The sequence below is a fragment of the Paenibacillus sp. FSL R5-192 genome (genome assembly GCF_000517845.1).
GTDB classification, from domain to species: domain Bacteria; phylum Bacillota; class Bacilli; order Paenibacillales; family Paenibacillaceae; genus Paenibacillus; species Paenibacillus amylolyticus.
The window spans coordinates 230,685-288,355 of the sequence record NZ_ASPR01000015.1; the positions used below are offsets into that span (position 1 = coordinate 230,685).

General features: G+C 44.9%; 47 protein-coding genes and 1 riboswitch (2 of these 48 cut by a window edge). Of the genes, 31 read left to right on the top strand and 16 right to left on the bottom strand.

Annotation, left to right across the window (positions count from 1 at the left end):
* The 4 genes from C161_RS15880 to C161_RS15895 all read left to right on the top strand — a co-directional run.
* Positions 1 to 554, top strand: partial view of an NAD(P)-dependent oxidoreductase gene (locus tag C161_RS15880; RefSeq protein WP_036671398.1) — the 3' portion only. 316 nt of this gene lie to the left of the window's left edge; only the last 554 of its 870 coding nucleotides appear in the window; its start codon lies beyond the left edge, outside the window; its stop codon occupies positions 552 to 554.
* 29 nt (positions 555 to 583) lie between these two features.
* Complete coding sequence (locus C161_RS15885; protein WP_036671403.1) at positions 584 to 1,636, top strand: LLM class flavin-dependent oxidoreductase; 1,053 nt, start codon at positions 584 to 586, stop codon at positions 1,634 to 1,636.
* Between the two features lie 56 nt (positions 1,637 to 1,692).
* Entirely contained in the window at positions 1,693 to 2,646 is a 954-nt protein-coding gene (locus C161_RS15890; RefSeq protein WP_036671405.1) for an alpha/beta hydrolase, read from the top strand.
* Between the two features lie 133 nt (positions 2,647 to 2,779).
* Positions 2,780 to 3,046: an ROK family protein gene (locus C161_RS15895; protein ID WP_036671406.1), complete on the top strand. Its 267-nt coding sequence runs from the start codon at positions 2,780 to 2,782 to the stop codon at positions 3,044 to 3,046.
* A 194-nt stretch (positions 3,047 to 3,240) separates the two neighbouring features.
* Here C161_RS15895 and C161_RS15900 read toward each other — a convergent pair whose 3' ends face one another.
* Positions 3,241 to 4,050, bottom strand: a complete 810-nt coding sequence (locus C161_RS15900; RefSeq protein ID WP_036671408.1) for a helix-turn-helix transcriptional regulator — start codon at positions 4,048 to 4,050, stop codon at positions 3,241 to 3,243.
* A 135-nt stretch (positions 4,051 to 4,185) separates the two neighbouring features.
* On the opposite strand from C161_RS15900, the gene C161_RS15905 reads away from it, so the two are divergent.
* The gene (locus C161_RS15905; RefSeq protein ID WP_036671409.1) at positions 4,186 to 5,607 is read left to right on the top strand and encodes a family 43 glycosylhydrolase; all 1,422 of its coding nucleotides are present in this window, start codon (positions 4,186 to 4,188) and stop codon (positions 5,605 to 5,607) included.
* A 122-nt stretch (positions 5,608 to 5,729) separates the two neighbouring features.
* Here the strand turns inward: C161_RS15905 and C161_RS15910 are convergent, their stop codons facing one another.
* A complete protein-coding gene (locus C161_RS15910; protein WP_036671411.1) occupies positions 5,730 to 6,644 on the bottom strand; it encodes an AraC family transcriptional regulator in 915 nt (304 codons plus the stop codon).
* A 216-nt stretch (positions 6,645 to 6,860) separates the two neighbouring features.
* Between C161_RS15910 and C161_RS15915 the strand changes: the two genes are divergently transcribed.
* The 7 genes from C161_RS15915 to C161_RS15945 all read left to right on the top strand — a co-directional run bounded on the left by C161_RS15915 (position 6,861) and on the right by C161_RS15945 (position 16,423).
* Complete coding sequence (locus tag C161_RS15915; RefSeq protein ID WP_036671413.1) at positions 6,861 to 7,736, top strand: fumarylacetoacetate hydrolase family protein; 876 nt, start codon at positions 6,861 to 6,863, stop codon at positions 7,734 to 7,736.
* Between the two features lie 21 nt (positions 7,737 to 7,757).
* Positions 7,758 to 9,224 (top strand): alpha-ketoglutaric semialdehyde dehydrogenase GucD, encoded by a 1,467-nt coding sequence (gene gucD / locus C161_RS15920; RefSeq protein ID WP_036671416.1) that lies wholly within the window; start codon positions 7,758 to 7,760, stop codon positions 9,222 to 9,224.
* A gap of 16 nt (positions 9,225 to 9,240) precedes the next feature.
* On the top strand, positions 9,241 to 11,217 hold the full coding sequence (locus tag C161_RS15925; RefSeq protein WP_036671418.1) for a YjhG/YagF family D-xylonate dehydratase: 1,977 nt from the start codon (positions 9,241 to 9,243) through the stop codon (positions 11,215 to 11,217).
* Between the two features lie 62 nt (positions 11,218 to 11,279).
* Positions 11,280 to 12,896: a glycoside hydrolase family 43 protein gene (locus C161_RS15930; RefSeq protein WP_084650238.1), complete on the top strand. Its 1,617-nt coding sequence runs from the start codon at positions 11,280 to 11,282 to the stop codon at positions 12,894 to 12,896.
* A 272-nt stretch (positions 12,897 to 13,168) separates the two neighbouring features.
* Positions 13,169 to 14,392 (top strand): sensor histidine kinase, encoded by a 1,224-nt coding sequence (locus tag C161_RS15935; RefSeq protein ID WP_036671421.1) that lies wholly within the window; start codon positions 13,169 to 13,171, stop codon positions 14,390 to 14,392.
* On the top strand, positions 14,389 to 15,036 hold the full coding sequence (locus C161_RS15940; RefSeq protein ID WP_036615473.1) for a response regulator: 648 nt from the start codon (positions 14,389 to 14,391) through the stop codon (positions 15,034 to 15,036). Before C161_RS15935 ends, C161_RS15940 begins: the two co-directional genes overlap by 4 nt.
* A gap of 112 nt (positions 15,037 to 15,148) precedes the next feature.
* A complete protein-coding gene (locus C161_RS15945) occupies positions 15,149 to 16,423 on the top strand; it encodes an alpha/beta hydrolase (protein ID WP_235193830.1) in 1,275 nt (424 codons plus the stop codon).
* Positions 16,424 to 16,643: 220 nt separating this feature from the next.
* Here C161_RS15945 and C161_RS15950 read toward each other — a convergent pair whose 3' ends face one another.
* Positions 16,644 to 17,003 (bottom strand): DUF3221 domain-containing protein, encoded by a 360-nt coding sequence (locus C161_RS15950; RefSeq protein ID WP_036671424.1) that lies wholly within the window; start codon positions 17,001 to 17,003, stop codon positions 16,644 to 16,646.
* A gap of 173 nt (positions 17,004 to 17,176) precedes the next feature.
* On the opposite strand from C161_RS15950, the gene C161_RS15955 reads away from it, so the two are divergent.
* From C161_RS15955 to C161_RS15965, 3 genes are all read left to right on the top strand, one after another.
* Positions 17,177 to 17,479 (top strand): immunity 53 family protein, encoded by a 303-nt coding sequence (locus tag C161_RS15955; protein WP_235193831.1) that lies wholly within the window; start codon positions 17,177 to 17,179, stop codon positions 17,477 to 17,479.
* A gap of 41 nt (positions 17,480 to 17,520) precedes the next feature.
* Positions 17,521 to 18,252: a hypothetical protein gene (locus C161_RS15960; protein ID WP_036671428.1), complete on the top strand. Its 732-nt coding sequence runs from the start codon at positions 17,521 to 17,523 to the stop codon at positions 18,250 to 18,252.
* A 66-nt stretch (positions 18,253 to 18,318) separates the two neighbouring features.
* Complete coding sequence (locus tag C161_RS15965) at positions 18,319 to 18,786, top strand: Imm26 family immunity protein (protein WP_084650243.1); 468 nt, start codon at positions 18,319 to 18,321, stop codon at positions 18,784 to 18,786.
* A 286-nt stretch (positions 18,787 to 19,072) separates the two neighbouring features.
* Here the strand turns inward: C161_RS15965 and C161_RS15970 are convergent, their stop codons facing one another.
* A complete protein-coding gene (locus C161_RS15970; RefSeq protein ID WP_036671432.1) occupies positions 19,073 to 19,687 on the bottom strand; it encodes a TetR/AcrR family transcriptional regulator in 615 nt (204 codons plus the stop codon).
* A 176-nt stretch (positions 19,688 to 19,863) separates the two neighbouring features.
* On the opposite strand from C161_RS15970, the gene C161_RS15975 reads away from it, so the two are divergent.
* Positions 19,864 to 20,601: an SDR family NAD(P)-dependent oxidoreductase gene (locus C161_RS15975; protein ID WP_036671439.1), complete on the top strand. Its 738-nt coding sequence runs from the start codon at positions 19,864 to 19,866 to the stop codon at positions 20,599 to 20,601.
* Between the two features lie 128 nt (positions 20,602 to 20,729).
* On the opposite strand, the gene C161_RS15980 is transcribed toward C161_RS15975, so the two are convergent.
* A complete protein-coding gene (locus tag C161_RS15980; protein ID WP_036671442.1) occupies positions 20,730 to 21,602 on the bottom strand; it encodes a helix-turn-helix transcriptional regulator in 873 nt (290 codons plus the stop codon).
* Positions 21,603 to 21,810: 208 nt separating this feature from the next.
* On the opposite strand from C161_RS15980, the gene C161_RS15985 reads away from it, so the two are divergent.
* From C161_RS15985 to C161_RS16020, 8 genes are all read left to right on the top strand, one after another.
* Complete coding sequence (locus C161_RS15985; protein WP_036671445.1) at positions 21,811 to 28,194, top strand: rhamnogalacturonan lyase family protein; 6,384 nt, start codon at positions 21,811 to 21,813, stop codon at positions 28,192 to 28,194.
* 275 nt (positions 28,195 to 28,469) lie between these two features.
* Positions 28,470 to 30,182: a sensor histidine kinase gene (locus C161_RS15990; protein ID WP_036671448.1), complete on the top strand. Its 1,713-nt coding sequence runs from the start codon at positions 28,470 to 28,472 to the stop codon at positions 30,180 to 30,182.
* Positions 30,179 to 31,585 carry a response regulator transcription factor gene (locus tag C161_RS15995; protein WP_036671453.1) on the top strand — a complete coding sequence of 469 codons (1,407 nt, stop codon included), beginning with the start codon at positions 30,179 to 30,181 and terminating at the stop codon, positions 31,583 to 31,585. Before C161_RS15990 ends, C161_RS15995 begins: the two co-directional genes overlap by 4 nt.
* Positions 31,586 to 31,837: 252 nt before the next feature.
* Entirely contained in the window at positions 31,838 to 33,574 is a 1,737-nt protein-coding gene (locus C161_RS16000) for a sugar ABC transporter substrate-binding protein (RefSeq protein ID WP_036671454.1), read from the top strand.
* 61 nt (positions 33,575 to 33,635) lie between these two features.
* Positions 33,636 to 34,550, top strand: a complete 915-nt coding sequence (locus C161_RS16005) for an ABC transporter permease (protein WP_036615441.1) — start codon at positions 33,636 to 33,638, stop codon at positions 34,548 to 34,550.
* A 13-nt stretch (positions 34,551 to 34,563) separates the two neighbouring features.
* Positions 34,564 to 35,457, top strand: coding sequence for a carbohydrate ABC transporter permease (locus C161_RS16010; protein WP_051447395.1), 894 nt, complete (start codon positions 34,564 to 34,566; stop codon positions 35,455 to 35,457).
* A gap of 22 nt (positions 35,458 to 35,479) precedes the next feature.
* Positions 35,480 to 37,108: a glycoside hydrolase family 13 protein gene (locus tag C161_RS16015; RefSeq protein WP_036671455.1), complete on the top strand. Its 1,629-nt coding sequence runs from the start codon at positions 35,480 to 35,482 to the stop codon at positions 37,106 to 37,108.
* A gap of 52 nt (positions 37,109 to 37,160) precedes the next feature.
* Complete coding sequence (locus C161_RS16020) at positions 37,161 to 38,828, top strand: glycoside hydrolase family 13 protein (protein WP_036671459.1); 1,668 nt, start codon at positions 37,161 to 37,163, stop codon at positions 38,826 to 38,828.
* A gap of 97 nt (positions 38,829 to 38,925) precedes the next feature.
* Here C161_RS16020 and C161_RS16025 read toward each other — a convergent pair whose 3' ends face one another.
* The 4 genes from C161_RS16025 to C161_RS16040 form a co-directional block, all read right to left on the bottom strand.
* Positions 38,926 to 39,207: a GNAT family N-acetyltransferase gene (locus tag C161_RS16025; protein WP_036615433.1), complete on the bottom strand. Its 282-nt coding sequence runs from the start codon at positions 39,205 to 39,207 to the stop codon at positions 38,926 to 38,928.
* Positions 39,200 to 39,451, bottom strand: coding sequence for a (4Fe-4S)-binding protein (locus C161_RS16030; protein WP_036616061.1), 252 nt, complete (start codon positions 39,449 to 39,451; stop codon positions 39,200 to 39,202). The genes C161_RS16025 and C161_RS16030 overlap by 8 nt, the downstream gene beginning before the upstream one ends.
* Before the next feature lie 270 nt (positions 39,452 to 39,721).
* Positions 39,722 to 41,476 carry a methyl-accepting chemotaxis protein gene (locus C161_RS16035; RefSeq protein WP_036671460.1) on the bottom strand — a complete coding sequence of 585 codons (1,755 nt, stop codon included), beginning with the start codon at positions 41,474 to 41,476 and terminating at the stop codon, positions 39,722 to 39,724.
* Between the two features lie 242 nt (positions 41,477 to 41,718).
* Entirely contained in the window at positions 41,719 to 42,558 is an 840-nt protein-coding gene (locus C161_RS16040) for an alpha/beta fold hydrolase (RefSeq protein WP_036671461.1), read from the bottom strand.
* 151 nt (positions 42,559 to 42,709) lie between these two features.
* On the opposite strand from C161_RS16040, the gene C161_RS16045 reads away from it, so the two are divergent.
* Positions 42,710 to 43,573: a LysR family transcriptional regulator gene (locus C161_RS16045; protein ID WP_084650246.1), complete on the top strand. Its 864-nt coding sequence runs from the start codon at positions 42,710 to 42,712 to the stop codon at positions 43,571 to 43,573.
* An 18-nt stretch (positions 43,574 to 43,591) separates the two neighbouring features.
* On the opposite strand, the gene C161_RS16050 is transcribed toward C161_RS16045, so the two are convergent.
* Entirely contained in the window at positions 43,592 to 43,996 is a 405-nt protein-coding gene (locus C161_RS16050; RefSeq protein ID WP_036671462.1) for a VOC family protein, read from the bottom strand.
* 304 nt (positions 43,997 to 44,300) lie between these two features.
* Here C161_RS16050 and C161_RS16055 point away from each other — a divergent pair, with 304 nt between their 5' ends.
* On the top strand, positions 44,301 to 46,040 hold the full coding sequence (locus C161_RS16055) for an ABC-F family ATP-binding cassette domain-containing protein (protein ID WP_036671464.1): 1,740 nt from the start codon (positions 44,301 to 44,303) through the stop codon (positions 46,038 to 46,040).
* Positions 46,041 to 46,110: 70 nt separating this feature from the next.
* Here the strand turns inward: C161_RS16055 and C161_RS32375 are convergent, their stop codons facing one another.
* Positions 46,111 to 46,503 carry a hypothetical protein gene (locus C161_RS32375; RefSeq protein ID WP_036671465.1) on the bottom strand — a complete coding sequence of 131 codons (393 nt, stop codon included), beginning with the start codon at positions 46,501 to 46,503 and terminating at the stop codon, positions 46,111 to 46,113.
* Positions 46,504 to 46,839: 336 nt separating this feature from the next.
* On the opposite strand from C161_RS32375, the gene C161_RS16065 reads away from it, so the two are divergent.
* From C161_RS16065 to tenA, 5 genes are all read left to right on the top strand, one after another.
* The gene (locus C161_RS16065) at positions 46,840 to 48,798 is read left to right on the top strand and encodes a beta-glucoside-specific PTS transporter subunit IIABC (RefSeq protein ID WP_036671468.1); all 1,959 of its coding nucleotides are present in this window, start codon (positions 46,840 to 46,842) and stop codon (positions 48,796 to 48,798) included.
* A 60-nt stretch (positions 48,799 to 48,858) separates the two neighbouring features.
* Positions 48,859 to 50,301, top strand: a complete 1,443-nt coding sequence (locus C161_RS16070) for a glycoside hydrolase family 1 protein (RefSeq protein WP_036671469.1) — start codon at positions 48,859 to 48,861, stop codon at positions 50,299 to 50,301.
* A gap of 17 nt (positions 50,302 to 50,318) precedes the next feature.
* Complete coding sequence (gene licT, locus C161_RS16075) at positions 50,319 to 51,170, top strand: BglG family transcription antiterminator LicT (protein ID WP_036671547.1); 852 nt, start codon at positions 50,319 to 50,321, stop codon at positions 51,168 to 51,170.
* A 301-nt stretch (positions 51,171 to 51,471) separates the two neighbouring features.
* Positions 51,472 to 54,144 (top strand): endo-1,4-beta-xylanase, encoded by a 2,673-nt coding sequence (locus C161_RS16080; RefSeq protein ID WP_036671470.1) that lies wholly within the window; start codon positions 51,472 to 51,474, stop codon positions 54,142 to 54,144.
* 206 nt (positions 54,145 to 54,350) lie between these two features.
* Positions 54,351 to 54,448: riboswitch (TPP riboswitch) on the top strand.
* A 113-nt stretch (positions 54,449 to 54,561) separates the two neighbouring features.
* On the top strand, positions 54,562 to 55,224 hold the full coding sequence (gene tenA / locus C161_RS16085; protein WP_051449767.1) for a thiaminase II: 663 nt from the start codon (positions 54,562 to 54,564) through the stop codon (positions 55,222 to 55,224).
* 210 nt (positions 55,225 to 55,434) lie between these two features.
* Here the strand turns inward: tenA and C161_RS16090 are convergent, their stop codons facing one another.
* The 5 genes in view from C161_RS16090 to C161_RS16110 are tightly spaced (at most 31 nt apart) and all read right to left on the bottom strand, a layout consistent with a single transcriptional unit that may run on beyond the window.
* On the bottom strand, positions 55,435 to 55,731 hold the full coding sequence (locus tag C161_RS16090; protein ID WP_036615415.1) for a spore coat protein: 297 nt from the start codon (positions 55,729 to 55,731) through the stop codon (positions 55,435 to 55,437).
* An 11-nt stretch (positions 55,732 to 55,742) separates the two neighbouring features.
* The gene (locus C161_RS16095) at positions 55,743 to 55,943 is read right to left on the bottom strand and encodes a hypothetical protein (RefSeq protein ID WP_036615413.1); all 201 of its coding nucleotides are present in this window, start codon (positions 55,941 to 55,943) and stop codon (positions 55,743 to 55,745) included.
* A 31-nt stretch (positions 55,944 to 55,974) separates the two neighbouring features.
* Entirely contained in the window at positions 55,975 to 57,111 is a 1,137-nt protein-coding gene (locus tag C161_RS16100) for a zinc-dependent alcohol dehydrogenase (RefSeq protein ID WP_036615410.1), read from the bottom strand.
* Positions 57,108 to 57,494 carry a spore coat protein gene (locus C161_RS16105; RefSeq protein WP_036615408.1) on the bottom strand — a complete coding sequence of 129 codons (387 nt, stop codon included), beginning with the start codon at positions 57,492 to 57,494 and terminating at the stop codon, positions 57,108 to 57,110. The genes C161_RS16100 and C161_RS16105 overlap by 4 nt, the downstream gene beginning before the upstream one ends.
* A gap of 11 nt (positions 57,495 to 57,505) precedes the next feature.
* A protein-coding gene (locus tag C161_RS16110; RefSeq protein ID WP_036615405.1) for a hypothetical protein crosses the window boundary here: on the bottom strand, positions 57,506 to 57,671 show its 3' portion. It continues 77 nt past the right edge of the window; only the last 166 of its 243 coding nucleotides appear in the window; the start codon falls outside the window, past its right edge; the stop codon is at positions 57,506 to 57,508.

The following is a 57,671-nucleotide window of genomic DNA, read 5'->3' on the forward strand; positions in this document are numbered from 1 at the left end:
CTTTGCATGCGGAGAGACACCAGCACTTTGTGTCTGCCACCGTAATGGGGCGCCCGGATGCCGCTAAAGCAGCTACATTGCGCATTATTTTAGCTGGTCCGGAACATGCAAGACAACGAGTACTTCCCATGTTAACAGTACTAGGTCAAGAGATATTTGAGATTGGGGATCATGGCGAAGAAGGTAACATTGTCAAAATAGGCGTTAACTTTCTAATTGCTTCAATGCTGGAAGCATTGTCGGAAGCGCAGCTCATGGTTGAAAAGCACGGCATTAAGCCGTCCCGATATATGGATGTTGTGAATGCTCTTTTTCAATCTCCGGTATATCAGAACTATGGAGCGATCATGACCGAACAGCGATTTGAACCAGCCGGTTTTAAAATGACGCTCGGGTTAAAGGATGTTGCATTAGCTATCGAGGCAGCCAAGTCAGTTCAAGCTCCACTCCCTTTAGGTCAGCTTATTCATCAACACCTCTCTGAAGGAATTACCCATGGTTATGGTGAGTTGGATTGGACGGCTTTAATCCGTTGTCTTGAGCATTCCTCTTAAGGAAAGAAAAATATAAGGAGAGATTAATTATGGAAATAGGTGTTACTTCATTCGTAGAAACAAAGCCTGATACTAAGACCGGAGTTGTGATGAGTCACGCACAGCGATTGCGAGAAGTCGTGGAAGAAATCGTCCTTGCAGATCAGGTAGGACTTGATGTGTTTGGCATAGGTGAGCATCATCGTGATGATTATGCAGCATCTTCACCAGCAATGGTGTTGTCCGCTGCCGCGCCCCTCACAAAACGGATTCGATTGACAAGTGCTGTGACGGTCCTATCTTCAGCAGATCCTGTCCGTGTGTTTCAGGATTTTGCCACGCTTGACGGTCTCTCCAATGGACGTGCCGAGATTATAGCGGGTCGAGGTTCCTTCATTGAGTCCTTTCCACTGTTTGGTTATAACCTGCATGACTACGAGGATTTATTTAATGAAAACATTGAATTGCTTCTTAAATTACGGGAATCCGAGAAAGTAACATGGAATGGAGGCCATCGACCAGCGATACATAATCTGGGGGTATACCCGCGTCCTGTTCAGAATTCTATACCTGTATGGATCGGTAGCGGAGGTACTCAGGAGTCTGCCATACGTGCTGGAATTCTAGGTCTGCCACTTGTTCTTGCAATTATCGGTGGAAATCCAACGAAATTTGCGCCACTTGTAGAACTGTATAAAAAGGCGGCAACTCATGCTGGTCATGATGTATCACAGCTTCGGGTAGGTTCACATTCTATCGGATTTGTTGCAGAAGATACGGAAAAAGCCGCAGAACTCTTTTTCCCGTCCACTCAGTACGGCATGAATAAACTCGGCAAAGAGCGGGGGTGGGCATATTACGATCGTTCCAGCTATGACGCTGCCCGCAGCTCTGATGGTGCGTTGTATGTAGGGGATCCGGAAACAGTTGCTCAAAAAATTATTCATCTGCGCAAGCATGTAGGAATTACACGTTTCATGATGTATGTTCCCTTAAGCACGATGCCACATGAGTTGGTAATGCAGGCTATAGAACTGCTCGGTAAAGAGGTTGCACCGCGAGTACGAGAGGAAATTTCCAAGTGGGAAGCTGAAATGAGATAAGGATTAACTAAAAAACATAAATGAACGAATTCATTATTATATTTGGAGGAATTATCATGAGTATTGAGACACGTATATTACCAGAATTAAGAGAGGTATATTCACAATTTCCAGGGTTTGAATTGGAGAAAAATTTAGAGTGGAGCAGAAACTTAGTATCGGCTGCATCGGTGAAAAAATCAGAGCATGTAAACACAACTAGCCGGAAAATTCCGAGGGATGGAGGTGAGATGCTGGTCAAAATTTATGAGCCAGCCGAACGAACGAATGATTTACTACCAGCCATGTTATGGATTCATGGGGGTGGGTACGTGTTAGGACATCCAGATATGGACGACAAATTGTGCGAACGTTTTGTTCAGACAGCAGAATGTATTGTCGTATCAGTCGATTATAGGCTCGCTCCTGAGCACCCTTATCCTGCGGGGATTGAAGATTGTTATGCTGGATTGGTATGGATGACGGAGGAAGCAACAATGCTTGGCATTGATGTGAATCGGGTTGCGATTGCCGGTGCTAGCGGTGGCGGAGGACTGACAGCAGCACTCGCGCTAATGGCACGTGATAAAGGAGGTCCGTCTATTATCTTCCAAATGCCATTGTATCCGATGTTAGATAATCGTAACATCACGCCATCTAGTCATGAGATTACAGAAGAGGGTTCAATCTGGAACCGAACGGACAACGTGGCTGCTTGGAATATGTACCTTGGTGATGAGAACGATGTCATTGAAAGTTCTTCTTATGCAGCACCTTCTAGAGCAGAGAGCTTGGCCGGATTGCCGCCAGCCTATACTTGTGTAGGTCAGCTCGATCTATTCCGGGACGAGACGATGGAGTATGTGGCACGACTAGCACAAGCAGGTGTGGATGTTGAATTTCACCTCTATCCAGGTTGCTTCCACCTTTTTGAAATTCTTGCTCCAGAAACAGAAGTGAGTCAACGCACTGTTCAGGGTTATATGGATGCAATGGCTCGTGCACTTCATCCCAATAGAACCCTTAATTAAGGATTGATGAATCAGAACCTTTTAGGTTAAATAAAATTTATAATAGGAAACTTTATGTCAGAAGAAGTCACTAAATTAGTGACTTCTTTTGTTTGGAGATATAAGTATAGATAAATAATCCAAAAAGTTCGAAATGGGGTTAAGCTCCAGGATTCCAATCAGGAAGACTCTTGGATTTGGTCTTTCCAATGTAATCAATCTATTCAATCCAGAAGTGATTATTGTTGGTGGAGGAATGTCGGCAGCCGGTGACCGCTTGCTGAATACAGTACGTGACACGGTTAAAAATCATGCATTGCATCTCTCATCCGTTGTATGTCCTATCGTACAAGCAAAGTTAGGTGGGCAAGCAGGAATGATCGGCGCGGCTGCATATGCAAAAAATAAGATGCCATTATAAGGTATCACAATATGATAATTGATCAATCATGCTTGAGAATATGTCATTGCATCATACAGTCTAAAACCTTAACTTAAAATGACAGCAGAGAACGCTAACAACCTCGATGACGTTTATACCGATTAAATGGCTAAAGTATGTAAACGCCTATTGGACAGAGTGGGAATTTTTCCATTGATCTAAGTACATCCCCCTTAAAAGTGAGATTTATATCCCAACTCTGTTAAGTCAGCCGGGACACCTTCACGTCGTTTATGAAACTGTTTGGGCGAGGAACCGGTCATTTGTTTGAACTGCCTGCAAAAATGCTCGACATTACGGTAACCGCATCGATCGGCAATCTCTGCAACCGTATACAAATGATGTCTGAGATATTCTTTGGCCAAACGTATTCTGCTATGAATAACATCCTCCATACACGAGAGGCCAAACGATTTCTTGTACATCAACTGCAGGTACCCCGGGCTGACGTTTATGATCTTCGCCATTTCCGATATGGTCCAAGGATGGCTGGGATCGTTATGAATTGCCGTTCGAAGCTTCAACAGAGGATAGTGCTGAGGACTAATATCCTCTTGGACACAAGACTCAAGCAATTTATTGAACAAGGTTCGCAGCAGGCAATTGATGGATGATTCCCGGTAATCGTTCTGAAAAGAATGCTCTGCAACAAGCAATTGGAACAACTTATGACAGTATTCCGGATCATCCAGTGGGAAAGGTGTGCCTGGCGGAAGGGAGGTATCGGTTACAAACGGTTCATCACTTTCAAAACGAATCCAATCATTTATATAGCGCTCTGAACAAGCCCGATAATATATTTTTTGATACGGTTTGAAAAGTACAGCACAATGAGCCGGGTATTCCTTAAGTTGTCCATCAACCCAAAACTGGGCAGGGGTCTGTGTAATGACTAATAACCAGGCATCATGTCCTTCAGGGATATCAAAAACAAAATGATTCTGATGTACCGCGTCACATTCAACGTAAAAAATAGATGTCATGGTTCTTCCCCTTTATCTTTAAGTTGTAAAAAAGAATAACCCATACTCTACTTAAGCTATTTTCTATTATACGAGAGTTATCTTTATTTCATAGAACGAATGTACTATTACAATTATATGAGGAGTATAGCTGGAATGAACAAGCAGGGGTTCAACCCATATCTTCCATCCTGGGAGTACGTACCTGATAGTGAGCCTTATGTATTCAATGATAGAGTGTATGTGTATGGTTCACATGACCGTTTTAACGGACATGCCTTCTGTCTGAACGATTATGTATGCTGGTCTGCACCCGTGAATGACCTTGGGAATTGGAGAAATGAAGGGGTGATCTACCGAAAAACAGATGACCCGCTGAATCCGAATGGCCATATGTGTTTGTATGCGCCAGATGTTACGCTGGGTCCCGATGGGCGGTATTATCTGTATTATGTGCTGGATAAGGTACCCGTTGTTTCGGTGGCTGTATGTGATGCACCTGCCGGTAAATATGAATTCTATGGTTATGTACAATATGACGACGGCACTCGTCTGGGCGAAAGAGAAGGGGACGAGCCCCAGTTCGATCCCGGCGTGATGACTGAAGGACAGCACACTTATCTGTATACCGGCTTCTGTGCGGCCGGAGACCAATCAAGACATGGCGCGATGGCCACGATGCTAGGTCCGGATATGCTGACGATTGTGGAAGAACCCGTATTCGTAGCACCGAGCGAGCCTTACAGTGAGGGCAGCGGTTATGAGGGCCATGAATTTTTTGAGGCGCCTTCCATCCGGAAGAGAGGTGATACCTACTATCTGGTGTATTCCTCCATCGTTATGCATGAATTATGTTATGCCACCAGTCGATTTCCAAATAAAGGATTTACATATCAGGGCGTCATCATAAGCAACTGTGATCTCCATATCAACTCCTACAAACCTGCTGACAAACCCATGTATTATGGAGGCAATAACCATGGCAGCATTGTGGAGATCAACGGAGACTGGTATGTCTTCTATCACCGTCATACCAATGGGGACGCATTCAACCGGCAGGGCTGTATTGAGAAGATATCTTTTGAAGAGGACGGCAGCATTCCTCAGGTGGAAATGACCTCCTCTGGTCCAAGTGGGAGACCGCTTGAAGGAAAAGGCGAGTACCCCGCATATCTTGCATGTAATCTTTTGACCAAAGATGATCAGAAGTACACTGGAGGTTTCGGGGCAGGAGCCTGGCTGGACAGCCGCTTTCCAAAGATCACCCAGGATGGTAGAGACGGTGATGAAGAGGTCGGATATATCGCCAATATGGTTGAATCCGCAACGGCAGGTTTTAAATACTTTGATTGCCGAGGAATTCGCCAGGTCTCAATCAAGGTACGGGGATATTGTCACGGGGTATTTGAGGTCAAAACCGCATGGAACGGTCCTGTCCTGGGTACAATCCCGGTACATTTCACCAATCATTGGAAACCCTATTCAGTCGAGATGACCATTCCAGATGGTATACAAGCTTTGTATTTTACGTACAGAGGTTCTGGAAGTGCAAGCCTTGCATCATTTATTTTAGCGTAATCCTCAAACACATGATCTGAGCAATCCAGACAAAACAAAGCAGCTGCTGGTCATCCAGTAGCTGTTTTGTTGACCGATCAGCCTATGCGGCTCAGACAATTGGGGTTTTTATGATTAAACTTTTAGTCATCCACAACGTTGGCTTCTCCTGCCTGCTGCGAATGGCTACGATATTCGCTTGGCGCGATGCCTGTCCACCGCTTGAATTGGCGGCTAAAATGCGCATTGGTCTTATACCCCAGCATCATCGCAATATGATCTATGTTCAGGTCGGTTTGCTTTAACAGCCGCTGCGCTTCGTTCAGAAGGGTTTCGGATAGAAACTTACGCGGAGCGATGCCGTATACCTGCCGAAATATACGATTAACCTGTGACGGGCTAATGCTCAGCGATTTGGCAATATCCTGAATCCAGGTTCGCTCACTCTCCTGAATTTCCCCGTGAAGATGGATATACCTTACCGAATCCTCAATGTGCTCAGCAATCTGATGGGCAATGGTTTCTTTTCTCGACAACGTAACGGATGCTTGCTGAGATAACTGACCGACCAGGGAACCGAGCAGTTCAAACACGGCGGCATGTACCTTCATTTGTTTGGAGGAAGATAGTGAGCTAGACATATGCTCTGTGGACAGGCCATACAAAGTAGACAGGGAAGGGGAAAGCCCCAGAGCCAAATTCGAATTTGCCGGATAATAGATGTCTTTGCAACGGTTAAGTTCTCTGCAAAAGGATGTATCGTGTATGCTGAAATGCACGGAAAAATAAGTGAACCCCTCCGGTCCGGCTCCGGTGCAAGAGTGGGTCATACCAGGCCGGATGAACAGAAGGTCGCCAACCGACTGCCGATAAGACTGCCCGTTGACAACCATGTTCATCTGCCCGTCCATCATCCAGTGCACTTCATACATTGAATGTTCATGAGACGGATAAGTCCAGCTTGAATCTACTTTTCTTGCATGCAGCCCCAATAATTGAAAAGACATGCGAACATCGGGTAGACGACCTAAATACACAGCATCCGAAAGCTTGGTCACAGCAAACCAACCCCCTTGTACTATTCTATATACCAACATCCTGTCATCGGATTGTCCTCGTAAATTATCTTTAGTTTAATGGATCTAACCTCATCTTAACAGAAAAAAATGCGTGAAAAGGGTAAATCGTCGGAGTGATTAGAACATCGTCATGTACCATAGCGGGTGCTATGGTAGTATTATCAACCCGATGGGGAAAAATGGAGGCAAGCTTGAATGAGAATTATTCGATTTCTGGACGGACAACAGAAGTGGCTGGCAGCCGTTACGGATGATGAACAAGCGTATCGTTTGCCACAAGCAGATTTTATGACTTTGATCTATCAAGCAAGAAAGCAGGGGGTTTCTCCAGTTCAACTTGTTGAAAGCGCTTTTAAACCGTTAAACAAGTTAACTGACGATTGGACTTCCTTACATCTAATCACTCCATTGGAAGCTCCGGAAGTATGGGCGGCGGGTGTGACTTATCAGCGCAGCCGGGAAGCGCGAAATTATGAAGCGACGGAAGGCAAGCTGGATGCAAAGACCTTTTACGATAAAGTTTATGATGCCGAAAGGCCGGAGATCTTTTTTAAATCTACAGCAGCCCGCACCATCGGGCCCAATGAGGCTGTCACACTTCGCAGCGATTCCAATTGGCAGATCCCGGAGCCTGAGCTGGGGTTGGTGCTTGCCGCGGATGGCAGCATTGTGGGATACATCGTTGGTAATGACATGAGCTGCCGCGATATTGAAGGGGAGAATCCGCTGTATCTACCGCAAGCAAAAATGTGGCGCAATTCCTGCTCGATAGGGCCAGCCATTCGTCTAGCGGAAACGGTGCAAAATCCATATGCGTTCAACATCGTCTGCGAGATATATCGCGAAGGTGAAGTAGTTGTCAAAAGCGAAGCAAGCACAAGTGAGTTAAACCGAAAACTCGATGAACTGGTCTCTTTTCTGGCCAGAGATAACGATCTGTTTGACGGTACGGTGTTATTGACAGGAACTAGCATTGTGCCACCTAATGATTTTACACTTGCACCCGGGGACCGCATTGAAATATCCATTAGCGATATCGGGACACTTATTAATCCAGTCATTTCAAACTAATGTACAAGGAGGATGAATGCGATGACCACATTTCAGGTAGAGCAGACATACAGCAATTACATTAACGGAGAATGGGTGAAGGCGACGTCCGGTGAAACCGAACCGAGCATCAACCCGGCGAATCGGAAGGAGGTAGTTGGCTACGTACCCACCTCAGGCGTAGAGGACCTGAACCGGGCTGTTGCAGCCGCGAAGGAAGCAGCAAAAGATTGGCGGAGGTTATCGGGCGCGGAACGCGGAAACTATCTATTTCAGGCAGCCAATGTGTTGGAACGCCGGGCCGATGAGGTTGCAGAGGCGATGACCAGGGAAATGGGCAAAACACTCCCAGAAGCCAAAGGAGAGACACTGCGCGGTGTCGCGATCTTAAGGTATTACGCTGGAGAAGGCATGCGAAAAACCGGTGATGTCATTCCATCAACGGACAGCGAAGCGCTGATGTTTACGACCCGCGTACCCCTTGGCGTTGTTGGGGTTATTGCTCCTTGGAATTTCCCAGTAGCCATTCCGATTTGGAAAACGGCTCCGGCCTTGATCTACGGTAATACGGTTGTGTTGAAGCCTGCTCAGGAAACTGCGGTCACTGCGGCTAAAGTAATGGAATGTTTTGAAGAGGCGGGCATTCCGGCAGGTGTTCTTAATCTGGTATGCGGCAGAGGCTCAGTGATCGGATCTGCACTTGCTGAGCATCCGGATGTGGGCGGAATAACGTTCACAGGCTCTAATGAAGTGGGCAAACGGGTCGGCGGCGCAGCACTGGCACGTGGGGCCAAGTATCAACTTGAAATGGGTGGGAAAAACCCGATTATTATCGCGGCTGACGCCGACCTGGATTTGGCTGTGGAAGCCACGATCAGCGGTGGGTTGAAATCGACCGGGCAAAAATGTACGGCCACCAGCAAGGTCATTATTGAACGAAAAGTATACGATGCCTTCAAAGAAAAGCTGCTTTCGCAAATCCAGGAAATTCGGCTGGGTGACGGCATGTCTTCTGGAAGCTGGATGGGTCCATGTGCAAGCGAAGGACAGCTCAATACCGTGCTGAGTTATATTCAAAAAGGCCAAGATGAAGGTGCCGTTCTGCTCACTGGTGGAAAAAGAGGGGACGGTCCGGGACTAGAAGAGGGATTCTATGTGCAGCCGACCGTATTTGAAGGGGTCGAATCCCATATGTCCATCGCCCGGGAAGAAATCTTTGGCCCGGTTCTGGCCTTGATTGCGGTAGATTCCCTGGAGGAAGCCATCGAAGCGGCTAATGATAGCGATTATGGCTTGAGTGCTTCCATCTATACACAGAACGTCGGAGCCATGTTGTCTTTCATCCGGGACATGGATGCAGGACTGGTCAGAATTAATGCAGAAACAGCCGGCGTAGAGCTGCAGGCTCCGTTTGGCGGAATGAAGATGTCAAGTTCACACTCCAGAGAACAGGGGCAAGCGGCTATCGAGTTTTTCACGGCCATCAAAACGGTCTTTGTGAAGTCATAAACTGTGGGAGGCTATCATGTACGAACAAATTACGTCGATTATGGGAGAGACCGCGTCCAACTGCTTCGATATCATAGCACATGCTCCAGGGGCTACCGGACGTCTGCCTTTAACGGATGATTTGCTGCGGAATGCTCCAAGCGGCGACTTGTTCGGCATGTCCCAGAATGTTGGAATGGGCTGGAAGCCCGGGGAATTGAACGGAAAACAATTTCTGATCTTGAGTACACAAGGTGGCATACGCAATGAAGACGGCAGCCCGGCAGCACTCGGTTACCATACGGGCCACTGGGAGGTCGGCCTGCTGATGAAGGCTGCCGCAGAAGAACTGTCAAGCCGGGGAGGAATCCCGTTTGCTGGATATGTCAGCGATCCGTGTGACGGTAGATCACAGGGGACAACCGGCATGTTTGACTCGCTTCCGTACCGGAACGATGCCGCTATGGTATTTCGCAGACTGATTCGCTCGCTGCCAACACGTAAAGGCGTGCTTGGTGTGGCCACTTGTGACAAAGGCCTTCCAGCGATGATGCTCGCACTTGCCGGCATGCCGCAATTGCCTAGTGTAATCGTTCCCGGTGGCGTCACACTTCCGCCTACCGATGGAGAGGATGCCGGTAAAATTCAGACCATCGGTGCACGGTACGTCAACGGGGAACTTTCTCTGGAAATGGCTTCGGATTTAGGATGTCGAGCTTGTGCTACACCGGGAGGAGGCTGTCAGTTTCTAGGTACCGCGGCTACGGCCCAGGTTGTAGCAGAGGCACTGGGTATGACAGTGCCACATGCCGCGCTTGCACCTTCCGGGCAGCCCATCTGGTTTGAAATGGCGCGCCAATCGTCACGTGCACTCATCCATATGGAGTCACAGGGGATGCGGATGGCAGACATTGTCACCGATGCATCCATTCGCAATGCGATGACCGTTCATGCCGCGTTTGGCGGATCGACCAATCTGCTTCTTCACATACCGGCGATTGCCCATGCCGCCGGTTTAACCATACCCGCGGTACAGGACTGGATACAGGTCAACAAAAATGTTCCAAGGCTGGTTAGCGCCCTACCAAACGGACCGATCTTTTATCCGACCATACGTGTCTTTCAGGCAGGAGGTGTACCGGAGGTCATGCTACACCTCAGACAGCTTGGTCTGTTAGATGAGTCTGTACCAACGGTTACAGGTACTTCATTGGGTCAGGTACTGGACTGGTGGGAATCGTCGGAACGCCGTCATCTCATGCGGAAGCAGTTAAAAGAGCAGGACGGCATCGATCCAGACAGTGTCATCATGAGTGTAGAACACGCTCAGCGGCTTGGAATCTCATCGACCGTAACATTTCCAACCGGGAATATCGCTCCGGAAGGTTCAGTCATCAAATCCACCTCTATTGATCCTGCTGTATTGGATGAACATGGCGTATATCGTCATCGTGGAAGAGCAAAGGTTTTTACCACTGAACGTGAGGCGATCCATGCGATTAAGACCGGAGGTATTCTGGCTGGAGACGTTGTTGTGCTTCTTGGGCGAGGTCCATCGGGAACCGGAATGGAGGAGACGTACCAGCTTACATCTGCGCTTAAACATTTGCCTTTTGGCAAATACGTGTCACTGATTACGGATGCCCGGTTCTCCGGTGTTTCCACCGGAGCGTGTATTGGTCATGTTGGCCCCGAAGCGCTGGCAGGCGGACCGATTGGCAAGCTGCGGAACGGAGACCTGATTGACATCGCGGTTGATCGTAACACGCTGGAGGGCAGCGTTAACTTTGTCGGAGAAGGCGATCTGGAGTTTTCACCGGAAGAAGGCGCTCTCATCCTGGCACAAAGGCCCTTCCACCCGGATATGAGACCTGATGAAGCTTTGCCGGATGATACAAAGCTCTGGGCTGCATTGCAATCGGTCAGCGGTGGGACTTGGAGAGGGAATGTATATGATGTAGAGCGGATCGTAACCGCCCTGGAAGCCGGCAAAAAAGCGCTAGGCTGGTACTGATATCTACCTTTCGTGAATCTGCTGTTGTACAGATCATTACTTTCATACCGGAGGTTTCTTCCATGAATAAGATCCAGAAAATGATCACCAATCCCATCCTGCCCGGTTTCCATCCCGATCCGTCCATCTGCCGAGCAGGGGAGGATTATTATATCGCCACTTCCACCTTTGAATGGTTCCCTGGTGTACGAATTCACCATTCCCGGGATCTGGTTCATTGGCGGCCCATCGCTTCTCCGCTGACTCGTGTAACGCAGTTGAACATGGAGGGCAACATTAATTCCGGAGGCGTATGGGCACCTTGTCTTAGTTACAACAACGGTGTGTTTTACCTGATCTACACCGATGTCAAAAGCCGGGTAGGCGCTTTTAAAGATACCCATAATTACCTTGTGACAGCAACGGATATCGAGGGCCCTTGGTCCGATCCGGTGTATCTGAACAGCAGCGGTTTTGATCCTTCCCTGTTTCATGATGAAGACGGGCGTAAGTGGCTGGTCAATATGATATGGGATCACCGTAAGGGCAAAAATCGGTTTGCAGGCATCGTTCTTCAGGAATATTCCGTCCAGGAACATAAGCTGATCGGACCGGCCATGAACATATTTAAGGGAACAGAATTAGGCCTCACCGAAGCACCCCACCTGTATAAACACAAGGACTATTATTATCTCATTACGGCTGAAGGTGGAACCGGTTATGAGCATGCGGTTACCTCAGCACGTTCCCGTACGTTACAAGGTCCTTATGAGGTCGATCCTGCCAATCCGATCCTCACTTCATACGGCAGACCGGATTTAGCTCTGCAAAAGGCAGGCCACGGTAGTCTGGTCGAAACGCATACCGGCGAATGGTACATGGCTCATCTGGTCGGACGACCCGTTCAGCACAAATATTGCATTCTTGGACGTGAGACCGCACTTCAGCCATGTACGTGGAGTGAGGACGGCTGGCTGAGACTTGCGAGCGGTGACCGATATCCGGAGGTTCAGGTGCCTGCACCGATGATCCAGTCCCATCCGTTTGAGCCGATTGCTGAAATGGATGACTTTGATCACTTTGAGCTTCGGCATGATTGGAATACACTTCGCATTCCACCCGATTCGACTTGGCTCAGCTTGACGGAACGTCCCGGTTACATACGATTGCACGGCATGGAGTCGATGAGTTCAACGCACAGGCAAAGCATGATCGCACGGAGACTTCAGGCCTTGAAGTGTGAAGCCGAGACGTGTCTGGAATTTGCGCCGGACCATCCACAGCAAATGGCTGGATTGATTTTGTACTACGATACCCAGGACTATCTCTACTTACGTGTAACTTATCATGAGGAGAAAGGGCTCTGCCTGGGGATCATTCAGTCCAAATACGGGGTATACGACGAACTGCTGGAGGATATTCCGCTAGAGTTGTTGAGCACGCTCCGTTTAAAGGTTGTGGTGGATCAAGATCGCGCCCGCTTTTATTATGCGTTAAATACTGATTCATCCTGGAATACTGCAGGCGGGTGGGTTGATATCACACATCTGTCCGATGAATCTCCAGAGTATATCCGGTTTACGGGAACTTATATCGGTCTTTGTGTGCAGGATCTAGGTGGAACCCGAAAACATGCCGATTTTGATTACTTTAAATATAAAGAAACAAAGCATGTAGCTGGTGTATTGGAAAACATGTGATGGTCTTTTTGGAAGGAGCAGAGGACCATGAAATGAAATTGGGTAGTATAGCAGCAGAATAGAGGAATACATGCTCACAGAAGAAATGGATGATGGGATAGTGCGGGGCGGTAAGGCTGCGTGGAATTGTGACGATTCTGCTGGGGCTGGACTTCGAGACACTTCGTACATTAACATAGATGGAGTGAGTCAAAGATCGGTACAGTAATGTACCGTTTTTTTTGTGTTTAGAGAGATTGTTTTGAGATAGTACTTGATAGAGGTGATCAAGCATGAGTGATTATTCGAAAGACAAACCGTATACAAGCTCCCGATCTGATATTCAAAATGTTCTGCGTGATTCTCGTCTGCCTGCTTTGATCTGGGGTATTCTGATTTATTTTTCTGCATTGTACTCCCAGCTACCGATGTTGCCCACATGGTTTGAATTTATGATGTTTACAGCTCTCATTCTGGTTCACGTTCTGCTGCATTGGTATGCAGGATACGTTGTCGATCGAAGACCCTGGATTTATTTTGTGACACAAGGATGTATTGTCTGGGGGTGTGCGTTATTCATGCCTAATGCTCATTCTCTCATTTTTGTAAGTCTATTGACGGCTTTGGCCGGTCAGAGTATTGGCGTATACGCTCAACGGATGAAGGTGCTTCTGGTATGTACCTTTTACTGTACCTTGTTTTCTGCCTCCCTGGTTTGGCTCGGGACTACCGAGGATTTGCCATCTACAGTACCATCGCTCTTCTTCATCATGTTTTTCGTAATCGGCTATGCTGCTTTGTTCTATAAACAAGTTCGTGCCAAATTGCGGACCCAGTCGTTTTTACGTGAATTGGAACGAGCGCACAGGAAAGTGGAGGAGCTAACGATTGCCAATGAACGTCAAAGGATGGCCCGTGATTTACATGATACCCTTGCACAAGGGCTGGCAGGTCTTATCATGCAGCTTGATGCCGTGGATGCGCATTTAGAAAATGATAATAACCATCGTGCCCACGAGATTGTTCAGTTGTCAAAAGCCCAAGCAAAGCGCACGCTTTCAGAAGCGAGAAGCGCAATTGACGACTTGCGTTCGTATTCTGCAGAGGTCATAGATATTTCTAAAGCAGTGAAGGAAGAGGCTGAACATTTCTCACATATAACAGGGATTCGTGTTGTCACTCGGTTATCGATGCCCCATCTGGTGGTGCCGAAGTTGATCTTCGAACATAGCTTACATATCATCCGAGAATGCTTGGCCAATACAGCTAAATATGCTAATGCTACGAATGTAGAAATCGTGGTTGCTGCACGGGAAAAGGAAGTCGAGCTAAACATAACGGATGACGGAATAGGGTTCGATACCAACCTCATCGAGAGACAATCCGGTAGTTATGGTTTAATTGGTTTATATGAACGAACTCGAATTATGGACGGGGAGATCGAAATTGAAAGCGGAAAGCAAGGAACCCAAGTTTCTGTTCGCATCCCATTACAGCAGGAGGAAACCAACGCATGACTATCAAGATTCTTATCGTGGACGACCATTTCGTCGTTCGGGAGGGACTTAAGCTGATCCTGGAAACCAATCAAAGGTACGAGGTAATTGCAGAAGCATCTAACGGTAAGGAAGCGATTCGACGGGTAGATACTTACAATCCGGACATAATTCTATTGGATTTAAACATGCCTGAAATGGGCGGCCTGGATACCATGACAGCGCTCAGAGCTAAAGGAATGGATATACCGATCATTATTTTGACTACATATAACGAGGATGAAATGATGATCCGCGGGCTGGCTTTAGGTGCTAAAGGGTATTTGCTAAAGGACACGGGAAGAGAGATGATATTTCGCTCGATTGATGCAGCGATGCGGGGGGAAACGTTGCTACTTCCGGAGATCAGCGAGAAAGTATTTGCTCACAAGACATCAGAAAAGGCGAAAGAGTCATCCTCCGCGAGGATATCTCTTACAGACAAAGAGCTGATCGTGCTTCAAGCAATTGCCCGTGGCTCTCGAAGTAAAGAGATCGGCTTTGATATGGGCATATCCGAACGGACTGTAAAGACTCATTTAACGAGTATTTACAATAAATTGGGTGTGGATTCGAGGTCGCAGGCCGTCGCCGTCGCCGTAGAGCGTGGAATATTGCATTTATAATCAAACATTTCATAGATTTGCCCGATCGTACACTTGGGTCTTGCCCTTTTGTACGATTTTTTATTTTTCTCATCCGTTTATGATAGTTGCATGAATACAAATTGGAGGAGAAATGATGAAAAAAAGACTGACAACGATTCTAGCAACTGTTCTCTCACTGACCATGCTCTCCGCTTGCAGCATCACTAATAGCGGGACTTCAACACAGGAGGAAATTCCGAAACCTGAAAATAACGTTGCTTCCGCACAGAATGAGTTTCCGAAACCAATGGGAAGTTATACGGTCGGGCGTACACAGATGGACTTCAAGTACACAGCATCAGACCAATCAGAAAGAGAACTGACAGCATTATTTTTCTATCCGTCCGACAGCAATGAGGGCAAACCAACGGCAGAGTATGCATTTCCGGAGTTTCATTCACTGAGGGATGAGCTTTTGGTTAGATTAGGGGGCACCGCGGGTGGTGAGCAGCTTTTTGATTCCAATTTCAAGACATGGTCTTACGACGATCTGGCCTTGTCTGAAAAGGAAAAACAATATCCGGTTTTATTCTTTGTTCATGGCGCAGGCGCTTACCCACAGCAAGGCACTTTGTTCGCACAAGACCTGGCAAGCGCCGGCTATATTGTGGTATCCATCGGCCATGCCGAAAGTGGCGTGTACAAACTTAAAGATGGACGAACGATGGGTATGTCAGAGAAATTTATGGACGAAGTAACGAAATACGGAATGGAAGCGGCCACCCTAACCCCACCTGAAATTGTGACAGAGAAGCTTGAGGAAGAAGAAGCTATTGAGATTGCTCGCAAATTAACTTCCGCGCCTGAAGCAGTCAAGTTTGCTAACTATGCCGTTTTACAGAGCGAGGATATTCGATATGTTGCAGATAACTTGTACAAAATGAATACAGGTGACATGGAATCTATGTTTAAAGGCAGATTGCAGCTTGATCTCGGTATGGGTGTGTTCGGACATTCTTTTGGAGGAACGACAGCGGCAATTGTTAGCCGTGACGATGACCGATTTGTCGGCGCTGTAAACCTTGACGGTAATATGTTAGGTGCCTTGGATAGTCATTTTAAGAAACCCTTCATGCAGCTCAGCACTGTACTTGCCTATAATACGAATGCATTTCTTCTTGAATCCAACAGCAAGGACACCTACTTTGCCATTATTGATAATGTAGTCCATGGTGACTTCTCCGATTCCTTGTTTACAACTACGGATAAAGCATCCAGAGGAACCCGGGACGCGATGGAACAGCGCAACATTATCACTTCTTATACAAAGGCGTTCTTTGATAAATATATGTTGAAAAAGGATGCGGATATTGATAGCCTTACCTTTGACGGCGTAGAGATGATTAAAAAACCTCAAAAGCCTTAGTATTGATTTGCCTGAATTTCGGGAGGGTTTATCGCGTAATAAAAGGAGAGAACCGGGTGGTCGGATTTAACTGCACGTGATTCAACTCTGATCTTGAAATTAAAATGATAAAGAGACCTTACTTTTGCTTTAAAACGTTAAGGTCTTTTTATCATTTGGGGAAATATATTTCGAATGAGAGAATGATACATAACTTAAAATAGTTCATATTTAATAAGTTTTAATCATTGATTTGTTCAATACTCACAACCGTTCTAATGGGTGGCGAGGGTTCTAGTTGGTCAAAGCCAGTAGTAATTCTTACTCTTTGCCCTACCTCAATTGTTTCATATGTTTCTCTATTGACCAAATAATACGAAGCTTCCTGGTCTTGTGCTAATTCTATAAAATCCTCAAGATTTCCATTCTCCAGGTCTTCCTTACTTACATTTTGAAGAACAAGGAATTTGTACTTGTCATTTTCATCTGTTTTAAATACTACAGTGCCCTTGAAAACTGGATAATTCTCTTTCTCATCCTTGTTAGAACAGCCCGAAAGTATAATCATACTAATGAAGATAAACAATATTATTTTTTTCATAATGACCTCCTTGATTTGAAATAAAGTTTTCCCCTTGTTTTTAAGTATACCCTACGTAAAAAAAGCAAATTATTACTATAAGGTAATTCATACGAAAAAAGTATGCAACATGGCATGAGAATTCCTTTAAATAATAAGTCCCTAGAGTAGAAAAAACAAAAAAAGAGGTCACGATGATGGATATCCTAAAATGGATTCAAAGCTGGTATTATGAAAACTGTGACGGTGATTGGGAGCATTCATACGGTGTGCGAATTGATACGGTGGATAATCCTGGTTGGTCTGTCGAAATCGATTTGACGGATACCTATTTAGAAGATGTGCCATTTGATTCGATTGAAGAAGAGAGAAATGAAGAAGATTGGTTCTACTGTATCGTGAGAGATGGAGTGTTTCACAGTGCAGGGGGAGCAAAAAATTTAGAAGAAATGCTTAATTGCTTCAAAAATTGGGCTTCAAGTTTGGATAGAAGTTAATAATGCACTAACCATCGGGAGTAATCTAAGGAGAGAACCAGATGTATCTAAAAGAACTCAATTTGGATTTACCGTATATTGTAGATGATGAAAATATTGAATCTATAATGAAAAAACAAAAATGTGAGTACAACGAAGCAACAAAATTAGATTATGCGTTGAATTGGAAATGGAAAAGACGCTCTTTTAGTTTGGAAACTCGCTGTATTACAGCGATGTATGAACGTCTGTTGGGGAAATACAAAACGAAAGATTGTTGGAAAGTCCTAATAGATTGTGTAGAAAACATTACGGATGAACGTATTGTTAACGATTCTGGTGTGTGTTCGGTACCGATCCAATTTAGTTTGAATGACTTTAGTGGAAAAAATGAGTTGGAGAAAAAAAAGGCTACGCTTCGCCTGCTAATGGAAGGCATAGAGAAACTTGCTCTACGTAATAATTGGGATATTGATCCATTTAGGGAGATAGCTTTGCAAATAGAGGAGTTAGATTATGTAAATGAATGGACTTGGAAAAAAGACGTGAAGAGCCCTAATAAAGAGTACAATGCTAGAGTCATTTGTCATCATAATGTAGATAGCATGGATATATTCCTATCTATTTTACAACGTGATGGTACGCAAGTACATTTAGAGAAGGTCATATCAGAACAACCAGATGAATTTGCCTATGCTGAACATCTAGGTGAACTTACATGGGTATCTGATTTTGAAGTTGCTTTAATTAATAAAACTGGTACTGAAAAGTATTCTGCAACCCTGAATAATTAATACGCTGTTAAAACTTCCACTTAGAAGACTAGGTCGAATAAAAAAGAAATAGTAAAGGATAAAATAATGAAAAAAAGAGTTTCGGTGAAGATAGGAGATGTCTTCTCAATAAAACTAAATCAGGATTTGAATTGTTATGGACAAGTTGTTTCTGAAGGAAGAATATCAGATTGTATGATTGTATTTGATTTGATATCAATGGAACACCCAACAGTAAGTGAGATCACTTCTAATCCAATCATTTTCTTATTACAGACTGTAAACTCCAGGATTGAAGATGGTATCTGGAAAGTGATTGGTAATGCTCCAATACCTAGGATGACATTTCCCATGTACAAAGAGGAAACTGAAGATGGATATACATTGGTAGATCATAAGGGTGATATTGTGACTGAAAATCCCAGTGCTTCACAGATTGAAGTTGCCTCCGAACTGGAGTCTTGGTCACCTGTTAGTTTAGAAAAAGCAGTCATTGCTAGATTTGTAACTGGAGAATGGGACCCGTATTATAATGATTTAATTTATATAGAGTAGTCTATGTTCAATGGTCTAGAGAAAAGGACATAGTCCGTTTACCGCTTGGGCTTGTATCTAATTAATTTTCACTTAGGCATGCATGTACCTTGAGGATTTTATTCCTCTCGTGTAAATGCATGCCTGTTTTTTTTATTTGTGCTGTAAATCCCTTGTGATTTTGCGTCCTGTTGGTGTCTGGGCATGTCCCTGAGTAATCAGGAGCATCTGCTCCATCTGCAACTAGCCTGTTATCTAAAGCAGACATATCGTTCATCGTGATGTTCACAAATCAACTTACTTGAGATCAAGATTCAAACGTGTTACCGACATAATGAAAAGAGTGAATATGCGTTTTGGTGAGATCAATCACGTTTTTGATAAATGCCTCACGTGATTCACGATATCCGCTTAATATCCAATTGTTTAATAGTCCAAAAAAACCGTAGGCGGTATAGTACTTGAAATAGTCCATGTTCACTGGGGAGTTGTTGATCGTCTCAAAGACAAATTGCTCCTGATAGATTTTGAGTATGGTTTGTGGAAAGCCTGTATGTAAACCGGGTAACGTATCATCGTATTGAATCAGTTCGAAGAAATCACGGTGCTCGTAAATATAATCCACGATTTGAAAAGATTCGGCATCCAGCTTGTTTGTTGAAACCTTTTGACCGTGCCAATAGGGTTTGCCTACTGCGCCCCTCAATCCTTCGAGTGTCAAAATCAACAACTCTTCGGCGAGAATATATTTATCCTGGTAGTGTAAATAAAACGTGCTGCGATTATAACCTGCCTGATCAACGATGTCTTTGACAGAAACACCATGGAATCCTTTTTTCTTAATGAGCTGAATCAGAGCAGTTTTTAGGTGCTCCTTGGTTCGATTACGATGTTGAGATGTCACAATAAGTTCATTATTCATTCAAAAAAACTCCTATAAATATAGACATAGTTTTATAAAGTGTCTACGAGGTAGACACTTGGTCACATCTTAATGATTGGATTGTTACAATTTTAAGCATAGAATTAGTTTTGTAAACATCATATAGCACTATTTATATAGGCGCTATTCAAAATATTATACTGGGGGATTTATTCATGGGCAAACTTCAAGATAAAGTTGCAGTCATCACAGGAGGAGCATCCGGGATTGGTGCAGCGACAGCTCGCTTATTCGTTTCCGAAGGAGCTAAAGTGGTCTTGGTGGATCTAAATGAAGAAAAAGGCAAGGCGTTTGAGCAGGAACTGAAAGCGCTTAAAGCAGAGGCTCTCTTTATTAAAGCAAACATAACAAGTGAAGAAGAGGTTTCTGAGATTTTCAAACAAACTGTAGAAGCATTTGGTCAAGTGGATATTGTATTCAACAATGCGGGAATCGGACGTGTTCATCCTACGCATGAGCTTGATTATGCCGAATGGCGCAATACAGTCAATGTTGACCTGGACGGCGTATTCTTGGTTGCTCGTGAATCGATTCGCGAAATGCTCAAAATTGGTGGAGGTACAATCGTCAACACGGCTTCCATGTACGGATGGGTTGGTTCGCCTGGCTCTGCAGCCTACAATGCAGCTAAAGGCGGCGTTGTAAACCTGACTCGTTCGCTCGCGCTGGAGTATGCTGAGCAGAATATTCGGGTGAACTCCCTTTGCCCAGGTTTTATCGATACACCGATTATCCCGGAAGAGAGCAAACAAGCACTTTCAGCGGCAACACCAATGAAACGTCTGGGTCAAGCAGATGAGATGGCAAAAGCCGTTCTGTTCCTGGCTAGCGACGATTCTTCATATATGACAGGAAATAGCTTGATCATAGATGGAGGATACACCGCTCAATAAGCGCATCAATTATCGAAGCACACAAAGAACATAGTTCCATTAAAAGTCGCTATTCTAGCGGCTTTTTTTATTGTATTGGTATAAGAGCAGTTCCAAATCCAAGGACAACTAGCAAACAGCGAGGTTAGCTATTCATAATAGATGGCCTCATAAGGAAACTCTAACTTATTCAAGCGATATTCTTTGGGCGACATGGACATATATTGCCGAAAAACTTTGCCGAAATAGCTGGGACTCTCAAACCCGCATTGTTGACCAATTTGAGAAATCGGAAGTTCCGTTGTGCGGAGTAGTCGGATTGCAACCTCAATGCGTCTGTCTTTAAGATAGGCTAGCGGTGATGTTTTCTCGGATTTCTGAAATAACCTGCACAAGTAGTGTTTATTAATATCGCAATGGCTGGCTAGAAGATCCAACGTCAATGGAGATGCATAATTCTCTCGGATGAACTTTTTACATTTCTCAATCGTTGTTATGGATAGTGCACCGATATCCTTCTCCGCATCCCGACTCGTCTGTACCAGGATAAGCAACCACCTATAGATTTGCATGGACAAGCGATACTTGTCCGTAACCTTCTCTTGATGAATCAAATGGATAATTTGCCATAACTCTTGAATCAAGGGAGAGTCCGCGTTTCGTCGAATGACATGTCCCTCATTATCATGCATCATATCCCAAATTCGATTGGCTTCATCCCCGCGAATGTTGATCCATATAAATTCCCATGGTTCGTTGTTCTCTTGTTTATAGTAATAGCAATGTTCTCCTGCAATTTTGACAAGTAGGGCATGCCCCTTCGGTAAAGGGAGCGTTTGATTGTCAATATCCAGATAACCCTGGCCATTAAGCGTGTATTGAAAAACGACGTGCCCCGGGTCCGGTCTATCATCACTTGGACAACGATATTCCTCACTAGAAACGATCTGCCATCCAATAGAGTCCAGTGTCATGATTGATGTATCGTCATTACGAAAAGCATAAGAAACCGTATGAACCATCGTTTCATCTCCTTCCTAAAAAAGTCAATTATCTTATATAATACGTCACATTTTTTAGATTGTCTGTCTTTTTTTAGACCTGTAAGATAAATGTAAGCGGTAACATAAAGAGGAGGTGGCTATAAATTGTGTTCATATGACAAGAAGCTGGGCAGGATCGAACTGATGATTCTAAAAATGAATTTTTAGATAAGGGGGAGTTAATCGAATGATCCGAAGAACTGTTTCCATCCAAAAATCGATGTTTGTATCTTTTTTAGCACTCCTTATGGTTATTTCACTGGCTGTTCCTCCGGCGCCGATACGTGCAGAGTCATCAAGCAGCCTGCCGGGTCGCCAAGCAGAGTATCTTAACCGGGGATTGGTTGCGGTTCTTGTAGACAACGGCGTTTTTTTAAGCTGGAGGTATTTAAACAACGATCCAGATGATATCGCTTTTAATATATATAAAAACGGAACTAAAGTGAACGCATCGCCCATAAGCGATGTGACCAACTATGTGGACACCACTGGTTTCGACAGTTCGCAATATCAGATCTCCACCGTTATTGCAGGCAAAGAGCAAATGCAACCGGAGGTTGCATCGGTCTGGCATAACGATTATCTACCTATCCCGCTCGATAAACCGGCCGATGGCCGGACTAAGGATGGTGGAACCTACTCCTATTATGCAGGTGACGCTTCCGTAGCTGACTTGGATGGGGATGGCGAATATGAAATTGTTTTCCTGTGGAGTCCGAGCAATTCCAAGGACAATTCGCAGGCAGGTTATACCGGCAATGTGTATATCGATGCTATCAAACTGGATGGCACCAAGCTGTGGAGGATTGACCTGGGAGTCAACATCCGCGCCGGAGCGCATTATACGCAGTTAATGGTGTATGACCTGGATGGCAACGGAAAGGCCGAAGTTGTTGTCAAGACGGCAGACGGCACGAAGGACGGCCAAGGCACAGTCATTGGTGATGGCACGAAGGATTATCGCAACGACGGCGGATACATACTGTCAGGTCCAGAATATCTCACGCTGTTTAACGGTGAGACTGGCGCGGCTGTATCCACTGTGAATTATGATCCGCCAAGAGGCAACGTCAACGATTGGGGTGACGGCTATGGCAACCGTGTGGATCGGTTCCTTGGCGCGATTGCTTATCTGGACGGTACGAAGCCAAGTGTCGTGATGAGCCGGGGGTATTATACCCGCACAGTGCTTGTTGCTTATGATTATGTTGGCGGGGAACTCGTCAAACGCTGGACGTTTGACACAAACGAAGCAGGATCACAATATCAATCACAGGGCAACCATAATCTAAGTGTGCTGGATGTTGACAAGGACGGCAAGGACGAAATTATGTTTGGCGCCTTGGCCATTGATGATGACGGCAGCTTGCTGTACAGCACGGGACTCGGCCACGGTGACGCCATGCACGCCGGCCAGCTCGATCCGAACCGGGAGGGCTATCAGGTCGTAAGCGTGCATGAGCATTCGGATGCGGCATACGGACTGGAGATGCGCAATGCAGCAACAGGTGAAATCCTCTGGGGTGAGAAAACAGGTTTTGACACCGGTCGCGGGATGTCGGCGGACATTGATCCGAACTATCCGGGTTACGAATCATGGGCCACGACCGTTACCAACGGGCAAAGTGTACCTGTAACCAATACCTATTCAGCAGCAGGAGAGGCTATCTACACTGTGGACGAAGGGCCCAAAACCGCCAATTTCGCCATCTGGTGGGATGGAGATCTTCAGCGGGAGCTGTTGGACCATGAGTGGGATAATAGCACAGCCAAAGGTATTCCACTCATCTATAAGTGGGATTACCAAAACAAAAAGCTGAATGAAATCTTCCGGGCGACCGGTACGTTAACGAACAACCATACCAAAGGCAATCCGGCACTTCAGGCGGACATTCTGGGCGACTGGCGTGAGGAGCTTCTGCTGCGGAGCGAAGATAGTTCGGAGTATCGTCTCTACACAACGACCATTCCTTCAGACTATCGCATCCCTACGCTGATGCAGGACCCTGTGTATCGACTTGGCGTAGCCTGGCAAAATGTAGCCTACAACCAGCCGCCTCATACCGGCTTTTATCTTGGAGCGGAAGCTACAGCATTCCCTAAAGCCGATCTGGCGCTGACTCGCGAAGCTGAAATGCTGGAGCCGGTCTACCGCTTTAAATTCGGTACAGAGACTACGTCGGGAAGTACAAACATACAGGATACGCTCTACGCACAAGATCCGGGATACGGTTTCAAGGATACAAGTGGTGTCACAGTAGGGGCAAACCAGGTTTCGGTCGCGGCGGGCACGACATTTGCCGTTGATCTGCCCAATGCCAACTATAAGGTGACGCTGCGATTGGGCAATGATGCAAATGACTCGAACGTTGGAGTCAAATCCGAATTCGTCCAGAAGCTCGCCGTAACCAATGTGACAGCAGGAGCACCACTGGAGTATTCCTATGATATTGCTGTGGTGGATGGACAGCTCGATCTTCTCTTCACGGGTACAGCCATAGACATCCAAGACGTCATCATCGAGAAATACCCAGAGAAAGCGGCTGGTGCGGCAACAACGATCTATATGGCTGGTGATTCAACCATGCAATCTTACAGTGAAGCGCAAGCTCCTCAGGAAGGATGGGGCCAGCAGTTCGGACGTTATTTCTCCAATAGGGCAGTCGTCGTGAACGATGCGATCGGTGGCCGAAGCAGCAAATCGTTTATGGTAGACGGTCGTCTAGATACAATCCTGCAACGAATTAAACCGGGGGACTTCTTCTTCATTTCCTTTGGTCATAACGACGCGAGTGCAGGGATACCGGACCGTTACGCATCACCGGAGGACTATAAGATTTACTTGGCTCGTTATGTAAATGGTGCCAAACAGCGCGGCGCTACACCGGTATTGCTCACTCCGGTTGGACGCAGAGATTTCAACACGGTGACTCAAGAATTCAACGTCAGCTTCCCGGCATACGTTCAGGCTGCCAAAGAAGTGGCGAAGGAGCAGGACGTGCCGCTGATTGATCTCAGCAAGTTGAGTATTGCTTACTACGATAAAATTGGAAATACAGCTACGGAAAAAGTGTTCCTATATGCTAATCCGGGTGAATATCCAAAATACCCGAATGGGATCAACGATAATACGCATTTCAGCAGCTATGGTGCACAGAAAATTGCCGGACTCGTTGCTGGTGCAGTCAAAGACATGGAGCTGAGCATTTCATCACTGGTCATCGACCCGGATATTTCCGAACCCGAGCCAGATCCGGAAGCCCAGCTATATGAGGAGGATTTTGAAGGCGACGCTGCCAACTACCAATATGCGATGGTCAATGCCACGGGTATTGCAGGAACCATGACGGGAACCGTTGTTGACCAGTCCGGAAATAAGGTACTGTCCGTCGCGGGTTCCGGATCGGGCAATCGGGCCAAGGTATTCCGTCTGTTCGATGCCGTAAACGGCGATCAGGTGAACGTGAACTTTGACTGGCAGTCCGGTAATGTGAGTGCCTATCCATCAGAAGGTCATCTCACAATACAGGATTCAAACGAAAATGCCCTGTTCACGCTGTATACCAAAACCGGAAGCACCAAAATTCATTATTTTGTCGGTGCATATAACCCAGACTACGGCACAGGGGATACAGCCATACCCGAAGGGGGAACGGCTACAGATATTTCCAAGAACCAGTGGGTCAATGTTGATGCAACCGTTAATTTTGCCGAAAAAACATTGGATCTGACATTAACGAACCTAGCCGATCCGACAGTTACCCAAACGATTGCAGATATCTCGCTGAGTTCCGCCGCATATGCGGACAACGTCAGATCCATGCGGTTCCTGGGAACGAGAAAAGGCGGTGGAGGCACGTTGAACTGGACTACCCAGATCGATAACGTGCGGATTGAAGGCACTCAGCTCTCTTCAGAGAGTGGCGATCAGACGGCCTTAATCGCTCTATACGATGAGATCAAAGCAATTGATCTGTCGGAATATACAGATGCATCGAAGGCCGTGGTGAACCGGGCTTTGGCAGCTGCGGAAGCTATATTTAATACGGAAGCCACGCAGGCTAAAGTTGACCATACGTTTAACATGTTAACTGTGGCGAAGGATTCATTGACAAGTGAACCAAGCGAAGAGATAAGTGAATACAAATTTGACTTTGGTTCTGGCGACGCAGCCGACGGATACATCAAGGTAGATGCCAAAAGAGCGTACATTGAAGGCAATGGGTACGGCTTTGCTGATACTGCGCTGACCAAAGATGAGAACCGGGAAACCGGAGATTTGCTCAAGGAGGATTTCACACGGGTAAACGGCACCTCCTTCCTGACGGAAATGGAGCCGGCGAATTACCGGGTAACGATGACCATCGGGGATGCGGAGGAATTGACCAGCGCAAATGTCGTTGTAGAGCAGATGACAAAGCTGCCGCTTACAAGCATTGCCAAGGGCGAATTCAAAGAAATCACGTATGACGTTGCCCTGATTGATGGGGTCTTTAACTTCAACTTTACCGGAAATGCACCGAAGATCAATGCGCTGAAGCTGGAGCGACTGCCAGATCACAGTGCAAGTGATAAACCAGTTATTTATTTGGCCAGCGATTCCACGGTGGCCAATTACGCGGAAAACTATCGTCCGCAAGCGGGCTGGGGAGAAACGTTGGGTGAATATTTTGATCCAAATGAAGTCAGTATTGATAACCGGGCAGTTGGAGGTTTGAGTAGTAAGACCTTCCTGGTCGGTGGATATCTCAACGATATTTTACTCGACATTCAAGAAGGCGATTATCTATTCATGCAGTGGTCTCATAACGATTCCACACCTTCACGTCCAGAGCGTTATCTTACACCAGAGCAATTTAAGGTATATCTGAAAGAATACATTAACGGTGCTCTGCAGAGAGGTGCGATTCCGGTTCTGGTCACACCAGTGAACCGTCGTGATTTTACCGGAGAGGTGCTGAACAAAAGCTTCCCGGAATACGTACAGGCGATGAAAGAAACGGCGCAGGAAACGGAAACGCTTATCATCGATCTGAACCAAGCCAGTTGGGAGCATTTCCAGGAGCTTGGCACAGAAGGAACCAAATCGATATTCATGTGGGTAGGCACAACGGAAGACAATACACATTTGCAAATGAACGGTGCAATCAAGGTGTCTGAACTCGTAGCACGCCTTGTGAAGGAATTGAATATACCTTTATCTGATTTTGTTACGTTGGAAGGAGAATCTCCGGAGCAGGAGGCCCCGCATACTACGGCAACTGTGGAAGGAGAATTGCAGAACGGCTGGTATACTTCTCCGGCACAAGTAACCTTCACAGCAAGCGATGAAGATTCCGATATTGAAGGGACCTATTATCAAATTAATGGTGGCGAAACGGTAAGTGGTACACAGTTGACTCTAACTGAAGAAGGTACACATACCATCACCTACTGGAGTGTCGATGTCGACGGTAACAAAGAGAGTGAACAGTCTTTGTCCATATCCATTGATCTCGTACCTCCAACCATTGAAATTCATGGTCAAACCGAGTACACCATTGATCAGCAGGTGGAAATTGGCTATACAGCCTCCGATTCGGTATCCGGTGTAGAAGAACCAGAGGGTGTGCTTCTCGACACTCCTGCGTATACATTGGAACCCGGACTGAACCAGGTTACGGCAACCGTCTCCGATTTGGCTGGGTGGGAACAGACGGTAGAATATAGTTTTGCAGTTATTACTACATTCGACAGCCTGATTAATCTGACCAACACCTTTGCTGATGAATCGATCGATCCTAATGCCAGCATTCTTGCTGATCAGCTCACAAACACGTTACAGCAGGCCAAACAGGCAGCAAACGATCGTGAAGGAGCAAAAGCGCGTCAATTGCTTGCAGCCTACGCTAATGACGTTCAAGCAGTTAGAGGAACCGTATTTACGGATGAGCAGACAAGTGTGCTGATTAAGTGGGAGGAATGGCTCCATCAGACAACGCCACTTGCAAACGGTGCCCCAGGTACTCCGGTGTTATCTGATAATAATGGTTACGTCACGGGGCTCAAAGACGGAGACTATACAATCACTATGAATCTGTGGTGGGGGAATAACGGCAATCAGTTCAAGCTGTATGAGAATGGTGAATTGATTAAAGAAATTTCTCTGGTCGATCAATCCCCGTCCGCCCAATCTGTTCAAGTTGATATTACTGGAAAGAAAAATGGCACCTATATCTATACTGGAGAATTGATCAATGCACTGGGTTCAACCATGAGTGTTCCACTAACAGTCATCGTCACGGATGCTTCCCCGGGGCAAGCTGTTCTGTCGAACGACAACTGGGACGGTGACGGCAACTATAATGTCACCATGAATCTGTGGTGGGGAACAAACGCAACCGAATACGAACTTTACGAAAATGGTGTATCGATTGACACACAATCGCTGCAATCTCATTCGCCTGGTGCACAGTCTGCGGTTACCTCAATCTCTGGAAGAGTACCTGGAATCTACGAGTATGAAGCTGTACTTCGTAATTCTTCAGGGGAAACCAGATCACACAAATTAAATGTGACGGTACGAGAGTAGACTGAAATGTTTGAGCATTCCATTAACAAGAAGTGATTACAACTGAAGTAAGGTACACATATAAAAGTGCTATTCCTCATTATTTTGAGGAGTAGCACTTTTTATATGCGCACAGTATGAAAGCGTTTGACTTATTTGAATATCAATCTATAATGATGAAAGGAAATTGGACTTGGACAGGATACAGACAGCCTGTCCGCTTGAATGTATATTCAGAGCAAGCTTCCATACGCAGGAGGCTTGCTGTTTCATTTTCAGAAGGAGAAAAGGTTCCCATGACACTTAAAAAAAGAATATTTTTACTGTTCTTTCTCAGTGCGTTTATCCCCTTTATCAGTATATTTGCAATTTCTTATTATACGATCGACTCCATTTTCGCAAATAAGATCGATGATGGTATCCGCAGCAATTTACAACAGGTGACATCCTCATTGGAGAATTCCATCACCAATCTGAATCATGTGACGCAACAATTATCTTACAGGGGGACTTTAGGCAAAAGAATGGATGAATTCTTGAATCCGTCCTCCGATATCTTCGAACTGATTGAGGCCAGGGACGAAATAAAGAACGAGTTAAGTGTTGTCACCTTCACCAATCCTAATATCGGATTAACCCTGTATTACTTTCAAAAAGAAGGTACTACTCAGTTCGGCAACTTTCCAATCAAGGATCGTTTCTCTCCTGAGTCTCTGCCTGTGCTCTTCCAAACCTATGGCATTAAGTACTATGGCCCCCATATGAGTATGAACCGATTCGATGATCAACTCGTTCTGTCTGCTATGCGAAAAGTACAACTTTCCGAGAGGAACGACGTGTTCATTTACGTAGAATCAGGCTTTCGCCTCACACAGGATATCTTGGGCTACAATCAATACAACGGCGCATTGTCTCATCTCATCCTGGATGGTGAGGGAAACATTGTGTACAGTGAAATACCGGAAGCCATGAAGGTAGGGGAGAATTTCTCCAGCTTAACAGTTGATCCTGCCAAAGACGGGATATCCCGCGGGTATCACTGGTTCAAGGAGGATTCCTCACAGAAATGGAGTGTCGTATCGGTCATTTCGCAGTCTCAATATCAACAGGAGAAAAACCAGTGGTTGCTTCAAATTTTGCTGGTCGCTTTATTTTTCCTCGGCTTTACCGTGTTTCTCGCTTGGCTTCTGTGGAAGATGGTCTACAAACCACTCGGTCTGTTTCATTCGGAGATCAATGGAATGTCCAAGAATCCACAAACAAAAGGGAGCCGAGCTCGCACTCAGATTCCTGAATTTGATTTTCTGTTGGGTGAATTTTCGAATATGCAGCATCAGATTGGTGACCTCTTCAAGGAAGTTCAGCAGAAAGAGAAGATACGTGCAGACCTGGAAGTGGAAAAACTGCTTTATCAGATCAACCCGCACTTTCTGATGAATACGCTCGATACGGTGCACTGGCTGGCCGTCATGAACGGACAAGGGGAGATCGACAAGCTGGTACAATCGTTGAACAAGCTGCTCTATTACAATCTAGGCAAATTAGGGCAAGTATCCACCATGGAAGAGGAGATCGATGCGTTAAGACAGTATCTGATTTTGCAGCAAATTCGCTATGACTTTGAATTTGACGTCCGCATTACTGCAGATGAACAAGTGCTTCAAATTGCTGTGCCCCGCTTTATTCTGCAACCGCTGGTTGAAAATTCGTTATATCATGGATTAAGTGACGAAGGTTTTATTCAGATTGAAGTGACATGCACTTCAACGTTGAACATTATGATACAAGATAATGGTGCAGGTATGACTGAGGAAACCATTCATAATCTGCTGAACAATCGTGAAGCTGAACAACAAAAAGTAGGGATGGGCATCGGACTCAATTACGTTCACCGCATGTTGAAAGCACAGTACGGGGACCAAGCACAACTGGTGATTGAGAGTGAATTGGGAACAGGGACAAGCATACTGCTCGTATTGCCTATTAAAGGAGAAGATATCTCGGCATGATTAAGGTATTGATTGTAGATGATGATAAGCTGGTACGCAAAGGTATTAGCTCTGCGATGCCATGGAACGAGTTCGACATGGAGGTTGTAGGGGAAGCAAGCAACGGGGCGAAAGCACTGGATTTTCTGAAAACCCAACCGGTCGATCTGATGCTAACGGATCTTGCGATGCCCGTCATGTCAGGGATCGAACTGATGCGAGCTGCGAGGCAGCTCTATCCCGAACTTCATATCGTTGTGTTAACACTGCATCAGGATTTCGATTATATCCAGGAAGCACTAAGACTCGGAGCCATCGATTATATAGCCAAAGTGCAGCTGGAGAAAGAGCAATTCGAACATGTTCTGCAACGAATTCATACCCGAATTAACGGGTTGACAAGCACCATAAGAAAGATGCCTTCGCTGGATGAAATCAATGTCCATTATCGAAATGTGTATGCACTTGTTTCACAGGAGCGGAAATCAGAGCATAAGTGGCCAACGGAGTTAACTGCGCATGAAGATGAGATAAGGTGGGAGGTTGAGTGTAATAGCTGCATGTGGGCTGCACCCCCGTCCGAAGAGGATCAACTATTTCATCAATTGAAGGAATGCCTGCATCAAGTTCCCCAGTGTACGTTGTTAGTTTTGTCTGATGTACAAGAGCGAACATGGTCGCAAATCAAAAACTGGATTATGAGTTATACAGAGTCGTCTTTATTCTATGTTTACAACCCCAATAACCAAGTCATTACCATTTCCATGAATGAGGAAGATACATGTTCAAATGAACCGCAAGATGAGGACCTTGACCGGATTAAACAAAGTTGGTTCCAAACCCCATGGACCCACCATGAGAGTTACTATAACCAACTCATTGACCAGTTTATATCCTTACGATTACATAAAGGTCAGTTGATGGGATTGCTGTACTCAATCGTGATGGAATGGAACCGTATTTTTGCCCAAACTACGCTTGGAAGAATCGCGATGATCCATTCTTTCGAGTCTTGGTACGAGGTTGAAGAATGGATCAAACAGACTGCTGCAAGCATTCGAAAGGCTGATGAACAGACTTCGTACTCACAGGAAATCATCGATGCCGTGAAAAAAGCGGTGATGATCGTGCAGCAGGATTTGGAGCAGGCCTATACAGCTTCAGGTCTCTCCCAACAACTCAATATCAGCCGAAGTTATTTCAGTCAATGTTTCAAAGATTTGATGGGGAAAACCTTTAATGAGTACTCCCGCTTCATCCGGGTAGAGAAATCCAAAGAGTACTTGCTCAATACGAATAATACGATTTTCTGGATTGCGGAGCGAGTGGGTTATTCGGATGAAAAATATTTCAGCCGGATTTTCCGCGAACTGACAGGTCTTCTGCCAAGCGAATATCGGCAGCTAGGTAGAGGAAATAAATAGCCGACAGCTTCCTGTTTTAGGAGCTGCCGGCTTTTGTTTTTGATCTAGAAGAGGGGTAGATAGACAAATGTTAGTCAGTAGGTAGGGTAAATGATCACAAGTTAATCATACTTCATCATACGAACTGAAAACTGTAACCATTTCTCTATCCAAACGGACGTGTAATCCCTATCTCGATGGGCCTTCACTTCATTTTATAATGAAAGCGTAAACAAATATATTGAACATCAGAATAAAGGGGAATCGAACTAGATGAGAACAAAATGGTCTATGAAAAGCAAACGGGTGACAAAGCGTCTGGCCGTGCTGTCCATGTCCGCCTTGATGGTTGCAGCCCTAGCGGCATGTGGAGGCACTTCCAATCATCCTACTGCAGAGGAAGCAGGCAAATATGAGGTAACGCCTGGAGATCCGTTCAGTGCCTATAAAGACGAAATCACCGTAACCATGGGACGGGTAACCACAGCCAACCCAAAACTGCCGGCTGGTGATACCTATGAGAACAACGCATATACTCGGCTGGTCAAAGACACGTTTAACGCTCAGATTACAGATCAATTTGAAGCCAATGGTGAAGATTATAGTCGTCAAGTATCGCTTGCCATCGCATCCGGGGAATTGCCTGACATGATGCGTGTTGATTCCAAAGATGAACTGAAAGAACTGGTGGATAACGATCTGATTGAGGATCTGACCGCCATCTATGATCAATATGCCACAGATAACATTAAGCAGATGTACGATTCCTATGATGGGCGTGCATTAGACAATGCAACAATCGATGGACGTTTGATGGGCCTTCCGGCGACTTCCCTGGATTCCGCACCAACGATGGTTTGGGTTCGTCAAGATTGGCTGGATCTGCTGGGCATTCAACTGGATGCAGACGGAGACGGTGCCCTTTCACTGGATGAAGTGGAGAAAACAGCGCTGGAATTCCTGAAAAGAGATCCTGGCCAATCCGGGAACCCGGTAGGTATTCCATTTGTGAACACGATGAATACAACAGATTATAATGGCTCTGCTTATACGATGCTGGGTGTGGCCTCAACCGAGGGTGCCTTCCCGCAATATTGGATGAATGGTGAAGACGGCAAAATCGTGTATGGTTCCACGACAGAAGAAACGAAGAAAATGCTGGGCACCATGGCGGATTGGTTCAAGAATGGTATTATCGACCCGCAATTTGGAACCCGCACATTTGATGATATTACCGCACTCTACGCCAATGGCCAAAGCGGTATTGCCTTTGGACCGTGGCATATCCCTGACTGGGGACTGATCAGTGCAAAACAGATGGATAAAAATGCGAAATTTTCGGCTTATACGCTGGAGGATGCAAACGGCAAGGTCAACGTGGCGCATGCCAATCCATCCAATCAGTTTATCGTGGTGAGAAAAGGTTATGAGCACCCTGAACTGGCCGTTAAAATTGTAAACTTGTTCTACGATAAACTGGCAAATGATAAAAATGCCGCAGCAACCATGCCGGAAGCTGCCAAGTATCAGGAGACCGGGGTAGACGGATCTACGAGACCTTTTAATATCGAAGTCAATTCGGCTACATCGCTGTTGGATGATTACTCTGACGTTGTTCGCGGAATCAAAGGAGAAATTTCCCTGGATGAGGTTCGCACTACCGAATCGAAGAACAATATCGGAAGCATCAAAACCTATTTGAGCGACATGGATACGGATGATGTGACTGCTTGGTCAAAATATCATTCGCGGATCAACGGAGTGGGACTGATTGACAAACTGACACAAGAAAACAAATTTGTATGGATGACACCTGCTTTCTCTGGCACTACACCAAGCATGAAACAGACGTGGGCCAATCTGACAAAGTTGGAGCAGGAGTCGTTTATTAAAATTGTAACGGGTTCAGAACCGCTCGATTATTTCGAAACATTCGTGAGTAACTGGAAGAAACAGGGTGGTGATCAAGTCATTCAGGAAATTGAAGACGAGATCGCATCGAAAAAATAAACATCCATGAACAGTAGCAGGGCTGCGATACGCAGCCTTTCTTCAGAAAAGGGGTTCATCCATGAAACAGGGGAATTGGAAAGCGAGAGGGCGGCTCGGCCCAGGTGCCATGTACCATATGATGATGCTTCCGGGCATTTTGTTTTTGCTTGTATTCAGCTATGTTCCAATGGTCGGCATCATTACGGCGTTTCAGGACTATATACCGGCCAAGGGCATGTTTGGCTCCGAATTTGTAGGCCTGAAGCATTTTATGTATATGTTCAAGCTGCCGGATATCGCGCAGGTCGTCAGCAATACGTTGGTGATTGCGATTGGCAAGATTCTGCTCGGAACGATGATGGCCATCATTTTTTCTGTTTTATTAAATGAAATTCGTATCAAATACGTTAAAAAATCTGTGCAGACGATTGTTTATCTGCCGCACTTTCTATCCTGGGTTGTACTGGCATCGGTTGTTGTCAACATGTTCAGTTTGGATGGCATTGTGAATCAAATGTTGGCGTTCTTTGGCCTCGAAAATATTAATTTCCTTGGCAGCAACACCTGGTTCCAGCCACTGATTATAGGAACAGACGTATGGAAAGAGTTTGGTTACAGTTCCATCGTTTATCTGGCTGCGATTACGTCCATTGACCCCGGTCTGTATGAAGCCGCAGGCATGGATGGAGCCAGTTGGTGGAGAAAAGTGTGGCATATTACATTGCCAGGCATGTTACCTATTATTCTGCTCATGGGTGTAATGAGCCTGACCAACATTTTGAGCGCCGGTTTCGACCAAGTCTATAATCTGTATAACCCGGTTGTCTACGAGTCAGGCGACATTCTGGATACTTATGTCTATCGGATCGGTCTCGTTGGGCGACAGTATAGCTTCGGTACAGCTGTTGGTTTGTTCAAGTCCGTAATCGGCATTGTTTTGCTCTTGTCTGCCAACCAGTTGGCCAAAAAATATACGGATCGAAAAATATTCTAAGGAGGCCAAACCTGTGTCCTATTCTGCAAACTTCAAAGATCGAATTGGCCGGTTTGCCATCTATGCCATCGTCATCATGCTGGCATTGGTCTGCCTTCTTCCGTTATGGAATATCGTCGCCATTTCATTCAGCAGCAGCGAGGCAGTATCCGCGAACGCAGTAGGTCTCGTTCCGGTCAATTTTACAATAGCGGCTTATAGCAAAATTATTGATGATGCACAGTTCTGGCGTTCCTTTGGCATATCTGTTCTACGTGTCGCACTTACCCTTGTGCTTAACATGATTTTGATTATTTTGATGGCTTATCCGCTATCCAAATCGAAGAGGGATTTCAAAGGCAGAAACATTTATATGAATATCATGATTTTTGCCATGTTGTTCAGCGGAGGCATGATTCCGAGTTACCTGCTGATCAAAAACCTGGACATGCTGAATACGATATGGGCACTTGTTCTGCCAGGCGCTGTCCCCATATTCAGTGTCATTCTCGTGATGAATTTCTTCTCCGCTGTACCTAAAGCGCTTGAAGAGGCAGCATTCATCGATGGAGCAAATCCCATTCAGGTCTTGTTCAAAGTGTATGTCCCTGTGTCCATTCCTGCGCTGGCGACAGTCGCCTTGTTCAGTATCGTGGGTACATGGAATGACTTCTTCAGTGGTTTGATCTATATGACCAAAGTTAGCAACTACCCGCTAATGACCTATATTCAGTCCCTTAACGTGAATATTGCCGATTTGCTTCAAGCCGGCACGAATTCCAGCGAACTCAGTAATCTGACTGAAATATCGAACAAAAACCTGAATGCAGCCAAAATCGTAGTCGCTGTTATCCCGCTATTGCTGATTTATCCCTTGCTGCAAAAATACTTTGTGACGGGCATTGTCGTAGGATCGGTCAAAGAATAACCTTAGAAAGGTTGAATGGAACATGGAAAATAAAAAATGGTGGAAAGAAACCGTTGTATATCAAATATATCCACGTAGCTTTCAAGATCGAAACGGTGATGGAATCGGAGACTTGGAGGGCATAGTGTCCCGATTGGATTATTTGCAGCAACTCGGCATTGGTGCGATCTGGTTATCACCCGTGTGCAAGTCTCCTCAAGATGATTTTGGATATGATATTTCAGATTATCAGGACATCGATCCGATGTTTGGGTCTTTGGAAGATATGGAAACATTAATTCAGGAGGCCGGGAAACGAGACATTCGAATCATTATGGATTTGGTGTTGAACCATACCTCGGATGAACACTCCTGGTTTCAAGAAGCCAAAAAAGGTAAAGACAATCCGTACCATGACTACTACGTCTGGAGAGATGGTGTTGAAGGAACACCTCCAAACGACCTGGGGTCCACCTTTGGTGGTTCAGCCTGGGAATGGGTGCCTGAGATCGGGCAATATTACTTACATCTATTTTCCGTAAAACAGCCAGATCTCAACTGGGAAAACCCCAAAGTCCGGCAGGAGATATACAACATGATTAACTGGTGGATCGACAAGGGTGTGGGTGGTTTTCGCCTTGACGTGATCGACTTAATCGGTAAAGAACCGGATTTGAAGATTACGGGAAACGGACCTAATTTGCATAAATATATCAGGGAACTGAGCAAGGAGACGTTTCAAAAAGCGGAAGACCTGCTAACCGTTGGAGAAACATGGGGCGCCACTCCGGAAATCGCCAAACTGTACAGCAATCCAGACGGCAGTGAGTTTTCAATGGTCTTCCAATTTGAACACATCAGCTTGGATGAACAAGAAGGCAAAGGAAAGTGGGATCTTAAACCTTTGGATGTGATGGCATTAAAAAAAGTGCTGTCCAAGTGGCAGACGGAGCTCAAGGGTGATGCCTGGAACAGTCTATTCTGGAACAACCATGACTTGCCACGTATCGTATCTCGTTGGGGAAATGATGGAGAATTCAGAGTTGAATCGGCTAAAATGTTGGCTACCCTTCTTCATGGCATGCAAGGTACGCCTTACATATATCAGGGTGAAGAATTGGGTATGACGAATTTCCAATACGCTATCGAGGATTATCGGGATATTGAATTGCTCAACTTTTATAAGGAAAGAATGGGGAAAGGTTATCCTGAACAAAGCGTGATGGAGTCGATCTACGCCAAGGGCCGTGATAATGCACGCACACCTATGCAATGGGATACTTCCGATAACTCGGGTTTTACACAAGGGGAACCTTGGATTAAGGTGAATCCAAATTATAAGCATATCCATGCCGAGGAAAGTTTGAATAACCCTGAATCCATATTCCATTATTACCGGAAGTTAATCCAACTCAGAAAAGATCATGAAGTCATTGTATATGGTGATTATGAGCTGATCTTTCCAGAGAACCCAGACGTGTTTGCTTATACCCGAACGTTGAATAGTACGACAATTCTTGTGGTATGCAATTTCCAAGGATATACGACTGAACTTCCGCTTCAGGAGCAATTAACAGGGTCCTATCAGCTTTTGATAGCTAACTATACAGGTGAACTCTCGGAGAGCGAATTGCGTCCATATGAAGCCAGAATGTACCTTATCCATGATTAAAGCAAAATACGTTATATAATGTTCAGTTCTCAAGAAAGAAGGATTGTATTCAATGAAAAGAGTATGGTGGAAAGAAGCAGTAGCTTATCAAATCTATCCGAGAAGTTTTATGGATTCCAACGGAGATGGGGTTGGTGACATCAAGGGGATCATATCTAAACTGGATTATATTCAAGATCTCGGTATTGATCTGATATGGATCTGTCCGATGTATAAGTCACCCAACGATGATAATGGGTATGACATCAGTGATTACTGTTCCATTATGGATGAATTCGGCACGATGGCGGACTTTGATCAATTGCTGCATGAAGTTCATCAACGCGGCATGAAACTCATCATGGACTTGGTGATCAATCATACAAGTGACGAACACCCGTGGTTTATTGAATCCAGAGCTTCGCTGGATAACCCCAAACGGGATTGGTACATCTGGAGAGATGGGAAGAATGGAGACGAACCAAATAACTGGGAGAGCATCTTTGGCGGTTCTGCTTGGGAATATGATGAAGTCTCCGGACAGTACTATCTCCATCTGTTCTCCAAGAAACAACCGGATTTGAATTGGGCAAATCAGGAAGTTCGGAAATCCATATATGAAATGATGAATTGGTGGCTGGATAAAGGGATTGATGGTTTCCGTGTGGATGCCATCAGCCATATTCACAAAGAAGAGGGCCTCTTGGACATGCCAATCCGAGAAGGCGTCAAGTACATCTCCTCTTTTGAAAAGCATATGAATGTGAAGGGAATCCAGAGTTATCTGCAAGAAATGAAAGAGAATACATTATCCAGATATGACGTCGTGACTGTTGGGGAAGCGAATGGAGTTAAGGTGGAGGACCAAGAAGATCTGCTGGATTGGATCTGTGAAGTCAGAGGGAAATTTAATATGGTCTTTCAATTCGAACACCTGGACCTTTGGAAAAACAGTACAGACAAGCAACTGGATGTTCCCAAATTGAAAAACGTCTTGACCAAGTGGCAAAAATCACTGGAAGGCGTAGGCTGGAATGCTTTATTTATTGAAAATCACGATCAGCCTCGTAAAGTTTCATCTTGGGGAAATGATACGGAGTATTGGTATGAAAGTGCCACAGCACTTGGAGCCATGTACTTTTTCATGCAAGGAACCCCTTTTATATATCAGGGGCAAGAGATAGGCATGACAAACGTAGCTTATCCTTCCATAGCGGATTATAACGACATAGCCGACCGGAATTTATATCAGATCAAACGCGATGAGGGGATGTCGCATGAGGAGATCATGAACATCATCTGGGCTTCGAGTCGCGATAATTCCAGAACGCCGATGCAATGGTCTTCGGCCAAAGAGGCCGGGTTTACCAGCGGTGCGCCATGGCTAAAAGTGAATGACAATTACGTCCATATTAATGTAGAGAAACAACTCCAGGAACCAGGTTCCATCCTTCACTTTTATAAACAAATGATTCAGCTGCGAAAAGAGCATGATACATTGACTTATGGTATCTATGAGCTTCTGATGCCGGATCATCCGAGTGTATATGCATATACACGTACACTGGCAGATCAACAGGTGCTGGTAGTAATCAATCTTTCTGAACACATGGTGGAGCTTGAGGAAGATGAGCTTGGCCTCGACTTCTCAGAGATCTGGCTTACCAACTATGAGAATGGCATGCTGCCACTGATGTTGCGACCGTTTGAAACCATTGTTGGATTAAGCGTTAAAGTTTAAGTAGGATACGTAAAAAGGCGCCTATATCATGGTTTGAATGATATAGGCGCCTTTTATTGTTGTGTAATCACATGAAAATCAACTGCGACTATTAGTTTTATTGATGGAGAACATCCGCGTATTCAGAGATACGTTCGAAACGTCCCTTGGCAAACGGACATAGAGGTAAAATCTTAATACCGTTTTCCCGCGCGTATTCCACCATAGCTTTGATAAGTTCATCGCCAAGCCCTTGTCCTCGGTAAGCATTTTCCACCAAAGTGTGATCAATGATGTATAGCTCTGGACTCGAGATTACATAGGTCATCACCGCAGCAATGTCACCGTTATCTTGAATAAGAAATCTTTTATTGGCAGGTTCATGTTCTACGTTATGCATGTTCATCCTCTTTCTTTGTTGAATATTCACCGTCCAGAAGCTTATACGTCAATGCTCCGCTTGGACATGTGTCAATATGCCGGGCAATGGCCTCCGAAGTGTCACCATCAGGATCAACCCAAGGACGCTTGCTTAAATCAAAAACAGCAGGAAGGCCCTTTACACAAATACCGGAATGAATGCAAACATCCGAGTTAAACATAACCTCGATATCTTTACCGTAATATAATTTCTCTTTAACCATAATGCATTCACATCTTTCACTGTTGAGTTTGAGTTTGTTTACAGATCGATATCCCAGGCATCCATGGTAAGTCATGTCTGGCAGGCTCTTAATGTTCGAATTATAAATGAGGAATCATTATTAAGTCAACGTGATGAATCTCCTAATTCGTTGGTGGAAGCTGCTGATCAGAACCCTGAGTCCTCCGAAAAATTAACGCTCCAAGAAAGTTATGTTTCCGGCGGCGATTCTAAATTGTCATCTAACAACACCCTTAGCAAGATTGGGAACTTATTTAGTGACTTCGATCTGAAATTGATCGGAATATGATTTTAGGTTGCCTGCAAGACCAGCGAGTTCCCCGGAGATGTTCGACAGTTCGTTTGCCGATCGCTGCTGCTCCACAGCACTAGCCGTGACTTCTTCGGCCATGGCTGAAGTTTCCTCGGTTGCGGAAGCAATATAACTGAGATTCTGTTCCAACTCCTGACGAATAGAGTGCATGTCCATCGTCCGGCTGTCTAAACTCTGAGCCAACTCATGCACTTCGGTCGATAAGCGGCTAACCTGTCCAAATGCCTGGAGACAATCAGCGATCTGTTTCTCCTGTTCCTTAACAGCTACCATATTTGCATCAAAATGACTGCCCATCCGATGTATCTCTTGAACAAATGAACCCAGGATCTCATCAATCTCTTGGATCGAACGTTCGGATTGTTGAGCGAGCTGTCCCATTTCACCTGCAACGACTGCAAAGCCTTTACCCGCTTCTCCAGCTCGGGCAGCTTCAATTGAAGCATTCAGGGATAGAATTTGAGTTTGTTTTAAAATGTTGTGAATTTGACCGCTAATAGAGGAAGCGAGTTCGGATTGAGTCGTCAGAGACCTGGAAATATCCTGTTGATGCTCAACACGCTTGGCATTCTCTCTGCCCTTCTCAAGCAGAACCTCATGTTCACGTGTAACTTGTACTTGAACAGAAGATAGCTGCTCTGAAGTATAAGTAAACTGTTTCACATATGAACCTACTTCATCCATTATTTTGCCCAGATTCTCTGAATGCTGGACGGAGTGTTCTGTCTCTTCAGCCTGTTTCATTGAACCTATGGCAATCTCCTCAATCGCTCTGGAAAGTTCTTCGCTCTGACGCTGGTTTGTCTGAGCGGTTTCCGAAATATCTTTTGATGACTGCTGTAATGTATTTGAACCTTGCTGTATTCCCATCAGAATGTTCGTCAATTGGGCAACCATGATGTTAATCAAATCACTAATGTCACCGAGTTGATCATTGGACATGTGTGTGGATACGACTTTGAGATTCCCATCAGCAACCTGCTCGAGACTTGACTTAATATCGCGTACTTGTCTAAGAATACCTCGTACTACGAATAACATCATGACCAAAGAAAGAATCAGTACAACCACAAAAATCGGGATAATGGTCTGATAAGCATTATTCACAGATGTCGCGGAGACTTGATTCACTGCTCCAGCAGAAATATCAATGCCCAGATAGCCAATGACAGCACCTTGCGAATCCTTGATTGGTGTACAGGAGGACAATAGCTGTCCCCAAGTTGGATCATCTACAATGCCTGTTGTGACGACTTCACCGCGTAACAAGCGTTCCTGAATCTGGGGATTGAATTCCATTGCAGTGCCGTAAGGACTATATTCCGTATCGTCCCAATTCGCTCCATCTACGGTGTAGATCCACCCGTCCGAAGTTTTGTTATACATATAAACATACAAGGCTCCCGATTGAAGCCTAACTTTAACGAGTTCGTCCCTAAGACTTTTATATTCGTTGCTCTCCTCTGAAGCAGGAGAAGATAATGTCTTAATTAATTCCGACTCCTGACCTAGTTGAGAGGCGGTATTCACAGCCAGCTGCTGATTGTTATGCTGCATGGTCATTAATGATGCATTTTCACTGGAGTCGATGGTTGCCCATATGATTAGACCGCCCATGGCCAGTAGCGGAACCAGAATAATCAAATACAGTTTGAACCTTAAATCCATCTTTTTTTTGCGAGTCTGTTTCACGTACGGTTCCCCCTTGGATGTAATAAAGTAAATATGGCTATTCGTATAACCCCATACTATTTATCGTAATATTGAAGGGGGAAATGAAGACTAATCCTAAATTTGTATATACATATACGCAGATTATAAACTAACAGTATGCAAGGACACCTTGCCATTAACCAAAAAAAGGCTCCACCAGCTTTATGCCAGTGGAGCGCTTAATTTTTCTCTTAGAGATTCTGTTCAATATACAAACCTACTCACGGATGTTTATTGCAGAAACGGTCGATATAATCAGAACATTGCCCCGGCTCATCTTCCATTACGAAATGACCAGCTTTGGGAATGACATGTAGGCAGGCATGGGGAATATCCTGGACAAGCCTCTTTGCGTACATAAGGGGCTGCCATTCGTCTTCTTCCCCCCATAAAATTTGAACGGGAACTTTCAGCTTGGGTAAATCTGTTCCATAGGATTCAGTATATTTTGCATTATAATGAGCTACCTGATGGGAGAAAAAAGAGGCTTTGCCCAATGAACCTGTATGGGGTTCCAGATATGCATCCAGTGCATTGCCAGTCATAAGCTCTTTATTATACACTGCCATGGATAATTGTTTCTTTAGCATGGTATCAAAATCAGCACGGGACATTTGTTCAACCTGTTCAAGCTGTTCTTCGATAATTTTCTTCCAGGTTGGTGAGGGCCACGAATCATAGCTGGGCATGTTGAGTAACGTAAGCGATTGTACACGTTCAGGCTGTTCCAAGGCCAGTTGGACTCCGACAATTCCACCTAGATCGTGGGCTGCGACATGTAAACGATCCATTCCGAGTTCGTCTAAAAGCTGACTAAACAGCGTATATTGTGCTGCCACAGAAGTATCTGCTTCGAGTGGTCTTTCGGATGCTCCATATCCAAGAAGGTCATGTACGTAGACTTTATACCCTTTTTGAACCAGCGCGGGTATTACTTTTCTCCATTCATAGCTATAAGAGGGTGTTCCGTGAAGGAGCCATATGGGAGAGCCTTCTCCGTATTGCTCATAAGCGATTCGATATCCATTAATCAAGATGGATGACGTTGCTACTGTTTGCATAGTGATTACTCCCTTCCATAAACGATTGAGATTAAAAATGAAATGGGCTCTTAATGAGCTACATTGAATATAAACGATTGCTTTACATTAGTTAAATTGATAGTTTATATGTAAACGATCAGTTTTAATGATGTTACAAAGAAGGGAGCCAATGATGGAAATACGTCATTTGGTCACATTTATTACAATTGTGGAACACGAGGGATTTACCAAAGCTGCTGAACATCTTGGATACGCGCAATCTACAATTACATTGCATATTAAGGCGTTGGAAGAGGAGATTAACTACCCTTTATTTGATCGAATTGGTAAGCGGGTTATTTTAACGGAGACCGGAAAAAAATTGTTGCCACATGCACAGAAAATGCTTGACCTGTATCACATGATTAAGGAAGTGACTGCTGCACAAGGTGAATTAACGGGTAATATCGTGATCAGTATTGGGGAAACGTTGTTGATCTATCGTTTTCCTCCTATTATTGAAGAGTTCAAAAAATTGCATCCCCATGTCAATATCGAATGGCACCAATTAGATTCCGTACAATATAAAGAGAATTTGATGCAAGGTAAAAGTGATATTTCCTTCATGCTAGGGACAGAGGTGCATGATCCCAATCTGTACAGTGAGAAATTGGCTGAGGAGCCCATGATGCTGTTGTACCCCAATTCATTTGAGCTACAACGCGACATCGTACGAAGCAATTTACTTTTTACCGAAAGAGGTTGTGGTTATCGCACATTGTTTGAACAATGCATTGAGGAGTATCAGATAGGGATTACTTCCAATATTGAATTCTGGAGTATTGAAGCTGTGAAACAGTCGATATTGAGCGGTATGGGTATATCCTTGTTACCTCGAATTACGGTAGAGAAGGAGCTGAAGGAGGAAAAACTTTCAGGTCAGCAGTACAAACAAAATCTAGCTACACAGTTGCTGTATCCCAAAAACAAGTGGATCTCTCCCCAAGTAGAAGCATTTATTGAGATCGTTAGAAAGCATGCCTCCCTCTGGTGAGCTCATTTCAACTGTCCTTTATAGCCTACCACTGAACCGTTGGATTGCTTCCTCGGTCACCGGCGTGAAGAGATTAACCAGATTACCGTCAGGATCGCGAAACAGCACAGCACGATTCCCCCACGGCATTGTGGTAGGTTCCTTTACCCACTCATCGACAAACGGCTTCAAGCGCTCGTATTCGGCATCGACATCGTGGACGTGGAACTCAATAATGACAGTACGATTGTTGGCCGCCACAGCGGAACCAGCGCCAAATAGTTGCACCGTCTTGGAGTGGCCGATCGCTAGAGTGCACGATGGCATAACGAGTTCGGCAAAGACAGGTGCAGGGCGTTCTGCAGAAACACCCGTGATTTTCTCATAGAACTCGACGAGACGATCCATGTCATCAGTAATGATACGCACAGAAGCAAAATTCACGAGATATCATCCTTCCTATAATAAGTAATACATTTTGGATCAAAAACACTTCATTTACTTTTACTCCTTTAAAATTGCTTACTCCAACTATACAAATACACTACTGACAACAGTATGTCAGTAGTGTTTTATGAAGTAACCACCGTCCACTAGCCATCATTCTATAGAAAGTATAGAGTTTCAAAGTGAGGGTAAGTGCTAAAAATCGATTGTACTTGGTGGTAAACAGTGTTACTCTAAAAGTCTGTGTTCGACAATATATCTAATATTAGCCACCAATTTAGTTGTAAAGAAAGGTAACACTATGATAAAAGTTGAAAACCTATCCTTCTCATTTCCACAAAAGGAACTATATAAAAACATTTCATTTACGTTTGAAGAGGCACAACATTGTGCTTTTATCGGAACAAGCGGCAGTGGAAAAAGTACATTGATCGATATCCTGATGGATCCGGAACTATATTTGTTCGAGGGCAAGTTAGAGATAGACCCCGATTGCAGAATCGGGTATGTGAGTCAGTTTTTGCAAGTAGACAAAACAAAAGAAATGACCGTTTTTGAATATATCGCAGAAGAATTCATCAAGATACAAGATGAAATTACAGCGATTTATGCGGAGATGGCCACCACATCGGATATGGATTCCCTGATGGAAAAGCTTCAATTGGCTTTGGATGCATTCGAGGCGATGGATGGGGATAATTACGAAAAAAACATCAATAAACAGTTAAACCTTGCCAACCTCATGAAGCTCAAAGATCTTAGTATATCAGCCGTAAGCGGCGGGGAATTCAAACTTATTCAAGTGATGAAGGAAATGCTGAATCGTCCCGACTTAATGATTATGGACGAACCCGATGTATTTTTAGACTTTGAAAACCTGAACGCGCTTAAAAAATTGATTAACACCCACAAGGGAATGCTGCTGGTCGTTACGCACAACCGGTATCTGTTGAACCATTGTTTCAACAAAATCATACACCTTGAAAACACAGAGCTCCAAGAGTTTGACGGGCGATATATCGATTATAACTTCTCACTGCTTCAGTCTAAGATCGAACTGCAAGAAATCGCAGTTGCTGAAGCTGAAGAAATTGAGAGATATGATCACATCATCGACAATCTTAGAGAGATCGCCACGTATAATTCGGAAGCCTCCAGAGGAAGAGCGTTAAAAGCCAGAGTCAAGTTTCAAGAGAGATTGGAAGCACGTCGAATAAAAGAGCCATTTGTCGATATCAAACAGCCGAATATCCGTTTTGGAATCGATAAGGAAATGGAAGATACTGTTGTGGTTAACGTCAATAACTATAACGTTTCCTTTGACGAGTTGCTTTTGGAAAATGTGAACTTTGAGATCAAATCGACAGATAAAGTAGCCCTGATCGGTCCTAACGGTACCGGGAAAACGACTTTACTCCGAGAAATCTTTAAAAATAATCAGGATTCCATTGAAATCAATGCTGATGTTAAAGTGGCCTATTTATCTCAGGTTCAAGGCGAAATGTTAAAAGATTCGAATACCATCCTAAATGAATTCATTGATTCCGGCTTTCAAACGTATGATGAAATTAGATCGTATCTTCCAAACTATGGCTTTGAAGGAGAAATCCTTGATCAAAAGATTGAATCTTTATCTGGTGGAGAAAAAAATATGCTTCAACTGGCTAAAGTTTCTGCCAGTCAAGCCAACGTATTGCTCCTAGATGAACCGACAAGCCATCTGGACATCTATACACAAATCGCATTGGAGAAAGCTATTGAGGACTACAAAGGTGCGATTATCATGATTTCTCATGATTTCTATTCGGTTGTAAATGGTATGGATTATGTTTTAATTATCGAGGACAAAACGATTAGTAAAATGAGTATAGAAGAATTCAGACAGATGATTTATACGAGTCATTTTGATGAAAACTATCTAGAAAATGAACAAAAGAAAAAGTCTGTTGAAATGAAAATTGAATTGGCTTTAAAAGATACTAATTTTGAACTTGCAAAGAGTCTGGTTGATGAGCTAGAAAAGCTGATTAAGTTGCTTTAGACAAGGTGAATATTCCATAAATCTAAATCCCCCTGTATGTGGATTAATCCGCATACAGGGGGATTTACTTCTAGAAACAACTAAACGAGCTGATTCGCTGCAGATCAATGCCGGTGTATAGCCAGAAGAAGCCATTCCAACGGAAGCCAGCCACCGAATTTCTACCTACAAATACCGGGTACATCCAGAAGCCGGGACCACGATCCGGCCAAATATATGTGTAGCGAAACAGACAGCCGGATATGGCTCTTGGATCTACCGCATATAACGAAGCGGGTTGCTGTGGAATGAATGATGGTGGCGGTCCTGTAGGTGCCTGCACGCCTTGTGGTCCGCCGCCTCCACCCCCGGGGAACGATGGCGGACCAGGAAATCCGCCTGGTCCGCCGGGTCCTCCTGGTCCTCCGGGACCCCCAGGGCCACCGAACCCTCCACCAGGTCCAAAAGGAGGTAAAAATGTCATATCACATCACTCCTGTTCATTAGTCTAATGTATTGTATGTAGGCAAATGAGAAGGGGAATGGGTGGAAGCCTATAGAAGGCCGCTAATAATCAAGTCGAATCAAGCAAATTAAATTGCAGAAAAATGTCGAATAAAGTGATTGCTAACTAATTTATTGTGTGATATTATGATCCAGTAAACGTTTACATCGATAACGAATTGAATATTAGCAGTGTTTGGCTGTTACTGGTAAAGCAGGCATGACCAAAATGATTTTGCATTTTCCTTATGTGAGTAGGGGAAGGCATATCGTTTTGGTCTTTTTTTATATCCAAATTCAGAAATGAGGCATTGGTATGGATTATCGCAAGTTGGGACAAGAGATAACGGAATTGGTTGGGAAGAAAGATAATATCGCTCGGCTTACGCACTGCGCAACTCGACTTCGGTTCGAACTGCACGACATCTCCAAAGCGGAGACAGAAAAACTCAAAGCACTTCCAGGTGTCATTACCGTTGTGAACAATGGTGGACAATACCAGGTCGTTGTGGGCAATGAGGTGCAGCAGGTCTACCGAGTTATCACTCAGCAGATGGGTTCGGCAACCCGAAGTGCGGACTCCAAATCGAATTCTGGCAAAAATAACGGACCAAAGCAAAAACAGAGCTGGATCTCCAGATTCATCAGCGTGATCTCAACAACATTTACTCCGGTAATTCCGGCAATCATTGGCGCGGGTATGATCAAAGCGATATTAGCCGTACTTGTGCTGACAGGTCTCGTAACGACGGAAAGCCAAAACTACTATATCCTTAATACCATTGCGGACGCGGCTTTTTATTTCATGCCAATTCTGTTGGCTTATGGAGCTTCCATTAAATTTGAAACTAGCCCCATTCTGGCGATGACAGTTGCCGGCGTGTTATTACATCCAGGCTGGAGCGCCCTGATGGCGGAAGGAAAAGACGTGTTTTTCATCGGTGTGCCAGTTCGACTAACCGATTACGCGGGCTCCGTGCTGCCGATTATTATCGTCGTTTGGCTCATGTCCTATATTGAACGTTTCGCGGATCGGGTATCGCCCTCAATGATTAAATTTTTCACGAAACCAATGATTGTACTATTGATTACAGCACCACTTGCATTGGTGGCGATTGGGCCTTTCGGAACGTACCTGAATGATCTGGTTGCGATGGGTGCAGAAGCAATTAATGCCAGAGCCAGTTGGCTGATTCCTTTGTTAATGGGAACTTTGCAACCATTCCTGATCGTAACAGGTACCGCATGGGCCATGACGCCGATTGCAACTAGCCAACTGACCAAAAATGGATATGAAATGATCAATGGTCCGGGAATGCTCGCGTCCAATATTGCTCAAGGTGGGGCCACCCTTGCTGTAGCATTGAAAACAAAAAACAAAAAACTGAAACAGCTCGCTGCTTCATCCGGTTTCACCGCTGTGCTGGGCATCACGGAACCATCCTTGTACGGTGTAACGCTGAAACTGAAGAAACCCTTAATTGCCGCAATGATCGGTGGTGGTGTAGCAGGGATATACGCTGGTCTGACCGGATTAGTACGTTATGCCTTCGTGTCTCCAGGGCTTGCCGCGTTACCTGCATTCATTGGCAGCAATCCGATGAACATCGTTCATGCCATTGTGACTTGTCTGATCGCTTTTATCGTTACCTTTGCTCTGACATGGATCATTGGTTTTGAAGATCCAGTGGACGATGAAGAAGAAGACAATTCCAACGTTAACGATGACAAGACGCTTTCTGGGCAGCCTGTTCAAGACAACACCCCAGACACTAAGTATGCTGCAAAAACAAATGCAAATGTACCACGCCAAAATGAATTACGCCCACTTACAATCGCCAGCCCGATGCAAGGGGAATTAGTCCATCTAGACCGTGTACCAGACGATGTCTTCTCTTTGGGATTACTGGGTAAGGGCGCTGCCATTATTCCTGCCAAAGGAGAACTGTATGCACCGATCGCAGGTGAAGTTACGGCTTTCATGGACTCCAAACATGCGGTCAAATTAAACGGTTATGATGGAGAAGAGGTGCTCATTCATATTGGAGTGGATACCGTCAACCTAAAGGGGAGACATTTTGAATCTTCCATTAAAGTAGGGGATCGCGTACAACGGGGGGACTTGTTGATCCGCTTTGATATCGATGCCATCAAGGCAGAAGGGTATGAAGTCATAACCCCGATCATTATCGCCAATTCGGATCGTTTCCCGGACATTAAGCTGGAGAAACAGAGTTCTGTGGAGGTTGGAGCGACCATTATCCACCTTTCGTAACAACCGTAATATGGTCCGTCATATATCATGATCAACATTTAAAATGAAGGAGTGCTTGAGATGTTATATCAACAGATCAAACCATTCCCCAATGAATTTCTGTGGGGAGGCTCTACCTCGGCCTATCAAGTGGAGGGAGCCTGGAACAAAGATGGCAAAGGCCTGTCCGTCATTGATATGTGTGATCATCCGGCTGGGACCGCCGATTTCACAGTTGCGAGCGATCACTATCACCGATTCAGAGAAGACGTGAAGCTTTTTGCAGAGCTGGGCCTCAAAGCATATCGTTTTTCAATTGCATGGACTCGAATCTTGCCCTCAGGCACAGGGGCTGTTAATGAGAAGGGACTCGATTTTTATCACCAATTAATTGACGAATTGCTGCTCCATGGTATTGAGCCCATTGTGACCATGTACCATTTCGACTTACCCTACGAGCTTGAGAAAACCGGAGGATGGAACAACCGGGGGACGATCGATGCCTTCGTCGAGTATGGGCGTATCTTGTTTGAGCATTACGGGCATAAAGTGAAATATTGGTTGACCATTAATGAGCAAAATACGATGATTCTCCATCCAGGTGCTATTGGTACACCAAAAGGCGGACGCCTGCCTTCCAGTAAGGAACTGTATCAGCAAAATCATCACATGTTTGTAGCTCAAGGCAGAACGATGCGACTATTTCATGATATGCTCCCGCAAGGTAAGATCGGTCCTGCTTTAAACATGACTTCCATGTACCAGGCAACCTCCAGACCAGCCGATGCAGTCGCTGCTCATAACTGGGAGACGATTCGCGGATGGGGTTTTCTCGACTTATCGGTGTGGGGACGGTATAATCCATTATTCTGGAGTTATTTACAGGAACGCGGCATCGAGCCGGTTATTGAGCAGGGTGACATGGAAGATATCCAGTCTGGCCGCCCCGATCTGGTAGCAATCAACTACTACTCGACGGCAACCATTGCCGCCAGTATGGGCGATGCGTCGGATGTTACAGCTCGTGCGGGTGATCAGCAAATTATGCTTGGCGAGCAGGGAGTATACCGGGCGGCGGAGAATCCTTATACCGAAAAAACAAAATATGGCTGGGTCATCGACCCGGTTGGCCTAAGGCTGACATTGCGTAAGGTATGTGAACGATATGGTCTCCCTATTCTAATTACGGAAAATGGTATTGGAGCTCCGGATGTACTGGAGGCAGATTACACCATTAACGATACGTACCGGATTGATTTTATCGAGAAACATCTGGAACAGATCAGACTGGCTCTAACAGATGGAGTAGATGTGATTGGTTATTGCCCTTGGTCCGTTATTGACGTGGTAAGCACACATCAGGGGTATGGAAAACGTTATGGAATGATCTATGTAAACCGCGGTGAACAGGATCTGAAAGACTTGAAGCGTTTGAAGAAGAAAAGCTTCTCGTGGTATCAAGAGGTCATTAAACAGAATGGCAGATGTATCGGAAATTCGGATCAGGCGGTCACGAAAGAATAAAGGATCGTGATGAATGCATGAGAGTAATCAAAATATTAAATAACAGCTTGCTTCTGACCAAAGATGAACAGGGACAAGAAATGATTGTCATGGGAAAAGGGTTGGCATTCAAAGGCAAAGTCGGTGAGCGACTCGATGAGGAGCATATCCAGAAACGATTCATTCTGCAAAATAATCCGTCTGCCCAGGCTTACGTACGAACCATCGAAAACATGCCAGAAAAACATGTGAATGTCATAAACAAACTGATTACCAATGCAAAAGAAAAGCTGTCTCTTGACGACCAAATCTTCTTTACGCTTATGGATCACTTGTCGTTTGCCATTGAACGATGGAAAAAAGGTGTAGCATTACAGAATCGCATGTTATGGGAGATCCAGAGGTTTCATCCTGTCGAATTCGAACTGGGCCTTGAAGCCGTTCAGATGCTGAATCTAGAATTGGGTATCGAACTGCCGGAAGAAGAAGCAGGGAATATCGCTTTTCATTTCGTGAATGCCCAAACGCATGAACAGAATATGGAGCGCACGATGCAATCCGTTAAGATGTTAAAAGATATTTTTAACCTGATTCAATACACCTTTGATATGCAATTGAACAAAAATTCCATCCATTATGTGAGACTTGTCACACATTTGCAATTCTTCATCCAGCGTTTACAAGAAGGACGTCTGGGCAATTCGGCGAAAGATTTCATCTTTCAGCACATGGTGAAGGAGCATCCGCTTGAATACAAATGCGCGGAGATGATAAAAACCTACGTGCAGAATATGCTGGATATCTCCATATCGAACGAGGAATTATTATATTTGATGATTCACATTGCTCGAATTGTGCAGGAGGAACAGAGTGACGAGGGACGATTATAAAAAAAAGTTTATATGCCTGTTAGCAGACAGGAAAAAAGAAAGATACTTTCTAACGATGACCGTTTTCTCGTACTTTATCGGGAAACGGTCTTTTATTTTTGCAAATATGTAGCGACTTTTTTGATATTCCACGCGAACGAACTCCAGCTTCCTAAACCCACATGAGATTACCAAGTGATAACATTTTATTGTAATTATTGTAAATTTGTTATATGTAAGCGCTGTCTAAAGAGCTATAATCTATTTATCTGGATGTTAATCCGTTCAGAAATACTTAGACCAAATCAAGAGGAGGAATTGTATGAAACGGTTAGGCCAATGGAATATAACGGCCTTGGTTCTTGTGCTGGTACTCGCCATGCTTCCATTTTCGAATGTCTCACATGCAGCCAAGGCAGTTACGGAAGTGGAGGGAGGTCATTTGAGCACAAACTTTGAAGACGGTACACTTCAGGGATGGACTCCACGTATAGGTAACGAAAGGCTGACAGTGACACAGCAGGAAGCACACGAAGGTCAGTCCAGTATGCTGGTCGCCAACCGTGAGCGTTCCTATCATGGACCGATGTTATCCATGAAGGATCTGCTTAAGCGTAACCAAGAGTACGAAATTTCGGCATATGTAAGACTTACTCAGGAGCCCACCACGGATCAAACACTACAGCTCACCACATATAAAAAAACAACTGCCGAAAGCTGGAACCCAATCGGTAGCGTGAAAATTACCAAAACAGAATGGAATACATGGCACAAGATCACCGGAAAATTTCAATATAGCGATGATCCCACTGAATTGAATTTGTTCATCGAAACACCCTACATCTCTGAAGATAGCGTAGATACGTTATCGTTCTATGTGGATGATGTATCATTTACTCTGGCCGAGCAACTGGAGATTGAAGAAGGGATTCTGTCTCTGAAAGACCTGTATCAAGATGATTTCCCCATTGGTGCAGCGGTGTATCGCTGGCAGTTGGAAGGCGCATATGGACAACTGCTCACAAAGCACTTTAACAGCTTGACCGCAACCTACGAGATGAAACCGAAGTACATGTCTCCTTCCGAAGGTGTTTATGAGTTCGAGGCAGCCGATCAATATGTTCAGTTCGCCGAGGAGCATGGTATGGGTGTACGCGCACATGCGCTGTTGTGGCATATTGATGCAGCAGAGTGGATGTTCAAGGATCCTCAGGGTAACCCTGCGAGTCGAGAATTACTACTTGCCCGGATTCAGGATTACGTTGAAACCGTCATGACCCGATACAAAGGTAAGATCTATGCCTGGGATGTGGTAAACGAGGCGATTGCGGATAGCAATGGTGATGCCAACGGTTTACGTAAAAGTCCCTTTTATGAACTAATTGGTCCGGATTATATTGAGAAAACCTATGAATTCGCTCGTGCAGCCGATCCGAATGCCAAATTATATTACAACGAATACTTCACGGAAATCTCTGAGAAAAGAGAGCATATGTATCAGTTGGTCAAACGACTGAAAGAGAAAGGGCTCATCGATGGTGTGGGTTTGCAATCCCACTATAACCTGGAATCCCCGCCCATCAAGGAAATTGAAAAAACGATCAGCATGTTCGCCGAACTTGGATTGGATATTCAGATCACGGAACTGGATGTGGATAGCGGAATTCCATTTGGTGAAGAGATGTCCGATGAAGTTGCAGTAAAGCAGGCGTATCGATATAAGGAACTGTTGGATTTGTACAAAAAACACAAAGACCACATTTCTTCAGTTACCTTATGGGGACTCCAAGATGAGAAGTCTTACAACAACCAGGCTATGCTGTTTGATTCAGCCCTGAAGGCCAAAAAGGCATACTGGGGACTCGTGGATGAATCCAGTTTGCCTGTGTTGACGCAGAGAGCCGTCTCACTTTCGGGTAAACCGGATATCAAAAAACAGACACAAGATCCGCTCTGGAACAAAGCGGTGTCTACTCCACTGAAGGGTGACTCTTCGGGATCAGCCAGTTTCCGCACTTTATGGGATCATAGTAACCTGTATATCCTCGTGGATGTACAGGATGCAAAGGCAGATGTGAATGACAGAGTAGATATCTTTGTTGATCTCAATAATGGCAAGACCACTTCATATGAAGCAGATGACCGACACGTAATCATTAAGCGGTCGGGCAAAGCTGAGGGTGTGGAGCAGCGTTCATATCGTGTACGCGAGACAAAAGCCGGATATCAGGTTGAATTGTCCATTCCGTGGGGTGGTATCCAAGTCGGATCAGAATATGAAGCCGGATTGGATATCCGTGTGACTGATGGCGGTTCAAGTGGGACACAACCTTATAATCCACTGTACTGGAATGATCGAACACAATCTCAGGAACAGGATACAAGCAAATACGGCGTGATTCAACTCGCCCCTATGCCCAAATCTGCACAAGCTGTGCAAGGGATTGTTCAGATTGATGGGAAGAAAGACACATCATGGAATAAGGCTGCACCATTTGAAGTAAAACGGTTGAACCAGAGCGAAGGTGCAGAGGCAGTGGCTCGCGCAATGTGGTCAGGTGAGTATCTATACCTGCTGATCGACGTCACTGATCCAAACATCATTACAGATAGTATCAACCCATGGGATCAGGATTCGGTTGAGATTTTCCTGGACGAGAATCACCAGCGCACACCGTATTTTCAATATGATGATGCCCAGTTCAGAATCAGTGCAGACAATGTGGGAACCTTTGCAGGGGGTGCCTCACCTGGACGCCTTGTAAGTGCTGTGAAGAAAACAAATAAAGGATATCTCGTAGAAGCCAGAATTCATTTACAATCATTGACGCCCAAAGCAGGAAATGTTCTCGGTTTCGAGCTCCAAATTAACGACAACCAGGGCGGAGGTAAGCAGAGCGTAGCCAAGTGGAATGATACGACCAATGAGAGCTGGAGAAATACTTCCCAGTACGGAATACTCACTTTTGTCGGAAAGAACAAACTCGGGCATTAAACCATCGGCAGTAGTTGCAAGAATAGAAACCATCATAACAGTGGCTGAAACTCAACCATTGTTGTGATGGTTTTCATCGTTTACATACGTCACCAAAGGTGATGAGGGGCGATACAATCTTCCTTGACTATATTTAACAGCCCTTGATATACTAAATGGATGTTATTTTATCTTTTATGGGAATAGGAAAGTAATCAACTACATACAACCGTTTGCGAGGGAGCCTTAACCGGCTGAGAGGGTGTTAAACCGACCTTACCTGATTTGGATAATGCCAACGTAGGGATGCAACGATGAAACACTGTACTTGGGTAGCTCATGCGAACCCCCTTGTTTTAGTGTATTTGTCTGCGAAACATCCATAGGATGTTTCGTTTTTTTGTTTTTAAATACGTACATTATGAATTGGAGGAACACATGTTGACTATTTCAGAGAGACTATATCAGGCAGCACAGCCTGTGTGGAAGGAATGTCTTGAGCATCCCTTTGTTAAAGGAATCGGAGATGGTTCCTTAACGGTTGAACAATTTCGTTATTATTTGCTGCAAGACTACTTGTACCTGTTCGATTATGCCCGCGTATTTGCACTAGGTATTGTCAAGTCGCACGACCCCAAATTGATGCAGTTTTTTAGTGAAAACGTAGATAACATCCTGAATGGTGAAATGAAAATTCATCGTTCTTATATGGAGCGATTAGGAATTACAGAGGATCATGTTTTCCAGGTAAAACCTGTCCTGAAAAATGCAGCCTATACTAACTATATGCTCTCTGTTTCCCATGCGGGTGGCATAGCAGAAGTACTTGTATCCATTCTGGCCTGCTCATGGAGCTATGCAGAGATTGGTCAAGTCCTTGCCCAAAAGCCAGGTGCAGCTGAGCATCCTTTTTACGGAGAGTGGATCACAGGATATGCTTCCTCTGAATACAACAGCAACAATCAATCCCTAGTGACGTTAACTGATAAGCTATTAGAAGGCTGTAGCGAGGGAACGTACCAACGGATGGAGGATATTTTCGTGATGTGCAGTCGCTTTGAGCTTGATTTTTGGGAAATGTCATGGAAGCTGGAGCCTTAAGTTCACTGTAGTCAATTAAAGTAGAGAGCAGCGGCCATAAACAGTCTCAGGATAGAAATAAGTAGAATACGTAAAGGAACGCTTGCAATAAGCGTGTTTCGTGACGATGCCAAAAAAAGGGCGGATAGTATCCGCCTTTTTTCATTGTTGAAATTCTTGACACAGGGACATTTTGTTCTCTGAAGTCTCTGGCTAAAATCAAAAAGGGTGTCAGGACGGAATGTTCATAGCAGTCTGAATGTTTTTCAGATCGAGCTGAATTTGCTCTGCAATATGGTAAGGGTGGTATAAACCATGCTGCACCATGTAATTTGATATCTTTTCATGAGAATCTATGGCTTCATCGAGCTGTTTCATCAAAATTTGTTTGATTTCGGGGGTGGCACATTCGGTCACAGCCATGGCGTAGTTTCTGACACCGCTCTTGGCGTTCATCAAAAAATCCATTGCGATCACGTCATCGGTCAGCGTATTAAGACCAGTCATGTGTTCTAATATTGGGTTCATTTTTTTATCTCCTATACAGTCGCTTTAGACAGCACTCCACCGAGCTCCTGAAGCTGCTGTTGTGATAAGATCGCATCTTGTTGCAAAATTTGCTTGAGCTCCGGGTCGGTTACCAGAGCTTGCATGGTCTTGGATTTAGTCATACAAACCGTCTTGAACGCAGCTATTTCATGTACCTCGAGAATCTCATGCAAAGCGTATGTGGAATCCATTCAGATTGTCCTCCCATGTATCTATTCATATTTAAGGCTTTAAGATGACTTTAATGCAATCGTCCGTTTTTGTATCGAACACTTCATAGCCCCGTTTGGCCTCGCTGAGCGGAATGACGTGCGTAACAATGTCGCCAGGGTCCACTTTGCCAGACGTAACCAACTCGTACATGTATGGCATGTAGTGAATGACCGGAGCTTGTCCGGAACGGATATTCACGTTTCGCTGCATGATATCACCGAGCGGGAATCCGTTATAACGTCCGCCGTATACCCCAGTGACTTGAATGGTGCCACCTTTGCGAACAGCCTGAGATGCAATGATAAATGCGCTCATGGTGCCGCCTTGCAGTTTCATACCGCTGGCTAGAAATTCAAGATCGCTCATCTTGCCGTCCATTCCTACCGCATCAATGACAACATCGGCGCCGCCTTTGGTCATTTCCTTGAGAGTGTTCCCAATATTCTTATCCTGTTCGAAGTTTACTATTTCCACATTGTTTGTTCGCTTCGCATGCTTTAAGCGGTAATCGACATAGTCGACGGCTATGACCCGCTTAGCTCCTTTCAGCCAGCAGAACTTCTGGGCTAGGAGTCCGACCGGGCCGCAGCCGAGCACAATGACCGTATCTCCATTTTTAACGCCGGCGTTATCTACGCTCCAGAATGCCGTCGTCATGGCATCGGCGATCAAGCTTAGCTTTTCGTCCGGTTGTTCGCAGTTTTCAGGGATCTTAAAGTGGGTAAAATTAGCAAATGGGACCCGTAAATACTCCGCTTGCCCGCCGGGATATCCGCCGGTCGTTCCGGAGTAGCCGAAATATGCGCCCATATCCCCGTGTTCGTTGGAATTGTCACATTGGCTTTCCAGCTGATTTTTGCAAAAAAAGCATTCTCCGCATGCGATGTTAAACGGGATGATTACGCGGTCGCCTTTTTTTACCTTGGTCACGCCAGGGCCCACTTCTTCTACGATCCCCATCGGCTCATGTCCGATGACATAGTTTTCCTGAAGGTTAGGGATCATCCCGTGAATAAGATGAAGGTCAGAACCGCAAATCGCGGTACTGGTGATCTTTACGATCATATCGTCCGGTTTCACAATCTTCGCATCCGGCACCTCTTTGACCACGACATTTTTAACCCCTTGATACGTTACCGCCTTCATGCTTTATGTCCTCCAATATGTTCATCTGGGGTCCGATCAAACATCCCTTTACGTGACGTATCACCCGGGAACAGATTCATCTGCCCGATCATCACCGTATTTTTCGCCGAAAGCTGATCGAGTTGGTACTGTTCGTTCAGCTCATAAGGATGAAACCATTTTTTGCGAATCATGAGCTCCGAAATTTCTTGGTGCATTGAAATTCCCTGCTTCAGATGAGTATGCAACAGGGCTCTTACATCCGGTGAAGCCGTTTCCGTCAGGGCGATGGACAAATTACGTACACCCTCCTTGGCACGAAGAAGGAAATCCATGGCAAAAGTCATATCTGCCATTTCCGGCATATTCAATGAATTAATCGGATCTAAATAATCGGTATTCATCTGAGTTCCCCTTAATGTGTTATAGGTGTCGGATTATTCGGAACGGGTGCTTGAAAAGGAGCTCTTGCGTAGATTGCTTGCAGCTCAGCAATCTGTTGTATGGATTGAATTACGTCTTTCTGCATTAATGCTTTTAGCTCTTGGTCAAAGACCAGGCCTTGCATAAGTTTCGACTTA

Coding starts and splice junctions, on each gene's coding strand:
- C161_RS16025 (WP_036615433.1), bottom strand. CDS start 39,207: ATGCATAACGTAGAACATGAACCTGCCAATAAAAGATTTCTTATTCAA.
- C161_RS15970 (WP_036671432.1), bottom strand. CDS start 19,687: ATGAATAATGAACTTATTGTGACATCTCAACATCGTAATCGAACCAAG.
- tenA (WP_051449767.1), top strand. CDS start 54,562: ATGTTGACTATTTCAGAGAGACTATATCAGGCAGCACAGCCTGTGTGG.
- C161_RS15975 (WP_036671439.1), top strand. CDS start 19,864: ATGGGCAAACTTCAAGATAAAGTTGCAGTCATCACAGGAGGAGCATCC.
- C161_RS16020 (WP_036671459.1), top strand. CDS start 37,161: ATGAAAAGAGTATGGTGGAAAGAAGCAGTAGCTTATCAAATCTATCCG.
- C161_RS15985 (WP_036671445.1), top strand. CDS start 21,811: ATGATCCGAAGAACTGTTTCCATCCAAAAATCGATGTTTGTATCTTTT.
- C161_RS16080 (WP_036671470.1), top strand. CDS start 51,472: ATGAAACGGTTAGGCCAATGGAATATAACGGCCTTGGTTCTTGTGCTG.
- C161_RS16105 (WP_036615408.1), bottom strand. CDS start 57,494: ATGAATACCGATTATTTAGATCCGATTAATTCATTGAATATGCCGGAA.
- C161_RS15885 (WP_036671403.1), top strand. CDS start 584: ATGGAAATAGGTGTTACTTCATTCGTAGAAACAAAGCCTGATACTAAG.
- C161_RS16100 (WP_036615410.1), bottom strand. CDS start 57,111: ATGAAGGCGGTAACGTATCAAGGGGTTAAAAATGTCGTGGTCAAAGAG.
- C161_RS15915 (WP_036671413.1), top strand. CDS start 6,861: ATGAGAATTATTCGATTTCTGGACGGACAACAGAAGTGGCTGGCAGCC.
- C161_RS15965 (WP_084650243.1), top strand. CDS start 18,319: ATGAAAAAAAGAGTTTCGGTGAAGATAGGAGATGTCTTCTCAATAAAA.
- C161_RS15935 (WP_036671421.1), top strand. CDS start 13,169: ATGAGTGATTATTCGAAAGACAAACCGTATACAAGCTCCCGATCTGAT.
- C161_RS15955 (WP_235193831.1), top strand. CDS start 17,177: ATGATGGATATCCTAAAATGGATTCAAAGCTGGTATTATGAAAACTGT.
- C161_RS15950 (WP_036671424.1), bottom strand. CDS start 17,003: ATGAAAAAAATAATATTGTTTATCTTCATTAGTATGATTATACTTTCG.
- C161_RS32375 (WP_036671465.1), bottom strand. CDS start 46,503: ATGACATTTTTACCTCCTTTTGGACCTGGTGGAGGGTTCGGTGGCCCT.
- C161_RS15895 (WP_036671406.1), top strand. CDS start 2,780: ATGGGGTTAAGCTCCAGGATTCCAATCAGGAAGACTCTTGGATTTGGT.
- C161_RS15995 (WP_036671453.1), top strand. CDS start 30,179: ATGATTAAGGTATTGATTGTAGATGATGATAAGCTGGTACGCAAAGGT.
- C161_RS15900 (WP_036671408.1), bottom strand. CDS start 4,050: ATGACATCTATTTTTTACGTTGAATGTGACGCGGTACATCAGAATCAT.
- C161_RS15925 (WP_036671418.1), top strand. CDS start 9,241: ATGTACGAACAAATTACGTCGATTATGGGAGAGACCGCGTCCAACTGC.
- C161_RS16005 (WP_036615441.1), top strand. CDS start 33,636: ATGAAACAGGGGAATTGGAAAGCGAGAGGGCGGCTCGGCCCAGGTGCC.
- C161_RS15960 (WP_036671428.1), top strand. CDS start 17,521: ATGTATCTAAAAGAACTCAATTTGGATTTACCGTATATTGTAGATGAT.
- C161_RS16065 (WP_036671468.1), top strand. CDS start 46,840: ATGGATTATCGCAAGTTGGGACAAGAGATAACGGAATTGGTTGGGAAG.
- C161_RS16070 (WP_036671469.1), top strand. CDS start 48,859: ATGTTATATCAACAGATCAAACCATTCCCCAATGAATTTCTGTGGGGA.
- C161_RS16045 (WP_084650246.1), top strand. CDS start 42,710: ATGATGGAAATACGTCATTTGGTCACATTTATTACAATTGTGGAACAC.
- C161_RS15930 (WP_084650238.1), top strand. CDS start 11,280: ATGAATAAGATCCAGAAAATGATCACCAATCCCATCCTGCCCGGTTTC.
- C161_RS16030 (WP_036616061.1), bottom strand. CDS start 39,451: ATGGTTAAAGAGAAATTATATTACGGTAAAGATATCGAGGTTATGTTT.
- C161_RS15905 (WP_036671409.1), top strand. CDS start 4,186: ATGAACAAGCAGGGGTTCAACCCATATCTTCCATCCTGGGAGTACGTA.
- licT (WP_036671547.1), top strand. CDS start 50,319: ATGAGAGTAATCAAAATATTAAATAACAGCTTGCTTCTGACCAAAGAT.
- C161_RS16015 (WP_036671455.1), top strand. CDS start 35,480: ATGGAAAATAAAAAATGGTGGAAAGAAACCGTTGTATATCAAATATAT.
- C161_RS16000 (WP_036671454.1), top strand. CDS start 31,838: ATGAGAACAAAATGGTCTATGAAAAGCAAACGGGTGACAAAGCGTCTG.
- C161_RS16095 (WP_036615413.1), bottom strand. CDS start 55,943: ATGGATTCCACATACGCTTTGCATGAGATTCTCGAGGTACATGAAATA.
- C161_RS16090 (WP_036615415.1), bottom strand. CDS start 55,731: ATGAACCCAATATTAGAACACATGACTGGTCTTAATACGCTGACCGAT.
- C161_RS15980 (WP_036671442.1), bottom strand. CDS start 21,602: ATGGTTCATACGGTTTCTTATGCTTTTCGTAATGACGATACATCAATC.
- gucD (WP_036671416.1), top strand. CDS start 7,758: ATGACCACATTTCAGGTAGAGCAGACATACAGCAATTACATTAACGGA.
- C161_RS16040 (WP_036671461.1), bottom strand. CDS start 42,558: ATGCAAACAGTAGCAACGTCATCCATCTTGATTAATGGATATCGAATC.
- C161_RS16055 (WP_036671464.1), top strand. CDS start 44,301: ATGATAAAAGTTGAAAACCTATCCTTCTCATTTCCACAAAAGGAACTA.
- C161_RS15945 (WP_235193830.1), top strand. CDS start 15,149: ATGATGAAAAAAAGACTGACAACGATTCTAGCAACTGTTCTCTCACTG.
- C161_RS15940 (WP_036615473.1), top strand. CDS start 14,389: ATGACTATCAAGATTCTTATCGTGGACGACCATTTCGTCGTTCGGGAG.
- C161_RS15990 (WP_036671448.1), top strand. CDS start 28,470: ATGACACTTAAAAAAAGAATATTTTTACTGTTCTTTCTCAGTGCGTTT.
- C161_RS15890 (WP_036671405.1), top strand. CDS start 1,693: ATGAGTATTGAGACACGTATATTACCAGAATTAAGAGAGGTATATTCA.